The following is a 57,671-nucleotide window of genomic DNA, read 5'->3' as shown; positions in this document are numbered from 1 at the left end:
CAGGATAATTCCGGCTATGGGTTTGATAATATAGCCGATGTTCTTTCGGTATCCCCGACATTGGTCGAACGCTATGTCAGCGTAGCGGGCAAGGTGGCGCGTCTGGCCACAGGGCTGGACCGGCCCCGCGCTTCGGTGGCGAGTTATATCGTGTCCAAGGATGGGTCGATCATGAATTCAGGCCGACCGGCCTATAATGAAAGGATGAGCGAGGAACTGCCGCCCGCCTCGCGCGGGGGTGGAATCATGCGCTTTTACGCCCGCGCCGGGGGTGATTATGATGTGGTGGGCTGGCTCAATGCCAACACCAATAATGAAAGCGACCGCCTGCCGCAGGACCGCGTCAGCGCGCGGGTGAAGCTGTCCGCAGGCGCGCATCGCATCGGCATGGCCTTTCGCCGCGAATTGGCGCCGGATGAAAGCGTTCAATTCCTGCGCAACAATCTGGATGAAGTGCCTTTGCCGGTGGACAAGCCGGTGATGCTGCCGCTGGATGTGCTGGTGGACGGGCGGCGGGTGACGACTTTGCAAGTGCCCTCCTATCGCCTGTCGGACCGCTATGCCCAGCAGAATTTCCCGCGCGATGTGATGGAGATCGATGTGGCGGGCCCCGCCGCCATCCATGGGCCACAGGATACGCCAAGCCGCCGCCGCATCTTCACCTGCCGCCCCGCCAGCTCAGCGCAGGAAGAGGCTTGCGCGCGGCAGATCTTGAGCAGCCTTGCCCGCCACGCCTATCGCCGCAATGTGGGGGCGGAGGATCTGGCGCCCTTGCTGCGCGCCTATGGCAAGGAACGCGCCGCCACCGGCCAGTTCGAGCGAGGGATCGAAGCTGGCGTTGCGGCACTGCTCGTCTCGCCCCATTTCCTGTTTCAGGCCGAGAGCGATCCGGCAGGCGCCGTGCCGGGCAGCGTGCATCCTGTGTCCGACCGCGATCTGGCCACGCGACTTGCGCTCTTCCTGTGGAGCAGCCTGCCGGATGAAACCTTGTTGCGCCTTGCCGAAAAGCGCCAATTGCACCGGTCGGAAATTTTGAGCGCGCAGGCGATGCGCATGCTGGATGATCCCCGCGCCAAGGCGCTGACCCAGCATTTTGCAGGCCAATGGCTATACCTGCGCAATCTGGACCAGCAGCGGCCCGACACCGATCTGTTCCCCCAATTCGACACCCGCCTGCGCAGCGCCATGGCCGCTGAGACCGAGCTGTTCTTCGCCCATCTGGTCACAACCAATGGCAGCCTGCTCGATTTCCTGTCCAGCGATTACACTTTCCTCAACCAGCGTCTGGCCGAGCATTACGGCATAACCGGTGTACGCGGCACCGCCATGCGCAAGGTGACGCTCGATCCGCGCTGGGGGCGCGGGGGCTTGCTGGGGCAGGCCAGCATTCTCACCGTCACCTCCTATGGCAACCATACCAGCGTGGTGAAACGCGGCAAATGGGTGCTGGAAAACCTGCTGGCCTCGCCGCCTCCCCCGCCGCCGCCAGACGTACCTGCGCTGAAAGCCAGCCATGAGGGCAAATTGCTCTCTGCCCGTGAACAATTGGAACTGCATCGCGCCGATCCGGCCTGCGCGGCCTGCCATGTGCGGATGGACCCTATCGGCTTTGCCATGGAGAATTTCGACGCGATTGGCGCGCATCGGCAGCAGGATGCAGGCCAGTTGATCGACGCCAGCGCCAGCCTGCCCGATGGCACGCGCTTTACCGGATTGCCGGGGCTGCGCGGTATTTTGCTGGCCCGTAAAGACCAATTCACACAGGCCTTTACCGAAAAGCTGATGACCTATGCGCTGGGTCGCGGGGTGATCGCCGCCGACCGTCCGCAGATCCGCGCCATTGCCCGCATGGGCGCCGCCGACCACTTCCGCATCCGCACAATCATTCGCGGCATTGTTCTGTCCGATGCTTTCCGCTTGCGCAAAGTGCCTGTCAGCGCCGCGCGAATGACCCTGACCATGCCTGAAGGGAAGCTGCGCCCATGATGATACCGCGTCCCGCCCTGTCCCGCCGAACCCTGCTGCGCGGCGCGGGGGCCGCCATGGCCCTGCCCTTTATGGAGGCGATGGCGCCCAGCGCCAAGGCAGCCGACCGCATCGCCCGCCCGCGCCGCCTTTTCGTGTTTTATACCCCCAATGGCATGATGATGGACCAGTTCCGCCCCGCCACCACGGAACTGGATTATGCGCTGCCTTCCACACTCGCCCCGCTCGAAAAGTTCAAAAGCCGGATGAGCGTCATCACCGGCCTTGGCCATCCGCAGGCGGCGGCTATGGGCGATTTGTCGGCGGGCCATGGCCGGTCCTGCCCCGCCTTCCTCACCGGCACCCACGTCCGCCAGACCGAGGGCACCGATATTCGCTGCGCCATCTCGATGGATCAGGCCTATGCGCGCCATCTGGGCGATGCCACTGCGCTGCCCTCGATCGAGGCGGGGATCGACCAGCCCAGCCTGCTAGGCAGTTGCGACATTGGCTATAGCTGCGCCTATACCAATGGCCTGTCATGGATGAATCCCACGGTTCCCCTGCCGGTCGCCGCCAATCCGGCCGAAGTGTTCGAGCGCATGTTTGGCGATGGTGACGGTGTGGACGCTACGGCCCAAGCTGCCCGCCTGCGCCGTCAGGCGAGCCTGCTCGATTTTGTGCGCGAGGATGCAGCAAGGTTAAACCGGCAGTTGGGCATGGAGGATCGGCGCAAGCTGGACGAATATCTGACCGCCACCCGCGACATTGAACGCCGTATCCAGCGCTCCAGCCAATCGCCGATGGCGCAAAGCAGCATGCAGCGCCCCGCCGGCATTCCCGACAGTTTTGACGAACATGTCCGCCTGATGCTCGACCTGCAAGTGCTGGCGCTTCAGGCCGATATCACCCGCGTGGCCACTTTCATGGTGGGCCGCGAGATCAGCAACCGCACCTATCCCGAAATCGGCGTGCCCGATTCCCACCATATGCTCAGCCACCATGGGCAGATGGTGGAGAAGAAGGTGAAACTGGCGCAGATCAACCGCTATCACATGTCCTATTTCGCCTATCTGCTCGAAAGGCTGGAGGGCGTGAAAGATGGCGAGGCCAGCCTGCTCGATACATCTTTCGTACTGCGCGGATCAGCCTTCGGTGATCCCAATGACCATGATTTCATGGACTTGCCGATTGTGGTGGCAGGGGGACTGGTGCGTCATGTGGGCCATGCCAAAGTGGAGAAAGGCACCACCATGTCCAACCTGTTGCTGACCGGATTGCAGGCGGTGGGCATGGGGATCGACAAATTCGGCGACAGCACCGGCGCGTTGAAGGAATTGCCCCTTGCGTAAATGGCTTTTGATCGCCTCGCTGCTGGCTTCCTCGCCTGCACCTGCGCAGGATCTGGCCGAGGCGATCCGTCTGGGGGATGCGCGCGGGGTGACGGCGCATTTGACGGCGCAACCGGCGCTGGCCAATCAGGCCTTGGCCTATGGCGAGACGCCGCTGATGCTGACCGTATCGCATCAGGACCATCAGGCGGCCAAGGCGCTGCTGAAAGCCGGTGCCAAGGTCAATGCGCAGGATCAGGATGGGGTAAGCGCCCTTTGGCTGGCCTGTGAATTGGGGGATGGGGCCATCATCGCCGCTCTGCTGGACGCTGGAGCCAATCCGCTTCTGGCACGCAGCGATGGCGCGACGGCCTTGCATGTCTGTGCCCGTTTCGGGCCGGCGGCGGCTTTGCAGCGCATGGCCAAAGGGCCGATCGATGTGGCCGATGCCAAAGGACAAACGCCGCTGATGTGGGCGGCATCATCGGGGCGCGCAGAGGCTGTGGAGGTGCTACTCAAGGCAGGCGCTTCGGTGAAATCCGTGTCCAAAGGCGGCTTTAATCCACTATTCTTCGCGGTGAAAGCAGGATCGGCGGCGGCGGTGTCCAACCTGTTGGCGGCAGGCGCGGACCCGATGTTTCGCGGGCCGGAAAACACCAGCGCGGCGCAATTGGCGGCCTATCAAAAGCGCTGGGATGTGCTGGCTTTGCTGGTGCAAAACGGTGGGGTGGATCTGGCCGAGCGGGACCGCGAAGGCTGGCAATTGCTGCATCGCGCGGCGGCGGGGGGCGATGTCGCGTTGATCCGTTTGCTGATCACCACAGGCGCGGCGGTAGAGGGCCTCTCAGGCCCCTCGCGCATCACATGGGTGACCGAGGCCAATTTCGGCGTGGCCCCGCCCCCCGTGCCCCCCAAAGTGCCGCTGTTCATGGCGGCCGAAACTGGGCAAGCTGATGCGATCAAGGCGCTGATCACAGCGGGCGCCAAGGCCGATTTCGTGGCCGGCGATGGCGAAAACCTGCTGATTGCCGCCGCCCGCAGCCAGAAATTGCCCGCGCTGGAAGCGGCTCTGGCTGCGCTGCCCAAACCGGACATGGCCGATGCCAAGGGCAATAGCGCGCTGCATATCTTGGCCGGTAGCAGGCCTGCGCCCGATTTGCCTTTGATGTTGGCCGCTATGGCCAAGGCAGGGGCTAGACCTGACCTGCCCAACGCGCGTGGAGCAACGCCGGCAAAGATCGCGGCGGGCGCACAGACCGAGGTGCGCCGCGCCTTTGAAGCAGCCTTCCCCCCACGCTTGGCCGGTGGCCAATAGGCTCAGGCCGCGCGGGAAACAGCGCCCGCTTCGTGCTTCCATTTGGTCAAGGCGCGCACCAGTTTTTCGGAACGCTGGGTAAATTCACCCTCCAGCAACTGCCGCGCCTTGGGCACATCCTTGCTTTCCACATAGGCCAAGACGCTGCCCGCCGATTGGTGGAATTCGGCATGCAGCCTCCGGATCACGCCATAGGGTACGCCCGCCTTCACCGCCGCAGGAATGGACCCGCCATATAACCACTGACCAAAGGCGCAACCATCATCACAACCCGCCTTGGCCGCGGTAATATCGCTATGCCCCTGTGCAATGGCGGTACGCAGGCGCAGTTTCCACATGCCATGGGCCCCGATAGCATCGTTAATCGCATCGACCAGTTTCACGTCCTGCATGGGTCACTCTTTCCGCTGCGCCTTGGAAAAGGCTTGGATTTGTCGGCAGCGGATTAACGGCTCACCATGATGGCAAAGTGAATATTTCTGGATAATGCCGGAGTAAGGCGGCAACCCGCAAAATTACGAGGTCCTGCCTGCCTCCCCCTTCCATACTTGCGCCACCAAAGCCCGTAGCCATTGGCTGGCCGGATCCTCTTCCAGCTCGCGCCGCCATGCCAAGATCACATCATAGGTTTCCACCGCCATCGGCGGCGGTGCCGTCATCAATCCGCTGATGCGGGCCAGAGCGCGGGCGGCATGACCGGGCAAGGTGGCGATCCAGCCCGAACCCTGCAAAAAGGCGGGAAGAGCGGCAAACTGGGTCAGGGCCGTCACCACCGTCCTTGTGCGGCCCAGATTGCGCAAGGCGTCATCCACCATCCCGCTACGCCCTGTATAGGACACCAGCACATGGGGAACGCCGACATAATCCTCCAGCGTCCATTCGGGAAAACGCGCGAACAGTTCTTGCTCGCCAAGGCATAGATAGGAGGATTGGCCGATGATCTGACTGGCCATGCCCCGAAGGCTCGCTCCAGCGCCGCCGGCCACCATGGCCAGATCGATTTCGCGCGATTGCAACATGGCAGCAGCGGTTTGGCGGTTGCATTGCCGGAACAGCAAAGATGCCTTGGGCGCTTCCCGCTGCAATCGCCGGACCAGAGCAGGACCGCAGGCCAGCATGAAGTCATCGGACATGCCCAGAACCAGCGGGCGATCCAAATGCAAGGGATCGAAGGCCATGGCTGGCGACAAGGCCGCCTGCATGGCCGTTATCGCATCATGCAGGGCGGGGGCCATGGCGGCGGCATGGGGCGTAGGCTCCATGCCCTTGGCGGTGCGGACGAATAAGGGATCACCGGTCACAGCCCGCAAACGGGCCAATGCTCCGCTCACCGCCGATTGGCTGAGATGCAGATGCTGCGCAGCAAGCGACACGCTGCGCGCCTCCCACAGGGCCAGAAAGGTGGTGGCCAGATTGAGATCGAGGCGAGCAATATCGTTCAGGCCGATAATCTTTTTCATAAAATACGGTTTGCCAGATAATCCTGTTCGCGGTCAAATCCGGCGCATCGTCCACAGGAGCCAATCCCATGCGCCAACACCGCGTCGCCGTCGTTCAGGCCGGCACCAGCCTGTTCAACACCCCGCTCACCCTGGAACGCATGGCGGCCCATTGCGAGCAAGCGCGGCAGGAGGGCGTGAAACTGGCCGTATTCCCCGAAGCCTATATCGGCGGCTATCCCAAGGGGCTGGATTTCGGCGCAAGGATCGGTTCGCGCACCCCCGAAGGACGCGAGGATTATCTGCGCTATTGGCGCGCCGCAATCGAGGTGGATGGCCCCGAATGCCGGACCATGGGCGAATTTGCCGCCAGCATGAATGCGCATATGGTGGTGGGCGTGATCGAGCGGGACGGCACCTCGCTTTACTGCACCGCCTTGTTTTTCGCCCCCGATGGCAGCCTTTGCGGCAAACATCGCAAGCTGATGCCCACCGCCAGCGAAAGGCTGGTTTGGGCACAGGGCGATGGCAGCACGCTGCCCGCCATCGACACGGGCATGGGGCGGATCGGTTCGGCCATCTGCTGGGAAAACTATATGCCGCTGTTGCGCCAGACGATGTATGACAAAGGGGTCGACCTATGGTGCGCCCCCACCGTGGACGAGCGCGAGATGTGGCAATGTTCGATGCGCCATATCGCCTATGAAGGGCGCATGTTCGTGCTGAGCGCCTGCCAATATATGACCCGCGCCGATGCGCCCGATGACTATGCCGCGTTTGCAGGCGTGCCGCCCGAGGCCGAATTGATCAAGGGCGGCAGCGTGATCGTCAACCCGATGGGCGACATCGTGGCTGGCCCTTTGCGCGGCGGAGAGGGTGTGTTGGCCGCGACCATCGATCTGGACGATATTGTGCGCGCCCGTTTCGATCTGGATGTGGCGGGTCATTATGCCCGCCCCGATGTGTTTTCTTTACGTGTGGATGAGGGATAAGGCGCTGGTTTCCAATGGCGCAGGGCGCATTTGTGATAGCGGCCTGCGCCCTCCATCCCCCTATTTCTTTGCAGCATGAAGTGCCGGTTTCTGCTGGATCTCTTTGCACTATGAAGGAGGGAAGTCATGCGCTTGTGGTCGAAGGCCTTGCTGGGAACAATTTTGGCCATGGCCGCCGATGGTGCTACGGCGCAGTCCCCCACCCCCTTGCCGCGCAACACCACCCCGCCCAGCCCGCAAAACATGCCCGGTGACTATTTCGACATTCCACAAAGCGCGCAATTGAAAGTGCCCTTGGGCCCACCCGCCAGTGGCCGCAATTCAGCACCTTTGAGCCCGCCTGCGCCCTCAATCAGCCAAAAACTGGCAGGTTTGGCGGCACAAACCGCCTTGGCTTCCTGCGCCGCAGATGGCTATGCCATCACTGTTGCCGTTTCGGATGCCGATGGGCGGATCAAGGCTGCACTGGCCGCCGATGGCACGCGGGACAATGGCCTCTATATGGCCATGCACAAAACCTTGACCGTGGTGGGCTTTCACATGTCCACCCTGCAATTGCGGGAAAAGATCGAGCAGGATCCCTCCGTGTTGCAGCAGGTAAAGCCCAATATGTCCTTGTTGCCAGGCGGCATGCCAATCTGGAAACAGGGCGTTTTGGTGGGCGCCATCGCCACCAGCGGCGCCAGCGCCTATGTCGAGGAAAAATGCGCCGCCGATGGCATTGCCAGCATTATCGGCCAATTATAGCCCTGTCACGCCTGTTGCCGCCGATGGGCCCATACGCAGGAGCTAACCCCGGCGATCAACAACACCATGGCCAGCACCTCGACCCGTGCTGGCCAACGCGCCTCCCATAGAAAGCCGTATAACAGCGCGAAAAACGTCTCGGCCATGATCATCTGGCCCGACAAAGTGAGTGGCAGCAGGCGGCACATCCGGTTCCACAACCAATTGCCCATGATCGAGGCGAGCAAAGCCACCGCTCCGGACAAAGCCGCCAAGCGCGACCATTGAGCCATATCGTGCTGCACCGGCGCAAAGGCCAGCGCCATGGGCAAAAGCAACGCAGCCTGCGCGCCCGTCGCCAGCCCCAGCAGCAGGTTCCAGTCCTGCGAGGACACATGGCTCAATCGCGCCAGACTGCGACTGTTGCTGACCGCAAAGGCCGACCACGATGCCAAGGCGCCCAGAGCGCAGCCGAAGCCCAGCAGGCTCGACAGGGCGGTCTTGCTGTCATGGTCAACACCGCCATAAAACGCCTGCCACGCCATACACCCCATCCCGCCCAGACTGAGCAGCAAGGATGGCCACAAACGCCGCAAAGGCACGGCCCCATGGTCGCGGCTGCCCACCAGGCTGACCACCACCGGCAGAAAGCCGATCACCAGCGAGGTCATGGCAATGCCCCCCTGCTGAACCCCCCCAGACAGCAAGATATAATAGAGCGTGTTGCCCAGCAGGCCCAACTTGGTCAGCGTCCACCAATCAGCGGCACCAATCAGCCCCATCACGCCACGCCACCGTGGCGCCAGCCAAAGCGCCGACATCATGCCATAGGCCAGATAGCGCCCGATCGCCAATTCCAGCGGGGCAAAGTCACGCCCCAGCGCCGGCGCCAGAAACACCAGCCCCCACAAGGCCCCCGCCCCGATCCCGCAGGCCATGCCCAGAGGGATGCGGTTGGGGGAATGGGACGGGGCTTGCATGACAATCTCCTAGAACAGGCTGTCGTCCCTATCACCGCCCATGGAGAAGCGCAAAACGGGCCAGCCTAGGCAATCTCCTCTTTCTTGAAGCACTTGGCAATGAATTGGCGCGTGTGGCGTCCGCCTACATCGCTGGCAATATCGATCAAGGGCCGGTCAGGAAACGCGCTCAGGCGCTGTTGTTGCAATTCCAGCACTTCCATATCCTCCTGAAACGTCGCCGCCGTTTGCTCGAAAACCACATCGGGAATGCCATCGGTCAAGATATTGGTCGCCATGGACCAGAAATAATGGGTGGTGCTTTCCGTTTCCGGCGTGATTCCGTGAAAGCCCAGCATCGAAAAGCCATGGTCCCGCGCGCCTTCATAGGCACCAGTTCCTGCATCGCAGGCTCCGGTGTGGATACGGATCATCACCGGTTCAAACTCGATTTCCTGCCAGCGGTCGACTTTACCGGTGAAACCGGCCGCCGCAATATAGGTCGGGGGAGGATCGGAGTCCGGCATATGGCGTGACACACGCACACCATGGGGCAGTTTTTGCGATTGGGTTTTGGTGCGAAAATGCAGATCGGGATTGCCGCCAATCGTATTGGCATGGATATAGGGCAGGTGGGACAGGTCCATCAAATTATCGACCAGCAATTGCCAGTTGCCCGCCACATGGAAATAGGAACTGCGCCAGGCATAGCGCGGGTCATCATGGACAGGGTAATCGGGGACCAAGCCCAAATCGGCCTTATCCGTCTCCCCCATCCAGATCCACAACAGCCCTTGCCTCTCGACCAGAGGATAGGCGCGAAGTTTCGCCGTATCGGGTATTTTGTCCTGCGCAGGGATACGGCTGCAGCGACCATTCCCCGCGAATTCAAGCCCGTGATAGGGACAGCGGATCGCCTCGCCCACCACTGGCCCGCTCGACAGGGGCATGGCACGGTGGATACAGCGATCCTCCAGCGCATAGGCCATGCCGCCTTCACTGCGCCATAGCACCACGGGCTGGTTGAGAAACTGACGGGCGATCCTTTCGCCCGGCCGCAAATCCTTTGCAAAGCCCGCCACGTACCACACATTTTGAAGGAAGGCAGATTGGCCCATATTCACTCTCCCGCTTGACCGGACAAAGTTACCCCAGCTTGCCAATATCCGTCAGACTGTTTATTTTTATCAGGCACATCAGTTTTACGGATATTGCAATGGACTATCGCCGCTTTGACCTCAATCTGCTGGTCGTTCTGGATGCCCTGCTGGAAGAAGGCGGGGTCAATGCGGCGGCGCGAAGGTTGGGGATGAGCCAGCCCAATGTCAGCTTTGCCCTGTCCAAACTGCGCCACAGTTTTGCCGATCAACTGCTGGTGCGCCATGGGGCGGGGATGCGGCCCACCCCACTGGCGGAAAATCTGCGAGAACCGGTCAAACGCGTGCTGAACGGGATAGAAAACGACATCTTTGCCGAGCGCAAATTTGACCCCGCAGTCGCCGAGCGTCGCTTCGTGCTCTCTACCAGCGACATCGGGGAGCTGGTGTTCCTACCCCATTTGATGCGCAAACTGGCCGATGAGGCGCCGGGGATCACGTTAGAATGCCGCTCGCTGGCCCCGACCGATCTGGCAAAGGCCATGGCCCATGGCGAGGTGGATCTGGCGCTGGGCTATTTCCCCGATCTGGTGGGAGAGGCCTTTATCGCCCAACATTTGTTCGATCACCCCTTCACCTGCATCGCCCGCAAGGACCACCCGGCAATGGATGAGCAATGGTCCCTCGAGCGCTTTCTGCAACTGGGGCATATTGTGGTATCGCAAAGCGGGCGTAGTCAGGAATTGTTTGAAGCGCAATTGCAGCGCATGGAGCTAAGTCGACGCATCCTGCTGCAATCCCCCCATTTCATGAGCGTCCCTCTGCTGGTCGCCCAGTCCGATCTGATCAGCACGGTGCCCAAGGCCGTGGGCGCCATTATGGCGCGCTCCACGCCACTTTGCCTGATCGATCCTCCCTTCCCGACGCCGTCCATTGTGTTGCAACAACATTGGCACCTGCGCTCGCAGGATGATCCGGCCGCCATCTGGATGCGCGCCTTGATCGCCGGCTTGTTCAAGGGGCGCGATCCATCCCTATGCGCGTAAACCGGTTTGGTTACGCGGGCGGAGGTTCAAAATCGCGCCGCCAAGGTCGGGGCGGTGCAGAAACCAAACAAGTTGCTGCACCGCCCGCGTTATATCCGTCAAACGTCGGGCACGATCAGAAATTGAAGCCCAGTTGCAAACCGATGGTGCGGAACGAGTTCTGGCCAAAGCGCTGGGTCACCGTGGCGATGCCCGCATTGCCATCGCCCGATTCCAGCCCCAATGCGCCCGGCACGCGCTGGTCGGTGCAATTCTTGCAGAAGACCGAGGCCCGCCAATTGTCCGCCCGCAGCCCCAGCGTGCCGCCCCAGATGTTGCTCTGGCCAAAAGTGGTGCCCGGATAGGGTTGGGTGGTGAAATTCATCGAGGAGCGATGGTAGAAATTCACGCCCACAAAGGGCCGGACAGCGTGACTGCTGTTGAATTCATAGTTCACATCCACCGTGCCGGTAAATTTGGGCGCCAGAGGCGTGGTGCGGCCTGCGGCATTATAGGTGGTGCAGCCCTGCCCCGGATAGCATTGTGCGCCGGGGAAATTGCCGAATTTGGAATCCAGCAACGTGGCATTGGTGCTGATCGTCAGCCCGCGCAAGGGACGCGCGGTGATGGTCAGTTCGGCGCCCTTGCTCTTTACCGTTGCGGCATTCTGCGTGACGAAGGAGGAGGAAGACAGATCGAAAGACTGGATCTGGTAATTGCTGAAATTGGACTGGAAAGCCGAGAGATTGACGATCAGCTTGCGCTGGAGCCAACTGGTCTTCAGGCCGATTTCGACATTCTCGTTGGTTTCGGGCTTGATGGCCAGCGAGGCCGAAGCGCTCACCGCATTGTTGTTGAAACCGGGCCCCTTATAGCCGCGACCATAGGTGCCATAGGCCATCACATCGCGGGTCAGATTATATTGCGCGCCCAGCTTGTAGCTGAAATTGGTGTTGGACACGCGCTCGCTGCGGCCCGGTTCGACAATGCCGAAAGTCACGAAATATTTCTGCTGGTTCTGCACCAGACGGATCGAGACAATATCCTGCGTGACGCGCGCACCGCCGATCAGTTGCAGCTTGTCGGTCAGCTTGTAGGTCAATTGGCCAAAGGCGGCGAGACCATCATTGGTCTGGCGCACCACGCGGTCAAAGCCGAGGAAATAGCCGTTGCTGACCGAACAAACGCCGGCGCCCGCACCGGCGACAGCCGTAGCGCCAACGCAGAAGGGATAGCGCGGCAGCAGGAAGGAGGGGAAGTAATTATTGCCCGCAATCTGGGCAACTTCCTTCAACGTGGAGCGGAAAGCATAGATCCCCGCCTGCCCGCTCAAGCGGTTTTCCCCCGGCAGCGCGATGCGCAATTCATTGCTGAACTGGTTGAAGCTGGTGGAGCTGCGGTTAAAATCGGCGCCATTGGAGCCGGTGCCATCCGTGTCGAGCTGTTGCTTGCGGGTAAAGCCCTTCCACGCCACAATATTGCTGATTTCTATGCCATTATCCAGCAGATAGCTGGCCTTGGCCTGCAAACCGTTGCGGTCTACATCGCGGTAATAGCCCGCATTGCCCGCAACCGTGATATTGCCGGGGCTGGCCGTGATACCCGCGCTGGCAAGCTGCGCGAGGTTAGCGCTGCCTGCCCCCAATTGACGATAGGTGGAATCAAACAAGCCCAACACGCCCCGATCCTGACCGACATCACCGATCACGGTAAAGGTCAGCGCTTCGCTGGGCTTGAAGAGTAAGCTGGCGCGCAGGCCAAAGCGGCGCAGGTTCAATTCGTTGCGCGCGCCATTGTTCAAGGCACCGCTGAAATTGACCAGCGGCATCTGATACTCATTGAAACCGGCAAGGCGCAGCGCGGCCTTGTCCCCCAGCGGCAAATTGACAGCCCCACGCGCAATAATGCCGTTGGAATTGTTTGCAGCGGTTGGGCGACGGTCGAGTTCCAGGTCGAACTGGCCCGAGGTCTTGCCCAATTGCGGCTTGGCGCTGCTGACATTGAGCAGGCCTGCCGAGGCATTGCGGCCAAACAGCAAGCCTTGCGGGCCATTGAGTACTTCGACCTGCGCCAGATCGAAAAAGCTGTAGATCAGACCGGCATTGGTCAGGTTTACCTCGTCCTGCGCATAGGCCACGCTGGATTCAATCGAACTGGAAAAGGCCGAAGTGCCCACGCCGCGCACCGCAAAATTGTTATCCGCGCCCGACTGAAGGCTGGGCGCGGCCAGTGTCATTTGCGTCAGATCATTGAGGCCGCGGGCCTTGAGGACATCGGAGGATACCGCCGTCACGCTGACCGGCACATTTTGCAGACGTTCGGGGCGACGCTGGGCGGTGACGATGATTTCGCCCGAATTGTCCTGAGCTTGCGCCACGGTCGGTGCGACCAGAACCATGGCCGACAAGCTAACGCTGGCCAGATATGACCGGAATTTCATCAGAAACCTCCCTTTGCAACATTTGTTGGGGCCGGAGCTAAGGCTCAATTTACATACAGTCAAGAATGCATGTTAGTTCCATCTTGCATGAATCCGCCCACCTGTGCTTTTTGTGCATCAGCAAAGGAAGCCAGCATGAACCACCCCGCCCGCACCCGCCGCAGTCAGGAGGAAAGGACCGCCGAAACCCGCCAGGCGCTGATCGATGCGGCGATCTCGGCCATCCACGAACTGGGCTATAACGGGGCCAGCACCACCTTGATCGCCGAAAGGGCAGGCGTCAGTCGAGGCGCCATCCTGCATCAGTTCGGCACGCGCGCCACACTGATGGCCGAGGTGGTGACCGAAGTGTATCAGCGCGAAATGGAAATTTACGGCAAGATTGTCGGGCAAGGTGTCCGAGGCCACCAGATTTACGATTGGCCGCAAATCTTGATGGAGGTTCTGGGTCAACCCTCTGGCGTTGCCGTGCTGGAAATACTGCAGGCCAGCCAGAGCGACAAGGAATTGCACGAAATCATCCGCTTGAAACAGGCAGACGTAGAACTCGCTTCGTTGGAAACCATGCGCAAGGATCTGGGTGGCAGCGCGGAGACCGCACTGGCCGTCAAACGCCTGATGGTTTGGGCCGTGCGCGGCCTGTCGATCGCCAATCGGGTCATGCCCGACGGGATCGACATGCAGGCGCCCATTTCCCTGTTGGCATCCTTGTTGAAAGCGGCTGCCCCCAACGGGCGAGTAGACGAGTTGGAGCCGATGATTTCCTTCGGGAAAACGACAGGTTGAACCTCGTAGGCTCTTACATGGGGCAGACATTCGCCTCCATGTACGGGCTGGCGCTTGATATGGACAGGGTGAGCGACGATCACCGTAACATTGGTCGTCGAGCCTCTTGCCAAATATTGCCCAAGGTGAAAGCCCGTCTTGCCCTGCCAGATGGAGTCTGCGGCGCGGGGATTCGATGCGCCATTCAGGCTCAAACGCATTAAATGACGTTATCTCATAGCCTTGAATAAATGTTTGCCTTCATTCTTGACAAAGCTCGCCCTCTTGAGACAAGGTTGTCCCATCTAGACAACCTTGTCTCAAGAGGTGGCCGGTCACGAAGACCTGCTCAGGAGAGGATAATGACCTATACCAAGACCCAGCTTTGGCTGGCTGGCACTGCATGCGCAATCGTGGCTATGGCACAGGCGTCAAGCGCCCAGGCACAGTCTGCTGCGCCCCCCAAAATCCAGGATGCGGCATCGGGCGAAATCATCGTCACCGCGCAAAAGCGTGAACAAAGCCTCCAAAAAGTTCCGGTATCGGTTTCCGTTATCGGCGCCACCGCCCTCGCGGCCAATCGCGTGGCCGGCATTGAACAGCTGGCCCAGATCGCCCCTTCGGTGAATTTTACCAACAGCGCCAACACCCGCGGACAGGGCGTTTCAGTGCGCGGCATTGGTACGCTCAACTTCTCCGACGGTGTTGAACCATCGGTTTCGACCGTGATTGACGGCGTGGTAATTGGCCGCTCGGCCGCCTCCTTCTTCGACTTCAGCGACATCAGCCGCGTCGAAGTACTGCGCGGCCCCCAAGGCACGCTGTTCGGCAAAAATGCCAGCGCCGGCGCCATCAACCTCGTCACCGAAAAGCCCAGCCTGACCCGCAACAGTCTGGATGGCACCATCAGCTATGGCACGTTCAACGACTTCCGCCTGAAAGGCTCAGCCTCGATGGTGCTGAAAGATGGCAGCGTGGCCTTGCGCCTGTCGGGTTTCCGCTCGACCGCCGATGGGGTCATCACCAATCTGTATAACGGCAAAAACCTCAACAACATCAACACTTGGGGCCTGCGCGGCAAATTGCTGTGGGATATGGGCGATAATACATCGCTCTATATCATCGGCGATTATTCGGCCAATAACCGTCGCTGCTGCGTGTCGACCATCCGCTCGATCCTGCCCGCGACCACCTATTACAACGGCCAGACCCGCGCCCAATTGACCGCCAATCAACAGATCGGCCCGCTCAACCGCACGGTCAACATCGACGGCGATGCCTTTGGCAACCAGAGTGCAGGCGGCGTCTCGGCCGAATTCAACACCGAGCTTCTGGGCCAGACCCTGACCAGCGTGACCGCCTATCGCGCTTTCAAAACCTATGACAATAACGATGCCGATGGCGTGCAGGTCGACGTTTACAACGTCAACAACGCGCTACAGCATCAAAAGCAGTTCACGCAGGAATTGCGCCTGACCTCGCCTGCCAAGCAAAAGCTGGAATATGTGCTGGGCCTGTTCTATTTCTATCAGGATCTCGACACGGTAACCCAGGTCAAGGGCACTGGCTTTACCGCCCTGCCCGCAGGTCAGTATCTGGGCAATCAGGTCGACCGTTCGATCCGTAACAACAATGGCGCCGCCTTTGGCCAGTTCACTTATCACCCGACCGAGGAACTCTCGCTGATCGGCGGCTTCCGCTATACGGCGGAAAATGCCACCGCCAATTTCGCCCGCAGCGTGCTGGCCGGTGCCAATGGTCCCGCCACGGGTCTGGGCGGACCGGTCTATACCTCGCCCGCGCTGCATTTCTCGAACAAGGATTTCAGCTACAAGCTAGGCGCCGATTACAAATTCTCGCGCGATGTCATGGCCTATATCACCTATACGCGCGGTTATAAGGGCCCGGCGATCAACCTGCTCAACAACCTGACAGCCTCGGTCGTCAATGCAGGTCAGGCCATCCTGAAGCCCGAAATCGCCCGCAATCTGGAAGTGGGCCTGCGCACCCAGATGCTGGATCGCAAGCTGACGCTGAACGTCACCGGCTTCCACGAAACTTTCACCAATTTCCAGGCGCAAACTTTCAACGCCGTGCTCAGCACCTTCACGCTGGCCAATGCGGGCAAATTGACCGCCAACGGGGTGGAAGTCGAAGCCATTGCCCATCCCGCGCAAGGGTTCAACCTGTCGGCCAATGTCGCCTATACCGACACCAAGGTCGAAGGCTTTGTCATCGCCTGCTATCCGGGCCAGACGCTGGCGCTGGGCTGCGGGGCCAACAGCACGCAGGACGTCACGGGCCAGCCTTTGGCCAATGCGCCCAAATGGGCCTATACGGTGGGCGGCGATTACACGCATGAGATCAACGGCTCGCTGCAGGCCAAGGGAACCTTGGGCTATACCTACCGCTCGAATGTCTTCTTCGCCTATGCCGATCCCAACACCGTGCAAAAGGGCTACGGCCTGCTCAATGGCTCGCTCACTGTCGAAACCAAGGACAAGCGCTATCGCCTGACGCTTTGGGGCAAGAACCTGACCAATCAGCATTTTGCCACCAGCATCGGCACCGGCTTCCGCGATACATCTACCACCGGCGCGGGCTATACCCAACTCCTCACCTCCGATGCCTTCCGCACCATTGGTGTCGAGGCGGGCGTAAGGTTCTAAACTTGGACAATCCGGCGGGAGGGCATCCTATCGCCCTCCCTCCCATGGAGTGACAGATGCAGCACGACAAAAGCAGCAAATGGAAACGGATAAGCGCTGCCTCACGCGCGCTTTTGATGGGCGCTGCACTGGTTTTTCCCGCTTTAGGCAGCAGCGCCATCGCAAAACCCTCGGCACCGGCACAAGTCCCCGCGCCAAAGCGGATGAATGTGCTGTTTATCATCGCCGATGACCTGCGCGTGGGATCGGCCTTTGGCACGAATGAAGTGCGCATGCCCAATGTCGATGCCCTAGCGGCCAAGGGCGTCCGCTTCACCCAGGCCCAGACGCAATTCCCGCTTTGCGGCCCTAGCCGGGCCTCCTTCCTGTCCGGCCTGCGCCCCAATTCGGTGAAGGTCTATGATCTGGACACCAGCATCAGGGGCAACAAGCCCGATTTGGTGACCATGCCGCAATATTTCCGACAAAACGGTTACTTCACCGCCGCAGTGGGCAAATTGCACCATCAAGGCGTGCCCGGCACGATCGGCCTGCCGCCGGAAAAAGACCCCCACCATGATCCCCTGTCATGGGATGTGGCCTATAAGCCGATCGGCGTGGACAAAGAAATCGAGTGGGATGACAAGCTGATCAACCCGTCACATTTCCATCCAGGCATTGCGATGGCATGGTATGCCGATCCTTCGGGCAAGCCGCATACGGACGATCTGGTCGCTGACAAAACCATCGAGTTGATCCAGCAGAACAAGGATCACCCCTTCTTTATCGCTGCCGGTTTCTATCGCCCCCATGTGCCTGAAATCGCGCCCAAGGCCTATTTCGACCAATATGCCAAAATCCAGTGGCAGCCCGAAAGCCGGCCTGACACCAGCGGGATCAAGCGCAAGGAAATGGACCAAGGCCTGAGCGTGGATCAGGAAAGGGAGTTTGTGCGCGGCTATTATGCTTCCATGTCCTTCATGGATGCCCAAGTCGGGCGCATTCTGGCCGGCTTGGAAAAATCCGGCGTGGCGGATCGAACCATTGTGGTGTTCACCAGCGACCATGGCTTTAACCTTGGCGAACATGGGCACTGGGAGAAAACGGTCCTATGGCGACAGTCGACCGAAGTGCCTTTGGTTATTTACGCCCCCAAGGCGCGGGGCAATGGCAAAACCGCAGCGCAACCCGTCGAACTGGTCGATCTCTATCAAACCTTGGCCGATATGGCAGGCCTGCCCGCGCCGGTTGGTCCGGAGGGGCATAGTCTGCGCCCGTTGCTGGAAAATCCCAAGTCCAAGGCATGGAACTATCCCGCCCAATCCCAAGTCGTTAACGGGCGAAGCGTCCGCTATAAACAATGGCGTTACAGCGAATGGGGCGTGAACGGATCGGACGGCGCAGAACTTTACGACCTGTCCAAGGATCCGGGAGAATATCATAACCTTGCCCGATTGCAGCGCTATGCCGCGACGGTTGCCCGGTTAAAGCCGATGCTGCCGCCACCGCCCCCGCCATCCACGGCAGCCAAAGTTTCCAACGAAGGGCAGCTTTATCAATTTGTGCCGGGTGGACGACAGAAAATGCCTGCCAGTTGGCCTCCGGTGCGATAATATCAGGTTTAGGCAGCAGAGGCGGGCGGCTGTGCCTGCTACACCATTCCAGCAAACGCAGTTCATCGCAAAATACGGCCATTTGTGGCGAGGCGTTCTGGTCTATGATGCAATGCCGCCCAATTTTCCGTTCGTGGCATGACCACGGGGCCGATGATCCGCTGGGGCAGCGCCATAGGTGCCTCTTGACCTGACGCCTGAAGCGTAACCGGCTAGCCGCCCCAAGCCCGTTGCCGGTTACGCTCAAAAATGGTTGGCACGCAGCCAGGCCAGAAATTGGTCCAGCCACAAATCGCTGGTGGTGCCTTTGTGCTGGACACCAAAACCGTGATCGCCCGCGGCATAGAAATGCAACTCCACCTGCCCGCCAGCCTTTTGCCAACTCTCCACCAAACCAAAGCCCTGTTTGCCAAACAGCGGATCATTGGCGGCCAGAGCCACAAACATGGGTTGCGGATGGGGCGGTGGCGTCACATTTGTCATGGCGCCGTAAATCGGGGCGATAAAATCCGGCCTTGCATCGGGGGCATCGGCCAAAGTGGTGTTCAGCGTGGTCATCGCGCCCGCCGAAAAGCCCATCATGCCAACCCGATGCGGGTCTATTTTCCACTCTGCGGCGCGGGCGCGGATCAAACGCAGCGCGGCCTGCCCGTCTTCGCGTGCCAAATCCATGGCGCGGCGGGCGCTATCGGGCTTCGGTGTACCTGCCGCAGGCACGGAAAGGCGGGTGACGAAGGCCTGCCAGAACAGGTGATCGTCACTGGAGGTAGGTTCCGTCCGATATTTCAGGACAAAGGCGGTATAGCCCTGCGCAGCCAAGGCGCGGGCTGCACCCCATCCTTCATTATCGATCGAATTGAACAGGAAACCCCCACCGGGCAGGATCAGAATGGCGGTGCCATTCGCCTTGTCTGGCGCGGGCATAAAGGGTGTTAGGGTCGGCCGCGTGACGTTACGGACCCAAGGTTGATCAAAGGACATCGTCCAGATCTCGCCCGAAGCGGCAGGCTTACCCTGCCCAGCATCAGGATAGATCGCGATGGCATTAGGTTCAGGCAGGGGCGCTATACGTCGGATGGGATCAGCGGCACCTTCGCTCCGAGTGGGAGTCTGTGCCCATGCCGCCCCACCAAGGAATGCGCCACAAACCAACGTCAGGATCGCGCCACTCAGGCCCGCCTTTTTCTGGATGCCAACCACGAAAACCTCTCCTTTTTCCGGCAGCCTACACGCGCCGACCCGCCTGTCAACGCAGCGCGGGCGATAGGTGGCGGTCAAGAAAAGCGCCTTCCCTTGCGACAGGATTATTCTTAAAGCGACAAGATAACCAGAACGAGGATTCCAATGATCAAGAGCCGTGTATTCGGGGCAAGTGCTTTAGCCGTTGCCGCATTATCGCCCATGCCCTTGGCCGCACAGTCCTATCTGGAAACGCCACCCCAAACGAGGCCCCGCTTGGTTGTCACCACCGATCCGGAACTGGATGACGCCAATTCGATGCTGCGTTATCTGCTCTATGCCAATGATGTGGATACGGTAGGCCTGGTTTATGCCAGCAGCGCGGTGCATTGGAGCGGGGACGATAAAGGCACGCTTTTCAACCACCCCGATCGGGAATATTCCCATGGCGGCGCGGTCAAATGCCCCTGCACCTCCTATCGCTGGCCCAAGGGCGAATTGCATATTGATCGGGCAGTCGATGCCTATGCCAAGGTCTATGGCAATCTGAGGCAGCATGATCGCGCCTACCCTTCGCCCGACCAATTGCGCGCCGTAATCCGCTGGGGCAATGTCGATTTCGAAGGGGACATCACCCATGACACCGCCGGATCGGACCTCATCCGCTCCTTGCTGCTCGATGATGTCGCCACGCCGGTCTATTTGCTGGCCTGGGGCGGGGAAAGCACGATTGCCCGCGCGCTCAAATCGATCGAGGAACAGTATAAAGACACGCCGCAATGGCCTGCCATTCGGGCGAAGGTAATTGCCAAAGCGGTGATCGTCCCCTCCGGCCATCAGGATGACAGTTTTCAGGCCTATATCAAACCGGTCTGGCCCCAGATCCGCTATCTGGAATATGCCGATGGCGTGCCGCTGGGCTATGGCGCGCAGGCGCAGGTCAGTGAGGAAGACTCAGCCTATTTCTCGGCCGCATGGACCAAGGCCAATGTGCTGGAGCGTGGGCCGATGGGCGCGATGTATCGCGTCTGGGGCGACGGGCGGCAGATGGTACCCGACGATAAATTCGACTTTTTCGGCATCAGCGGGCGCAGCGCCGAGCAATTGAAGGCTGACGGCTATACGGTCTGGACCCCGCTACAGGAAAAAGGCTCGTTCATCAGCGAGGGCGACACGCCGACCTTCCTCAATTTTGTGCGCAACGGGCTGCAGGGTTTTCACGATGCAACCGCTGGTGGATGGGCCGGCCATCGCATGACCAAGGCAGATGCGGAGCGCATGGAAAAGCTGTTTGCCATGTTCATGCAAAACCCCGCTGCTGTGCGCCTGACACGGCATGCCAGCGATCCCTTTGTCGGGGCGGCGCAAAACGATTTTGCCGCAAGACTGCTTTGGACCACCACTCCCGCCTATGCGGGCGCCAACCACGCCCCTGTGGTCACCCTTGCATCGCCGCAAATGGTGGAGGCAAAGCGGGGGCAAACGATCAAACTCGTCGCCGAGGCCAGCGATCCGGATGGTCAGCATGTCACCATGCATTGGCGGCGCTGGGCAGCGGCGGATGACTATGCCGGATCGGTCAAACTGCAGCATGCCGATCAGCCGACCGCCACGCTGACCGTGCCGCGCAATGCCAAAACCGGCCAGACATTCCAGATTCTGGCCGAAGTGACCGATAGCGGCACGCCCGCCCTGACCGGTTACGCCAAGGTCGTGGTAAGGGTGAGGGATTGAGGCTCTAACCCGAAAGATAGCCGTCCCAAACACAATAAGCCCCGCCAGAACCAGTCTGGCGGGGCTTATCGCATCCGGTCAGGTTTAGAAGCGGATGGTCACGCCGCTCTTGGCGCCGGTCGCAGAACCATTGCCGGCATAGGCTTCCGCGCTCCAGCTGATCGCGTCGGTCAATTGCGCGGCCACGCCCAAACCACCCTTGACGCGTGTGGAGGCCAGCCCCGCATTGGCCAGCGTCATATTGACATCTTCCACGCTAACGTTGGCGGTTACGTAACGCATGCCCTGCGACAGGTCCTGATCCAGCCCCACCGCTGCCGACAGACGGATCGCGGGCGAGACCTGATAGGCCAGCTTCAGCTTGCTCTTGACCATGGCATAGTCCTGACGCTGGCTATGGACACTTAAGGCATCCAGCGCATTGACCCCACCTTCGGTAAAGCCAGCCACCGCGCTATGCACGCCCAACAATTCGACCGACGCATCCACCGACAGGGGGCTGGCGCCGTCGAAATATTCCAGACCACCGCCATAGACCGTGGCCTCGCCATTCGTCTGGCCAAAGCTGGCCGTGCCTGCATTGGTGACGCGCGTTCCCTTCAATGTGTAATCGCCATAAGTCAAACGACCCACCACGCGCAAACGCCCCTTCAGCGCCACCGGCAGCACGCCGCCGATCGAATATTGGTCGCCCTTCAACTCGCTGCGCATCAGGTCGGAGGATACATGGCCATTGCTGCGGGCATAGGACACTTCCACCCTGCCACCGGCCCATTGTGCCGCTGCGCCCAGATTGAAATGGTCATTGACGGCACGGTAATCGACATAACCATCGCGGTGATCATTGCGCTGGCTGTTGGCGCTATAGGATCCGGTCATATAGATATGGCTGGCCTTGTCGAAGCTTGCGCCATTCAAATCGGCCAGATTGTCCAGCACCGAGGTTTTCACCTGATCCATCAGGCCGATATAGGCCTCCGGCGAAGCCTTGGCAAAGGCCTGTGCGGCAGCCGCCTGACCACCCGAAGCCAAGGCGCTGCTGACATATTCCAGCAGGCGCCCGCCGTAATACTGGGTCACCCCGCCATTGCTGTTCATGCGGATCTGGTTCAAAACCGCCGTCTGGTTGGGCGTGCGCGCCACGGCGGCCTCGAAACCGGCCGTGTTGTAATCGCCCAGACCGACGACCGATCCCGTGGCGATATTATAGGCTACGCTCTTGCCAAACTGGCTGGTTACCGTGCCAAAATAACCGGACACGGAACCGGGCGTGAATTTGAACAGCTGGATCTTCTGGCCCAGCCCCAGCTCATAGGTGTTGGCATTGGTGATCGCCAGCGCGGAACCGCTGCCAATCGTCATCTTGCCGGTCACGACAATCTGGTCATAGCCGCCCAGAGCCGCCGAGACACCGGCCCCTGCATTGCCCTGCACCTCCATCAAGGCGGTGGACAGATTGCCCAGCGCCAGATTGGTTACCGTCAACACGCCGGGCGAATTGCCCGCGCTGATCGTGCCCGCGCTGCTGCCGCCAATCGTCACCGTGCCGTTGATCGTGCCAACGCCGCTTAACGTGCCGCCGCCATTGACCAGCACCGTGGTGGAATTGAGCGTGCCGCCTGCCGAGCCATCGCTATTGCCCAGATGCAAGGTGCCGCCATTGTTGACCACCGTGGAATTGGCCGTGGCCGTTCCCATCAGATTGAGCAGCCCCCCATTGACCAACAGGGCATTGGTGTTGAGCGTGCCGGTCGCCAGCAGGTTGAGCGTGGTGCCGCCTTGCACTTCAAAGCTGCCATTGGTGGCATTGATCGTGCTGCCCAGCGACAAAATGCCCGAGGTAACCTTGATCTTGCCCGAACCATTGAGCGTGCCATAGAAGTTGCCGCCATTGGCCAGATTGAGCGTATTGGTGCCCACATCGACCACACCGGTGCCGGTCAGATTGTTGATGGTCTGGTCACCGCTCACCAATTGCAGCGTGCCCGCGCTGGCCACATAGACCGACAGCGCGCTGTCCAGAATGCCCGCACCATTGACCGCAATCTTGCCCGCCAGAATATCCAGCGAGGAAGGCGCAAAGCTGCCCGCCGCACCGGCAAGGGTCAGCGTAGCCGTGCCGATTTTGACCACCGCAGAACCGGTGCCCGAAATCGAACCGGCATAGGTGCCATCGGCGGTCTGGTTCAACGTATAGGTGGAACCATTGGCCAGATGGATCGCCCCGCCAGCGCCCGACAGCGAACCGGTGGCCAGATCGCCCGTCACGCTGAGCGAACCGGCATTCTGGGCATAGGAGCCCAGCACCAGCATGTCGCCATCCACGCCGATCGTGCCGCTGTTCACCAGATTGCCGCCAATGGTCAGCGCGCCCTGTTCAACCAGACTGCCGCTATTGGTGACATTGCCGCTGACGGTGATCGTGCCGCTGCTGGCAATCGCCCCGCTATTGGTGATCGAGCTGGCAAAGAGCGAGGCGCCCGTTCCCTGATGGACGGCCCCGCTGTTGGTCAGGCCATTAAGCACCGTCAGCACATTGTCGGCCAGATTGATCGTGCCGCTATTGACGGTCTGGCCGGTCACATAGAGCGAGGGCAAGCTGGAGGACACATAATTGGCATTCAACAGGTCACTGTTGCTCAGGCTGGCCATTTGCGATGCGGCATTAAGCGTGACCGTGCCCGCATTGGTGACCGCACCAATCGCATCATCGGTGCCAACGATGAATTGCGCGCCCTCGGCCACCGACACGGCCAGCGTATCGGCCAGCGTGCCGCCGCCGGTGGTATCGATCGTCCCGCCAGCGATGGTCAGGCCCCCAGTGAAAGTGTTTGCCCCTTGCAGCGTCAAAGCGCCAGCGCCCGATTTGACCAGCGAACCAGCACCGATAATCGTACCGGCATAGGTGCTGTTGCCCGACTGGTTCAAGGTCAGGGTGTTCGCGATCAGGCCCGACGTGCTGCCCAGTTGCAGAACGCCGGTGGGATCCTGGAAACCGGTGGTGGTGATGGTGCGGCTCGCTGCCGTTTCGCCAGCGCCGCTGCCCTGCCCCAGAATGACCATCAGGCCATCATTGGTCACCGTCGATGCCGAGGTCAGATCGCCGCCCAGATAGATGGTGCCACCGGTCTGGTTATTCACCGCACCCGAAGCGGTCAGGCTGCTGGCCGTGGTGATCACGCCGCCCGACTGGTTGGTGATGCTGCCCGTGGTAGTCGCCCCACCCAGATTGATCGCGCCGGAATTGACCACATTGCCCAGCGCTGCGGTCGAGGCCAGATTGATCGTGCCCACATTGTTGATGTTGCCGGTCGCAACAGACGCATAGGCATTGAGCGTTGCCGCGGCAGCCAGCGACACGGTCGTGAATTTTTCCGCCGAATAGAGATCCAGCTCGCCACCGGTCATCGTCAGATAGCCGCCGGTCGAGGCATTCATCAGCCGCCCGATGGTGCCGTCATAGCTGGTGCTGACCACGCCATCATGCACGGTCAGACCCGTCAACGTGTTCTGTGCGGTGAAATAGATCGTGCCGCTATAACCTGTATCATTGATTTCCAGCGAACCATTGGTCCACTTGCCCGCCATCACGGCATAGTCAGTATCCACCGCCGTATTGTCATAAACGGCGATGCGACCATTCAGGCTGTTGAGGTTCACATTGTTGAGCAGGGTAACCTTGCCCAGACCATAATCGGAACCGAACAGCAGGGTCGAACCGGCCGTCACAAACCCGCCCGAGTTCCAGGTCAGTTCCTGCCGCGAGGTGCCATTGGTGACCGCGCCGAAATTGAGCACCAGACCGTCGGCACCGGCAGCAAAACCGCCGCTCCCCGTCCAGGACACCTGCGTCGAGAGCAGGCCGACGCGGCGTTCGATCGCGCCGGAGGTGAGCCAGACCCCGCTGGTGTCATTGGAAAGGCTGGAACCGATCGTGCTGCTGCCATTAAAGGTCACATTGCTGTTGACGTTGATGCCCACGCCATCGTCAGCCTCCAGCGTGGCCCCTTCGATATAGGTCTTGCCCGAATAGGTGTTGGCGCCCACCAATTGTACCAGACCACCGCCGGTGATGTGCAAATCGGCGCCATTGCCCGAGGCATAGGAGGCATCGGCAATGCTCGATGCGCTATCGTCGGCAATCGTGCCCTCCACACGGATCGTGTGGCCCGCACCGGGCGCCAGCGTGACCGTGCTGCCCTTCATCATGAAAATATCGCTGCCCGCAGCATCGCCCGCCGCGCCGCCATTGGCAGACGATCCAGCCAGCACGCTGTTGTTGCGGAACAGGGAATCGCCGGTAACCGTCAAAGACCCGCCATCACGCACAAAAATCGCGCCGCCATAGCCCGAACCGCCACCGCCGCCCGAGCCATAGGTGCCATCGCCGTTGTTGGTCGTTCCGCTGGAGCCAACGCCCCCGCCAAAACCACCGGCACCGCCGTCGCCATCGTCGCCATCCGAACCATTTTCATTATCGCTGGACGCTGATGTGCCTCCGCTGCCGCCGTTACCACCGGAGCCGCCGCCAGCCCCAAAGCCGCCACTGCCACCAGCACCACCATTTCCGCCATCACCGCCGACAGATCCGCCAGAACTGACCGCATCGCCGCCATTACCGCCGGCGCCGCCGGTGCCGCCGCCGAAAAAGTCACTGCCATTGCCGCCGTCGCCGCCGTCGCCTCCGGAGCCACCATTACCGGCCGAACCCGCAATGTAGCTTTTGGAAGTGAGCGCAATCTGGAAAGCAATATCGGCAGCCGCGCGCAAAGATTCGGCGCTGACAAAAGTTGTTTCACCACCCTCCATCACGCCGAATGCGGCCAGTGCCGCGGCCAAGCCTGCGGACAAACCTGCTGTAAAAGGAACAGCCGTCGCAGCAGCGCTCAGAACACCAAAGGCCGCGATCAGGGCTGCATAGGACCCCGATTCCTCCCCGGAAAGAGCAGCGCTAGCCACATCATAGGCTGTCGTGGCAGCAAAATAGACGGTTTCCGCCGTGGTGAACGCACCGCTGGAGCCGTTGCCCCCTTTCCCACCAGCTCCGCCAACTCCCGCGGTAGCATCGCCGCCCGTCGCCCCCTTATAACCGTCGCCCCCGTCGCCGCCGCTCCAATAGGAAAAGTCCGAGGCAGCATTCGCGCCTGCTCGGCCGTTGGCGCCATTTGCCGTATTATTGGACAAACTGTTCATCGACCCGCCGGTCGTGCTGACGCCGCCCAGACCACCGGTGGCGGTATTGCCGGTCAATTCGACATTGTTCAGCGTCAGATTGCCGCCGCTGTCCACAAAGAACACGCCGCCAAGGCCGCCGCCACCGCCGCTGCCCGATCCGCCGACCGTGTTGTAATTGGTGTAGACCGTGGTGGTGGCGTTGCTGCCTACCGTTCTGGTGCCGCTTACGATAGAGCCGGTGCCCCCATTGCCATCCACGATCGTGGTGGTGGCTGTGTCAGCCGCAAAGGCAGCTGTGCCGCCTGAACAGAGACTGACAGCCAGAAAGGATACGGATTGCAGAAATGCGCGCTTCTTTTTCACGGATGGCCCTCTGTTGGATGCAATTTTCGACGAACACGAGCGAGGGCTCGGCGCAGTGGCCGATTTATGGCGGCAAAATATACGTAAAAACCGATAACCCTCGATGTAGGCTCGTTACAAACAGGCAACAGCTTTAGGCCAGACCGGCGTGACCCATTTTGAAAAAATACGCAAAATCAGTAAAATAAATCCATAGCATCCGTCGCGGCCAGCACCGCCCATCCTGAAATTTTCTCAACGGGCCATTGCAAAAACAAGGGCTGATCCGCGCGGCCCGTCCGGCCTAAACAGCCCCATATCCCTACCGGACAGGAGCTTTCCCATGCGTGCCACTGTGATGAACAAGGCCGGTGATGTTGCCATCGCCCATGTGCCCGATGCCACCATTCTCCATCCCACCGATGCGGTCATTCGCGTGACCCGCGCCTGTATCTGCGGCAGCGACCTGTGGCCCTATAATGACGGGCCCAATGTCGCGGGGCAGCAGATGGGCCATGAAGCCATCGGCGTGGTCGAGGCGGTGGGCAGCGCTGTGGAGAAAATCAAAGTCGGGCAAGTGGTGGTGATGCCCTTTGCCTTTTCCGACGGCACCTGCCTGTTCTGCGAGGACGGGTTGCACACCGCCTGTAACCACGGCGGTTTCTTCGGCGTTGGCGGCGAGATCGGCGGCGCGCAGGCCGAGGCTTTGCGCGTGCCCTTTGCCGATGGCACGCTTTATCCGCTGCCGGTGGGGGAGGATGACGCCCTGATGCCCTCGCTGCTGACGCTGTCGGATGTGATGGGTACGGGCCACCATGCGGCCATCACATCGCGCGTGCGCCAAGGCGGCGTGGTGGCGGTGGTCGGCGACGGGGCGGTGGGCCTTTGCGGCGTCATCGCGGCCAAGCGTCTGGGCGCAGAGCAGATCATCATCATGGGCCGCCATCAGGCCCGCCTCGATCTGGCGCGGGCCTTTGGCGCCACCGATGTCGTATCCGCAAGGGGCGAGGAAGCCATCGAGCAGGTGCGCAGCCTGACCCAAGGTCTGGGTGTGCAATCCGTGCTGGAATGCGTGGGCCATGCGCAGGCGATCGAAACCTCGATGGGCATTGTCCGCAAGGGCGGCGCGGTGGGCCGCGTGGGCGTACCCCATTACCCCGCCATCCCCGCCGCCCAGCCCATGTTCTTTGGCAATGTGACCGTGGCGGGCGGCCCTGCGCCGGTGCGGGCCTATATCGATGAACTGCTGCCCGAAGTGATGGACGGCAAGATCGAACCGGGCCGCGTGTTCGACCGCACTGTAACGCTGGACGGCGTACCCGACGGCTATCGCGCCATGAACGAAAGAAGCGCGCTTAAAGTGCTGATCCGTCCGTAACCGGCGCGGCCCAGAAGGCCAAGGGCGGGATGGCAATGCTGCGCCCGCCCTTCGCCAGATCATGCCGGTCCCCGCCAGCCATGCGGCTAGCTTATGGCGCCGTCATGCGCCATCGCGTGGAAAGAGTGGAAATTTGCCCGCGTCACGGCTAGGAGGCCCGCTCCCCTGCCGATACGAGCCCGTTTTGCCCCCACCCGCTCCCCATTCTGCCCCTGACGCGCCCGCGACCGGTGCCAAAGAGCCGCCCTTCACGGGCAAGCGGATCGTGCTGGCCTTCAATCCGGCTTCCGGCAGTTTCCGCCCCGAACTTTTGCGGCAATTGCAACAGGCGCTGATCGATCAGGGCCATGGTGTGCGTGCCGAAAACAGCCGTGTTTTTCGCTTTTCGCCCGATGATCCGGTGGACCTGATCTGCGCCTATGGCGGGGATGGCACAGCGCGCACCGTGGTGCAGATGAATGGCGAGGCCGCCGATGGCGCTGCCTATTGCACCTATCCCTCGGGCACGATCAACCTGTTGGCCCGCGAGGCAGGCTATCCGGCCAACCCGAAGCAATTCGCCCGCCTTATTTCCGCGCGCCAGTCCCGCCCCACGCATTTTGGCCAGATCGACGGACAAGCCTTCCTGTGCTGTGCCTCGGTCGGGCCCGATGCCGAAGTGGTGGCCCGCGTCTCGCCCAAATGGAAGCGGCGGGTGGGCAGGCTGGCCTATGGGTTGGCGGCGCTGGGCATGCTCTGGCGCTGGCCAAGGCGCAAATTCCGCTTCACGGTCGATGGCGCGGAACTGGAAGGTGAAGCCCTGTTCGTCTGCAAGGGCCGCTACTATGCCGGCCCATGGATGATCGACCGACAGGCCAGCCTGCACAAAGACAGTTTTCAGGTCCTGATCCTACCGCGCGCGGGCCGACGGGACCTGATCCGGCTCGGTCTGGCCACCATGATTCACCCTGCACTGGGCAGCCGCCAGTGGCATAGGCAAAGCGCGCGATCGATCGATATTGACGGGCCAGAGGGGATTGCGGTGCAGGCCGATGGCGACATCATCGCCGCCACCCCGTCGCGCATTCGACTGGCACCTTTTTTCTTGAACTTTTTGTGACAAGCCAACAAGGAAGCGCCTGAGCCAAGCAACAGCTTGCCCGGGACCCATCCGTCAACACGATTTTCGGGCGCAGCCCTTAAGAGAATTCGCCAAGCATGACCATCCAACCCACTGGCCTCCTTGGACAAAATCAAGAGACCGCTGCCTCTGATCCCATCCGTCCCTGCGTACCTCTGCGCTGGTTGACGGTGGCCTTGATGGGCAGTTGTGCGGTCGTGGCCGGGTTGATGGTGCAGAATCAGTTGGGCATCAACTGGCGAAATGGAGCGTTTGCCGCCTTTCTGGCCATTCTGGGCGTTCTGGGTCTGGCGCGATATTGGGCAGTTCCAGCAGCGACCACGGCCCAAAGGCGCACCCGCGATTTTTGCGAATATGCCTTATTGATGGTTTCAGCCAGCGCGATTGGCGGTGTTGCCTCCTATGCCACAGCCAGCGACACCCAAGGCTTTGTCGACCCCTTGTTGGCCGGACTGGATGCCAAGCTGCATTTCAACTGGCTGGCATGGTATCAAATGGTGATCCACCATCCTGTGCTGCAACATCTGGGGGCGGCAGCCTATAGCTCGATCTATGTCTCGCCGGTGATCCTGTTGGGCGCGATTGCCTGGTCGGGGGATCGCTCCGCCGCCCAAAGGTTTCTGTTCACCTATTGGCTGGCGGCAACCATGACCTTGGCGCTATTCCCGCTGTTTCCGGCCAAGGGAGCGCTGGAATATCTCTGGCATGGGCCAATCCCCTATATGCCCACCAACAATCTCTATCAGGGCAGCATCATCCCCGCCCTGCGCCAACACACATTTGGCGAGATCAATCTGGGCGCCTTGCGCGGGCTGGTCTGCGCGCCCAGTTTCCACACCGTTTGCGCTACGCTTTACATCGTCACGGCATGGCCGATGCGGCGGCTGCGCTTTGTGTTGGTGCCGCTTAATGTAGCGATGCTGCTGTCCACGCCGGTGGAAGGCACGCATTATCTGTCCGATATGCTGCTCGGCTTTGCGGTGGCGCTGGTGGCACTTAAGCTGGAAGCCCTGCTCTCCACCCGCTTTTGTGCGCGTAGCGGCAAGATCAAAGGCTTTCGCCAAAGGGTGCCTGTGGTTTCCTGAAGCCCGTTTTCCGGCATCGACACCAGCCTTGCCAGCGCCCGCAGCGAATCCTTTGATTTGGTGCCGCCCCTCGTTTATGCGCATCGCCGAATGCTATGGCGCAATGCGATAGCGTAACGGATCGGGATAGGGCGCAGATGGAATCGGATCGGGTTTTGATTGCCGGCGGCGGCATTGGCGGGCTGGCACTGGCCCTGACGCTGCACCAGATCGGCGTGCCTTGCACCATCTTTGAAAGCGTCACCGAACTGCGCCCCTTGGGGGTTGGCATCAACCTGCAACCCAATGCCGTGCGCGAATTGGAAGCGCTGGGCATTGGCGAGGCGGATATGGAAGCCGTGGGCATTGCCGCGCGCGAATGGGCGCTGGTCGGCCTCAATGGCAAGGAAATCTATAGCGAGCCTCGCGGCAAGGTAGCAGGCTATCACTGGCATCAATATGCCGTGCATCGGGGCCGGTTCCATCTGATGCTGGCGGCCCATGTCCGCAACCGGCTTGGCGATGATGCGCTGCGTCTGGGGCAAAAGGTCACCGGCTATACCAAGCAGGCCGACGGTAGCGTGGTGGCCCATATCACCCATGCCGATGGCTCGCAGAGCGACGAGCATGGGGCGTTGCTGATCGGTGCCGATGGCATCCATTCCGCCATCCGCGCACAGATGCATCCCGATCAGCCCCCGATCCGTTGGGGCGGCACCTTGATGTGGCGCGGGACCAGCAAGTCTGTGCCGATCCGCACCGGCTCCTCCTTTGTCGGCCTTGGCACCCATCGCCATCGCGTGGTGATCTATCCCATCTCCGCGCCGGACGAAAACGGGCTGGCCGACATCAACTGGATCGCCGAACAGACCTATGATGCCAGCCACGACTGGACCAAGACCGGTTGGTTCCGCCCTTGCGAAGTGGCCGACTTTGCTCATCATTTCGATGGTTTCGTCTATGACTGGCTGGATCTGCCCGCGCTTTTGGCCAAGGCCGATGTCGCCTATGAAAACCCGATGATCGACCGCGATCCGATCCCGACCTGGGTGGATGGACCGGTGGCATTGATGGGCGATGCGGCGCATCCGATGTACCCTACAGGCTCCAACGGCGCCTCACAAGCGATCATCGACGGGCGAGTGCTTGGCCGCTATTTTGTGGAGCGCGGCGTCAATGCCGACAGCCTTGCCGCCTATAATGCCGAACTGTGCGAACCTGTGGGCCAATTGGCGCTGCGCAATCGCGGAGCGGGGCCGTTTGGCCTGCTCAATCTGGTCGATGAACGCTGTGGCGGCACGTTTGAATCCATCGACGATGTGATCCCCGAGGCCGAGCGCAAGGCCTTCATGCTGGCCTATCAATCGGCCGCCGGTTTCGCGCGTGACACGTTGAACGCGGCGCCGCCGATTATCGCTTCGGGTGCCAAGGCCAAGGAAAGGCTGTGCGATGACGCCAGCGCTTGAACCGGTCTGCACCCTGACCATCGCCTTGACCAAGCCGCATGAAATGGGCGCATGTGGCACGGGCACCAGACGCATCATCCCGATCAAGGGCGGGACGGTCGATGGCCCAAGGATCAAGGGACGCATTCTGGATGTGGGGGCCGATTGGCAAACGGTCTTGGCCGATGGCGTGGCCCAACTGGATGCCCGCTATGCCATCGAGACCGAGGATGGCGCGGTGATCGAGGTCCTTTCCCAAGGCATGCGGCATATGGCGCCGGAAGTGGCCGCACGTGCCGCTGCGGGTGAGGATATTCCCTTCACCGATTATTATATGCGGACATTTGTCAGGCTGGAAACCGGCCATGCATCCTATGACTGGGTCAATCGCGCGCTTTTCCTCGCTGCTGGTGGCAAGCGCGGCGCGGTGGTCGAACTGGATATTTTCCAGATCGGTTGAGGACAAAAGGGGCGGACGCTGGCAATCAGATGCCCGCCAGCATCGCGCCCTTTATCCCTCACCTATTACTTATGGTAAAAACCAATACACCATGATGCGGCCAATTATTACTTTGTCGGCGTAATATTGCAAAAGCGGCGCCGAAACCATTCCGCAAGGAAATATTCCAGAGTCGATGGAGCAGGCATTTGGCCTGCAGGCGACTTTGCTCATTTCGAAAGGCGCGAAAATACGGGAAAGCTCGTCCCCTGTCTGACAGGGACGTTGCCATAGAAAGGATGCGTCGATGGGGAACCTGTTTGCAAAAGTGTCCGAAAAGCTCATCATCGATGAGATCTCGCGCGTAGAAAACGCTTTAGCCTCAGGGGATTTATCCAGCAGGTTGCATGAATCCATCGGCAATGCGCCAACATCGGCGGTAGCGGCAGCCATCAATAGCTTGCTGGCACGGGCAACGGCTCCGGTGACGCAATTGTCATCCCAATTGAACCATATGGCCGACGAACATCATCGCGGCGATATTGATGTCATCATCGATGCACAAAGCCTGCCGGGCGACTATGGCGCAATGGCGCGACAGATCAACAGCCTGGTCTCGGCCCATATCCATGTGAAGAAACAGGCGATGGCCTGCGTCAAAGCCTTTGCCGAAGGTGATTTTAAAGCCCAGATGGAGCAATTGCCCGGCAAAAAGGCCTTTATCAATGACACAATTGAAACCTTGCGGAGAAATCTGAGCGGGTTGATTGCCGAAATGCGCCATATGTCGACCGAGCATGACCGTGGCTATATTGACGTGGTGATCGATGACGCCAAATTCCAGGGCGATTTTGGCATCGTGGCGCGCGGGATTAACGAAATGGTCGCGGGCCATATTGCGGTTAAAAAGAAGGCGATGGCCTGCGTAAAGGCCTTTGGCGAAGGGGATTTCAACGCGCCTTTGGAACAATTCCCCGGACAAAAGGCGTTTATCAACGAAACCATCGAGACGCTGCGGAAAAACCTGCGCGATATTACCGAGGAAATTCAACGCCTGATTACCGCCGCCACCAATGGAAAATTGGGCGAGCGCGGCAATGACAGCCGCTTCGTCGGCGATTTCGCAAGGTTGGTGGTGGGCATTAATGGCATGCTGGACGCCATCGTGTTGCCGATTGAAGAAGGTAACAAAGTCCTGCGTCTGGTCAGCGTCGGCGATCTCGACAAAACCGTCACCATCGAATGCCATGGCGACCATCAGAGGATGCGCGATTCCATCAATGCGCTGGTGCTGAACCTGCGCAAGACGGTCGATGTGGCAGACCGGATTGCCGAAGGCGATCTGACGATGGAACATCGCGCTTTGTCCGATGAAGACCGCCTGGGCTCGGCTCTGGCCGCGATGATCGATCGTTTGCGCAGCGTGGTCGGTGCCACTGCGGCGGCGGTGGACAGTGTCTCTGCCGGCAGCCGTCAATTGGCGGCCAGTTCCGAACAAGTGTCGCAAGGCGCCACCGAACAGGCCGCCGCAGCGGAAGAGGCTTCTGCCTCGATGGAACAGATGGCATCCAACATCAAACAGAATGCCGATAATGCCGCGCAAACCGAAAAGATCGCGCGACAATCCTCCAAGGATGCAGAAGTTTCGGGCAAAGCGGTTGAAAAGGCGGTGTCGGCCATGCGCACCATCGCCGAAAGGATAAGCATCGTTCAGGAAATCGCCCGCCAGACGGACTTGCTGGCCTTGAATGCTGCCGTCGAAGCGGCAAGGGCCGGTGAGCATGGCAAGGGCTTTGCCGTGGTCGCCTCCGAAGTCCGCAAATTGGCCGAACGCAGCCAAAGTGCCGCTGCCGAAATCGTGTCGGTCTCGGTCGACACCGTAAAGGTCGCGGCCGAGGCTGGCGAAATGCTGGGCCGACTTGTGCCCGACATTCGCCACACCGCCGAATTAGTGGCCGAAATCAGCGCCGCCTGCCGCGAGCAGGACATTGGCGCTTCGCAAATCAACGAGGCTATTCAACAATTGGATAAAGTCACCCAGTTGAACGCATCGGCCTCCGAACAGATTTCCTCGACCTCGGACGAATTGGCATCGCAAGCCGAAGAATTGCAGAACTCCATCTCCTTCTTCCGCACCGGCAATCACGCCATGGTACCCAGCAAGAAAGAACCCAAGCGGCAAAGCCAAGCCAAAGCGCTCAATATCGCATCCTTCAATGCCAAGGCGCCAGACAGAACGTCCCGCAAATCATTGAGAGTTGATCGCAAACTGCGCGATGCCGGCTACAGGCTGGATATGACCGATGGAGGAAGCGATGAAGATGACGGCGATTTCGGTCGAATAGCGGGGTAACAACCGAGGGGGCAAGAAGCCCCCTCACCCGCGTTTAGCGAAATAGGGTCAGATCGATGGCCTCGCCCATGGCCCGATAGCCTTGCGGACCAGGATGCAGAAAATCGCCCTTGTCATAGGTAGGTAGCAACCGGTCAGGATGGGCCGGATCGCGCGTGATGGCGTCAAAATCGATCACCGCGTCAAAATGGCCCTTGGCGCGAATCCAGTCGTTTACATTCTGGCGATCAGCCTCATTCTGCGCATCGGGGTGATAGAATGCGGTGCCCATGAAGGGCATAATCGTTGCGCCAATCACCTTGACCCCGCGCGCATGGGCGCGGGCAATAATCTGGCGATAGGCGGCAATCATGTTGGCAACCAGACGCTGATGCTCGGCCAGCGGAACGGGAGCCTCGCGGGTCAACGTGCCAATATCGTTGATGCCCTCCAACACAATGACATGACTCAGGCCCGCCTGACTCAACACATCCCGTTCAAACCGCGCCAAAGCATTGGGGCCCAAACCATCATGCAGCAAGCGATTGCCGCCAATGCCCTGATTGATCACCGCCTGATTGCGGAAACGCGGGTCTGCCTGCAGGCGCTGCGCCAAGATATCGGTCCAGCGGTTATTGCCATTGGTGGTGGTGCCATGGCCATCGGTGATGGAATCACCCAAAGCGACAATCACCGCCGCAGGAGCACAGCGCTCCACTTCGACACCGGCCAACTGGAACCAATGGTCGGTGGTGCTCGCCCCCGGCATATCGGCTGCCTCGCGCTGATCGCCGGCCAGAAGATAGCTGGTCGCGCGCGATCCGGGATGGCTGGTCTGGTTGGCGGGATCGGCGTCATAGGCAATGGACACCGCCAGATCACGCCCCGCTTGCATGGGCAAATCCACCGCGTCCGACCAATAGTCCGCGCCCGCCGGAATCGTAACCTCTTGCCGGCCATCAAAACGCACCGGGCGGATCGAGAGCGGATCGACCGCCGCATGGGCCGGATCCTGCGCCAGCGCGACGCTGACACCTTTCAATGTCAAAGGCTGTGTTCCGGCAAAATTGGACAGGCGCAGCCGGACCTTTTGCCCGCCCAAGGACAGGCGCAGGATTTCGCGCAAGGTTTTGCCCGCGAAACTACCGGCAGGCAGCGCATTGTTGGCATCGGGCTGAAACTGGGCCGATCCCCAGGCGGCCACCCATTGCGCCTTGCAACCGCCTTCGGCCTGCGGCTTGGCCCATGCTTGCGGCCCCACGGCGATCAGCCCTGCGGCCAGCGCCGCCAACATGCCCTGCTTCATCGCTCACCCTATCGTTATAAAGGGGCCGGTCCTACGACCAGCCCCCCGTTTGATCCCATAATGCCGGATCAGAAGCTACCCCGCAGACCGAACAGGATCTGACGACCCGGCCAGTAGATGGAGTAAGTGGCATTGTCATAGCCAAAGACGGTGCGGATCGGCTGATTGGTGATGTTGAGCACATCCACCGTCGCCTTCACCTTGCCGCCAAGGATGGGCAGGGCATAGCTGGTCGACATATCCAGCTGGCCACGCGCCACCGATTTCAACGGAACGGCGATGTTGTTCTGCGGACCATTGGCCGCGATGGCACCATCATTCCAGACATAGTTCAGGCTGAAGGAAACACCATGACCTTCATAAAAGCCCTGCAGGTTATAGCTCCACGGGCTGATACCGGTGGCCACCAGACCGGAAGACGAGGACTGCTTGATATGGGTGACATTGGCCGAAAAGCCGGTGCCCTTGATCAGGAAGTCCAGCGGCTGCACCCAGGTGGCTTCCAGCCCCTTGAGGTTCAGGCTTTGCAGGTTGACCGGTTGGGTCACGGTGACGGTGGCCGCCGAAGCCCCGCCACGGCCATCAATCGCCTGCTGCTGCGTCACGGTCAGCGACGAATAGGGAATGCCCAGCGCCGTAAAGGGCAAGGTTGTCTGCTGGTTGGTGGTGAAGCCGTCAATGTTCTTGTAGAACAGCGACAGGCCCACATATCCAATGCCGCCGGTGTAATATTCACCGCCCAGATCGATATTATTGGCCTTATAGGGACGCAGATCGGGGTTGCCACGGCTAGCCGTCTGGGCCGAAGGGTCCGAGAAGGTCAGGCCAGGCATCAGCGAACTGGCATCGGCGCGGGTGATCGTCTTGGACAGGGCAAAGCGCAACTTGGTCTTGGACGCCACATCATAGACGAAATTGGCCGAAGGCAGCAGGCCGCTATAGGTCTTGTTGAAATTCACATAGGAAATGGTCGAACCGATCTGCACCGGCCCTGCCACGCCCTGTTGGGTGCGATAATAGCGCAAGCCTGCGTTGGCCTTCAATTCACGGCCAAACAGGTCGAACACCCCGTCGCCCGATACATAGCCGCCAAAGGTCGATTCCTTGATATTACCCGTCGACCCACCGGTGACCGCCCCCAAAGCCTGCGGGGCGGTGTCGCGGTAATAGGCGTAATTGGTGGCCGCCATCAAAGAGGTGAGGTTGGGCGTGATCCAGCCCGTGTAGCCCACATTGGACGAGGACAAATGGCCGAAATTGTTGACCGCCGAGCCCAGCAGATACTGGCTGACCTGCGAGTTCAACACCGAACCGGTCGTCCCCGCGCAAGTCGAACCGCAAACCGATGTCTGGAAGGCTGCCGAATTGTCATAGGCGATGATCTGGCGCGTGGCACGGTCCCATGCAGCACCGGCGCGCAGCATCAGCTTGGAATCGCCCCAGGACAGATCGAGATGCGCGCCTTTGGTATCGGTGGTGCGGCGCACATTCTGCACCGTCACGCGATACCAGCGCCATCCGGCATTGGGATCGGCCAGATTGACATTGGTGGTGATCACCGGCTGCAGGGCACCGGTCGGGTTGCTGTAATAGACATCCACGCCCGATTGCGGGGTGGTCTGGAAATTGAATGCAGGCTGTTCGCGGAAGAAGGTCGAATGCCCGAAATTGACCTGCGCCTCCACCTTCAGCTTGTCCGCCGGTTTCCACATCACATTGGGGTTGATGTTGTAAAAGCGGGTGGTCTGCTTGAAGATCGCATATTCGTTAAAGAAGCTGGAATTGGCGAATGTGCCGTTGGTGACGATATTGTTGCTGTCCACCGTCAGGCCAATCGGAACCATGCCGCCGGTCGAGGTGGGCGAAGTGCCGGGGCCGGAATTGCGGACATACCAGTTCATGCTCGAACGGGTGTAGTCACGCTTGGAAACGGCATACATCGCGTCCAGCGCGAATTGCAGCGTATCGGACGGGCGCCATTCCAACGATACCAACGATGAAATGCGCGAGCGCGTGCCGCTGGTCAGGCTGTTACGGCCAAGGCGCGGGATGATCGCGCTGCCCAAAGTGGAGAGCGGCAGGCCAGAGGTCTGGGCCAGATTGACGGTCGAACCGGCGGTATAACCATGGCCGACATTATTGGGCATGACCGAGGCATATTGGAAACCGTTACCGGTACCAACATCGCCATTGGCCGAGCCCAGATTGCCATCGGTCCAGCCCACGGTTTCAAAGCCATCGATGCGGGTGCTTTGCCGCACGCCCGACACACCGACCAGAATGCCGAACGTGTCCCAGGTCTTGCTGGCGATCAAGGAGCCGCGCGGCGAGACCGAGAAATCGGTGTCAGTATACTGCCCTTGAGCAATAGCGGTGACATGAGTGCCCCGCTTGTCAAACGGGCGGGCGTTGCGCAGATTGACCACGCCAGCGGTACCGCCCTCCAACTGCGATGCCAGCGGGCTCTTGGACAGCTCCAGCTTGGTGAACAGTTCGGAAGGGAAAAGGTCAAGATCAACCTCGCGGTTGGCGCTGCCACCGGTCGTCCCGCCATCCGAAGCGACGGCGATCTGGGTGTTGTTCAATAAAACCTTGGAAAATGATGGGCCAAGGCCGCGAATAGCGACTTGTGTACCTTCACCGTTAATATCACGGTTCAAGCGAACACCAGGCATGCGGTTCAGCGTTTCAGCCAGATTGGTCGCCGGAAGCTTACCAATATCTTCGGCATAGATAGCATCGCCAAAGCCGACCATCGCCTGCTTGGCCATGGTCGCGCTTTTCAAAGACGCGCGCAGGCCGGTCACCACGATTTCATTGGCGGGTACATCATTCACTTGCGATGCGGCCGCAGTTGCGGTCTGGGCCTGTGCCGTGCCGATCACCGTCAGCGCGGTAGCGGCATAGAGGGATAGACGCATAGCGTGGGTATACGAAGTCATTCGCTTTCCTCCTCTCCTGTGCGCTGGTGGCCGATTCATCGGTCCATCTCGTATGGTAGCGCTATCAGATTTACGCCTGATGTGCGACCGCCAGCGCCTTGTCAAGTTCCTGTTATCGATGTGGCTGCAATGTTGATTACTTGTAGCGGTAAAACTTCACGCGCTGGATCTGCCACTGGCCAGCGGGGATCTGGATATGGCGGCCTTGGTGGGTTTGATCGCCATTCAGCAAGCGTCCCGCCCGCCACTGACCTGCCGAATCAAAGCGCCCCTCCCATGCCGAATCAATACCCGCCTGTCCCCCGCCATCCTTTGCCGGAGCAAAAGTCACTGTGACGCCCGAACCACCGATCAGATATTCCTCTGGCCCGATCTGCACGATTATTCCGCCCGCCTCGGCGGTTTTGGAGGACAGGGCCGGACGCTGGATGTCGGCATAGGCCACGGTAAACCGGTAATCCCCGATCACCGCCACTTGCGGCTCATAGAGCAAGGTCTCGTCATAGAGCGCCTTGGGCCGGAAACCGGCCATTTTGTTCAAACCCTGCGCCGCCAGAATATGCGGCGCCAACTGTTCAAGCACATCATAGGCCGCGCCCAATGCGCCGGACTTGTCATCAATGGATTCGATGGAGAAAGGCCCAAAGCCGATCGCATCCAATTGGCCTATCGCATAAAACGCATTGCCCGCGACTTGGGGATGGTCCGCATTATTGGCCTCGGGCACGAACAGGGGATTATCGGCACGCTTGTAGCGGTTCACAATATCCACAAAATTGGGAAAATAGATGTCGGGAGACAGCATATCGATGCTGGGCGCCCCCGCCTTCCATACATCGATCAAATGGGGCAACGGGCCACCACTGGGATATTCCCCCGGCAAACGTCCGGGCCGGTTGAGCGCGACATTGACATACATCGGCAGGTCATAGGCCGCCTTGCCCGCCTTGGTCAGTTCATCGGCGAAACGGGCATAATACCATGCGGTGAACACTTCCTCGGCGGCTATCCCGCCCCCGAAAACCTCTGCCCATGTGCCGCTGGTCCGCGCGCCTTGCGCCGCCCACAGGCGCTTCATCTCTGGCACCAAACTATCCCGATGCGCAGTCAGATAGGCGGTCAATTCCCTCGGCACCTGCCCTTGCCAAGCCGCCTGCGCCAATGGCCCATAATCGCGGGCCACCGGCAACATGCCGATCTCATTCTCGACCTGCAGCATCACCACGGTGTTCTGCTTGCCATCAACCTGTTTGATATGTGCCATCAAGGCCGCCAAGGCCTTCTGGTCCGAAGCCAAAGTCGTTGGTGCCATGGCCGAGAGGATTTCAACCTCTTGCCCATTGACCAGGGCCGCGCGGGGGAAACGGGCCTGATCGCGCTTCACCCAGCTGGGCACATAGGTGGACATGGAATTCTTCCACGCCCCGAACCACAGGAAAACCAGTTTCAGATTGTTGGCCCGCGCATCGCGGATCAGATTATCCACCTGTGTGAAATCGAACTTGCCCTCGACAGGCTCCAGCAACTCCCACTGAACCGGCGCCAGCACCGTGTTGAGATGCATGTCGCGCAATTTCTTCCAATGCGGCGCCATATAGGCCGCGCTGGAGGAGGAGGAGTTGCCCAATTCGCCCGCGATGAGCAGCATGGGCTTGCCCTGCACTTGCAATTGACGGGCAGTTCCCTGCTGTACCAAATGCGGCGGCTCGGCCATGGCAGGCAAGGACAGCGCAAGCGCCGACATGCCAGTCATGAGGCGAAAGAAGGCGCTCTGGCTCACAGTTTATAGGCCTTTTTGACGAGATTATAGGTCAGATCCTGCGCAACTTCTGCCGCTTCCCAATCGGCCATGCGATGTTCGGCCACCATCTGGGCAAGGAAGCCGCAGTCGATGCGGCGGGCCACATCATGGCGTGCGGGGATTGACAGGAAGGCGCGCGTATCGTCGTTGAAGCCGACCGTGTTGTAGAAGCCCGCCGTTTCGGTGGTGGCATGGCGGAAGCGGCGCATGCCTTCGGGGCTGTCATGGAACCACCATGCCGGACCCAGCTTCAAACAGGGATAATGGCCCGCCAACGGCGCCAATTCGCGCGCATAGACGCTCTCATCCAGCGTGAAGAGGATGATCGAGAGGCTGGCCTCATTGCCATATTTGTCCAGCAAAGGCTTGAGCGCGTTGACATAATCGGTGCGCATCGGAATGTCGGCACCCTTGTCGCGGCCCAGCGCTGCAAACAGGGCCTCGTTGTGGTTGCGGAAAGAGCCGGGGTGGATTTGCATCACCAGACCATCCGCAAGGCTCATGCCCGCCATCTCGGTCAGCATTTGCGCGCGGAACAATTCGGCCTCGGCGGCGGTGAAGCTGCCCTTGGCCACCTTGTCAAACAAAGCCTCGGCCTGCGCGGCAGACAGGTTGGCGGTTTGCGCAGTGGGGTGACCGTGATCGGTGCTGGTGGCGCCATGCTGCGCAAAGAAAGCGCGGCGCTGGCGATGAGCGGCCAGATAGCCGTTCCATGTCAGGCAATCCTCGCCGGTAATTTCGCTAAAGCGCTTTAGGTTATCGCGGAAGCCTTCGAATTCGGGGTCAACCACCGGATCGGGGCGATAGGCGGTAACCACCTTGCCGCCCCATGCGCCGCTGGCATTGTCAGCCTGAATGGCGGCGTGATGCTCCAGCGTGTCGAGCGGGCTTTCGGTGGTGGCGATCACCTCGATATTGTACCGCTCGAACAGGGCACGCGGGCGGAAAGCATCGGTGGCCAGCGCATCAGTGATCGTGTCGTAATAGAGATCGGCCGTGTCCGATCCCAGCATCTGGGTAAAACCAAAGACTTCGCTGAACACCCAATCCGACCACATGCGCGAGGGCGTGCCGCGATAGAGGTGCCAATGCTCGGCCAGAATGCGCCATGCCTTGCGCGGGTCATAGGTCGCCTTGTGGTGGCCAATGCCCAGATCGGCCAGATTGACGCCCTGCGAATAGAGCATGCGGAACAGATAATGGTCAGGCCGCAGCAGCAGTTCGGTGGCATTGCCGAAAGGCTGGTTTTTGGCAAACCAGCTGGGGTCGGTGTGCCCATGCGGGCTGACAATCGGAAGGCCTGCAACGCTGGCGTAAAGCTCGCGGGCGATGGAGCGCAAGGCCGGATCGGCAGGCAGCAAACGGTCGGGATGGACCAGCAAGGGATGCGACATCGTCAATCTTTCGCAATGGATACCGGTCGATAGGCCGGATTGAGAATATGGAATGCCGCCAGCGCGACCATATAGGCACAGCCGCAAGCGATGAAGAACGGGCCATAGCTGCCCACCACATCCAGCAGCAGACCCAGCGATTTCGAAGCCAGAAATCCTCCCAAGGCACCGGCGAACCCGCCCAGCCCCACGAGCGTGCCTTGGGCAAAGCGTGGAAACTGATCGCCCGGTAGCGAGAAAACGTTGGTGGAAAAGCCCTGATGCGCCGCGCAAGCCAGCCCGATCAGCGCCACCGCCACCCAGATGTTGCTGGCCGCCCCCGCGCCCATCACCGGCAGAGCGAAGAGGGCCGCTGCAAACATCGCCCGCTTGCGCGCCGTCCCCACCGCCAAGCCGCGTTTCAACAAGCGCGAGGAATACCACCCGCCCACAATCGCCCCGACATCGGCCAGAATATAGATGACCACCAATGGCGGCCCGAAATTCTTCAGGTCATAGCCATAGGTCTTGTGAAAGAAATCGGGCAGCCAGAACAGGAAGGTCCACCAGACCGGATCGATCAGAAAGCGGGCCACCATATAGGCCCATGCCTCGCGATGGCGCAGCACGGCCAGAAAGCCCGCGCGGCCAACGGTTTCGGCAGGCTCCGCCTCGACCCAGGCACGCTCTTCGGCCGATAGCGCGGGATGATCGGCGGGCGCGCGGTAAAACAGCCACCATGCCGCCAGCCAGACGAGATTGAACGCCCCCGTGATGATAAAGGCCCAGCGCCAGTCAAACCCCAAACCGGCCACAATGAAGGACACCAGCAAAGGCGTGACCAGCGCCCCGACATTGGCGCCTGCCCCGAAAATGCCGATAGCCAGCGCCCGCTCGCGCAAGGGAAACCATGAGGAAATGGCCGCCAGGGCCGAAGGATAGGTGCCCGCCTCACCCAAGGCCAAGGGCAGGCGCGCCACCACGAACTGCCCCGTCGATGTGGCCAGCGTTTGCGCGAAATGGCCAATGGTCCACGCACCCATCGCCAGCAGATAGCCGATACGCGGCCCCACCCGGTCAATCAGCGCGCCAAAGAACAGAAAACCTATCCCATAGGCGATCTGGAAATAGCCGGTGATGTCGCCATAGCCGGTGTTGGTCCAATGATAGAGCGCGGCCAGTTGCGGCTTGAGCACCCCCAGCACCAGCCTGTCGATATAGGACAGCACCACGGCGGCAAACAGCAGCCCGCAAATCATCCAGCGCACCCGCCCTTTGGGCGGTGTGGCCTTTGCATCCTCTCCCATGGCCGATCCTTACCAGTTGTACATCGTGCCATCTTCCAACCGGTTCACCGGCAGGAAGGCGCGCTTATATTCATATTGCACGGCCAGATCCTCATCGATCTCCACCCCCAGCCCCGGGGCATCGCCCGGATGCATCATGCCATCCTTGAAGCTATAGGCATGGGGGAATACAGCGTCCGTCTCGGGCGTATGGCGCATATATTCCTGAATGCCGAAATTGGGCACCGACAGGTCGAAATGCAGCGCCGCGGCCATGCACACCGGCGACAGGTCGGTGGCGCCATGGCAACCAGTGCGGATCTGATAGAGATCGGCCAGCGCGGCAATGCGGCGCAGATGGGTGATCCCGCCCGCATGCACCACCGTGGCGCGGATATAGTCAATCAACTGGTTCTGGATCAGATCCTTGGCATCCCAGATCGAATTGAAAATCTCGCCTACCGCCAGCGGGCTGGTGGTGTGTTGGCGGATCAGTTTGAAGGCTTCCTGATTTTCCGCAGGCGTCGCATCCTCCAGCCAGAAGGGGCGGTAAGGCTCCAGATCCTTGCCCAGACGCCCCGCCTCGATCGGGGTCAGGCGGTGGTGGATGTCATGCAGCAGATGCACGTCCCAGCCCAGAGCTTCGCGCGCGGCCTTGAACAGTTCGGGCACCACGCGCATATATTTCGACGTGTTCCACACGTTTTCGGTGGGCAGGTCCGCATCGGCGGGTTCGTAGAAATATTTGTCTTTCGACACGCCATAGGTGCTGGCCATGCCCGGCACACCGCATTGCAGACGGATCGCCTTGTAACCCTGCCGCTGATATTCCAGCGCTACCTGCACCGTATCCTCGATGCTGGTGCCATTGGCATGGCCATAGACCATCACCCCGTCGCGGCTTGCCCCGCCCAGCAATTGATAGACCGGCAGGCCCGCAATCTTGCCCTTGATATCCCATAGCGCGGTATCCACCGCCGCGATCGCGCTCATCGTTACCGGCCCGCGCCGCCAGTAGGCGCCCTTGTAGAGATATTGCCAGATGTCCTCGATCCGATGCGCGTCCCGCCCGATCAGACAGGGGATGACGTGATCGGCCAGATAGCTGGCCACCGACAATTCGCGGCCATTGAGCGTGGCATCGCCAAGGCCGTACACGCCCGCATCCGTCTCGATTTTCAACGTCACGAAATTGCGGCCGGGGCAGGTTACGATAACCTTGGCGCCAGTGATGATAGGCATGGGGGACTTCCTGTGTTCCAGATAGTTTCGATAGGTTGCGCGCAGATCAGGGCGCGACGGTCAAAGTGGCGCTTTTCAGATCGACCGAATTGTCGCCGGTCATGATCTCGAACTCGCCCGGTTCGACCACGCGATGCATCGATCCGTCCCACATTTGCAGCGCTTCCGGTCCCACGGTAAAGGTGACCTTGCGCGTCTCGCCCGGCTTCAGGGTTACGCGCTCAAAGCCCTTCAACTCCTTGACCGGGCGGGTGACGGAACTGACCTTGTCGCGGATATAGAGTTGCACCACATCATCACCGGCGCGCTGGCCGGTGTTGGTGATGTCCACCGCCACCTGCACCTTGCCCGCCACGCCGATTGTATTGGCCGACAGGCGCGGGGCCGACAGGGCAAAACTGGTGTAACTCAGGCCGTAACCAAAGGGATAGAGAGGGGCTGTCGTGTCAAACAGATAACCACGGCGCGCGCTGGGCTTGGCGTTATAGAACATCGGCAATTGCCCCACCGAACGCGGGATTGTCACCGCAAGATGGCCGCCGGGGTTCACATCGCCGAAAAGCACATCGGCGATAGCATGTCCGGTCTGCTCGCCCAGATACCAGCCTTCAAGGATGGCATTGGCCTGCTCGCTGACCTTCACCGCCGAGGCGGGGCGGCCATTGATCAGCATGACCGCGATCGGTTTGCCCAGAGCCTTGAGCGCATCGAACAATTCCTGCTGCTCACCCACCAGATCAAGGCTGGGGCGGTCGCCCAGATGGTTGTTGGCCCAGCCCTCGCGGCTCGATTGTTCGGTATCGCCCAAAGTCAGCACGATGCGGTCGGCCTTTTTGGCCACTTCCACCGCCTCGGCGATCAGCTTGCGATTGGCGGCGGGGTCGGACTTGGTCACGCTATCGGCCCACCAGTCATCGTCCTCGGTGATCTTCACGCCTTGGGCAAACAGGATCTCGGCCTTGGTTCCCACCTTGGCCTTCACACCCTCCAGAATGGACACCGGATGCGCAGGCTGGCCGTAATAGCCGCCCAGACGCGCCACCGCGATGCTGGGGCCGATCAGGGCAATCTTGCCTTCCGGCTTCAACGGCAACATGCCATCGTTCTTTAACAGGGTAATCGCCCGCTGCGCCGCAGTGCGGGCCAAAGCGCGTGCTTCATCATTGTTGGTGATCTTGGTCGCATAGGCGGCATCGGCATAGGGATGTTCAAACAAGCCGGCGCGGAACTTCAACTCCAGCATCCGGCGCACCGCCTTGTCCACCTGCGCCTCGGCCACCTTGCCCTCGCGCACCAGCTTGCCCAGCGAGGCATAGGACAGACCCTCGGGCAGGTCGGCATCCACGCCCGCGTCCAAAGCCCGCATCGCTGCGCCTTCCAGACTGTCGGTAATGTGATGGATGCTCATCAGCTGATCCACCGCCGAATAGTCCGACACAACCGCGCCCTTGAAGCCCCATTCGCCGCGCAGCACATCACCCAACAACCATTTGTTGGCATGGCTGGGCACGCCATCGATCTCGTTATAACTGGCCATCACGGCCTCGATGCCGGTACGCTTCACAACCTGTTCAAAAGGCGGAAAGAAATTCTCGCGCAATTCGCGTTCTGAAATGGGTGCGGGGCCAACATTGGTGCCACTCTCGGGCTGGCCATGGCCGGTCAGGTGCTTCAATGTGGCAAATACCTTGCCCGGCGCCAATTGACGCTGATGGCCGGAGCCTTGCAGCCCTTCGACCGCCGCCACGCCCATCTCGCCCACCAGATAGGGGTCCTCGCCAAAGGTTTCCTCGATCCGGCCCCAGCGCGGTTCACGCGCAATATCCACCACCGGCGACAACACCAGCGACACACCCCGCGCGGCAATTTCACGCCCGATCACCTTGTTCACGTCGCGGACCAGAGCCGGATCCCAGCTGGATGCCATCGCCATCGACATGGGAAAGCTGGTCGAGCCGACACCCGTATGGCCGTGCAGCCCCTCCTCATGGAACAGAATCGGGATGCCAAGGCGGGTTTCGGTCAGGGCCCATTTCTGCAAGGCATTGACTAGCGCCACTGTTTCGGCAGGATTACGCCCCTTGGCCACGCGCGGACTGACCGCGCCCTTGGCATCGGAAGGGCGGGTAAAATGGCCAAGACCCTGCGGATATTTGGCGCGCAGCCTGGCGAGATCGAGTTGCAAATTCTCGTCAAAAATTCCGACCTTATTTTCCCAGACCGTCGTGATCTGGGCGATCTTTTCCTCCAGCGTCATCCTTGCCAGCAAGTCATCAACCCGGGCCTCGACCGGCGCCTTGGCATCCTTATACAGCGGCATTTCCTGCGAAGTGGCGGCAGGCGTAGCGGCAAAAGCGGGGGACACCCCTGCCCCGGCGACCAAAGCGAACGCGGACACAGCGCACAGCGTGCGGGCAATTTTTGACATGAATGACCTCTCCGACAGGAAACGACCTGAAGTTTGTGAATAGAGCTTGCATCGCCCCTCTTGTTACCGCTAACATTACTCCAAGTGATCACGGTGTCAATGCCCCTTTGCTAAAGGGGTGATATCGTCGCCACCATGCGGAATTTGCACAAGAATGGAGCGTCGAGCCGATCTGCGACTCCGTCCGGCAAGAGAGGATTTCTTCGATGCGCCCCCTATTGACCGCCCTCGCCCTGCTGGCCCTGATGCCCCAGACAGTGGCCCATGCCGAAGACGGCCATGAACTATGGCTGCGCGCATCCCCCCTGCCCGCGCCACAACGATCGGCCCTGCGCCATCAGGCCACCCGGCTTCAGACCACCGCCCATGGCCCTACCGCCCGATTGGCCTTGGCCGAATTGCAACGCGGTCTGGCGCGATTGGGCGCGACACCAGCGCGCGGAGGCAAGGGCGGGACCATCACGCTGGAACTGGTGCAGGATAGCCGCATCAACGATGAAGGCTTTCACATCACCGCCCGCCCCGATGGCCAGACCGTGATTGCCGCCCGTCGCGAAATCGGACTGCTGTATGGGGTCTTTCATTATCTGCGGCTTGCCGCGACGGGTGCGCCCTTGGCCACATTGGATCTGGCATCTTCCCCGCGCGTGCAATTGCGGGTGCTCAACCATTGGGACAATCTGGATGGCGTGGTCGAACGCGGCTATTCGGGCCGCTCGATCTGGGACTGGTGGCGCCTGCCCGACTGGCGCGATACGCTTTACACCGAATATGCCCGCGCCAATGCCTCGCTGGGGATCAATGGCGTGGTGGTCAACAATGTCAATGCCAAGAGCACCAGCCTGACCGCGCCTTATATTGCCAAATTGGCGGCCATCGCGGGTGAATTGCGCCCTTGGGGTATCCGCGTTTACCTGTCTGCCCGCTGGACTGCGCCGATGGAGATTGGCGGATTGAAAAGTGCCGATCCGCTAGATCCAGCGGTTGCCGCATGGTGGCGCGCCAAATCCGACGAGATTTACGCCGCCATTCCCGACTTTGGCGGCTTTCTGGTCAAGGCCAATTCCGAAGGACAACCCGGACCACAAGATTACCGGCGCAGCCATGCCGAGGGCGCCAATATGCTGGCAGCGGCGGTAAAGCCCCATGGCGGCGTGGTGATGTGGCGGGCCTTTGTCTATGCCCATGATAATCCCGACGATCGCGCCAAGCAGGCCTATAATGACTTCCAACCGTTGGACGGGCAATTTGCCGACAATGTGTTGGTGCAGGTCAAAAATGGCGCGATCGATTTCCAACCGCGCGAGCCTTTCCATCCGCTGTTCGGCGCTATGCCCAAAACCAATCTGATGATGGAATTCCAGATCACCAAGGAATATGTGGGCCAATCGACCCATCTGACCTATCTGGGCACACTGTTTTCCGAGACATTGCAGGCCGATACACAGGCCAAAGGCACCGGATCAACCGTGGCCAAGGTGGTGGACGGGACGCTGGACGGGCATAGATTGACCGGCATGGCGGGCGTGGCCAACATCGGGGCGGACCGCGATTGGTCAGGCTCGATCTTTAATCAGGCCGACTGGTATGCCTTTGGCCGTCTGGCATGGGATCCAGAGCTTTCGCCCGAGACCATCGCACGCGAATGGGCCGCGCAAACCTTTGGCCCCGCGCCCAAAGTGGTCAACACCGTCACCACGATCATGATGCCCTCACGCGAGGCGGCGGTGGATTATATGACGCCTTTGGGGCTGGCCCATGTGATGGGCACCGGCCACCATTACGGCCCCGCGCCATGGGTCAGCCATCTGGCCCGACCGGAGTGGAATCCGGTCTATTACCACAAGGCCGACGCCCAAGGCATAGGCTTTGACCGCAGCGCAAAAGGCAGCAATGCCATCAGCCAATATGCGCCGCCCATTGCGCAAAAACTGTCCGATCCGGCCACCACGGACGAGCGGCAATTGCTGTGGTTTCATCACCTGCCCTGGGATTACCGTTTGAAGAATGGGGAAGCCTTGTGGAGCGGCATGGTACATCACTATGACGCAGGCGTGGCGCAAGTGGCCCGTATGCAGGTGCAATGGGATAGTCTGCAACCCTATATCGACAAAGAGCGTTTTGCCAAAACCCAGGCCTTTCTGGCCATTCAACGGCGTGAGGCGCAATGGTGGCGTGATGCCTCCATCGCCTATTTTCAATCGGTCAACCATTTGGACCTGCCCTCAGGCAGCGCCAAGCCTGCCCATGATCTGGATTGGTACAAAGAGCAAAACCTGCCCTATGCGCCAGGCAATCCATGAAAAGGCATGATTTCGATTGGTGCGCCAGTCTGTATGCGATACGCACCAATTTCGCTCTCTGCACCCCGTTTGAGCCCATGGATTGATGACCAGAACCCGTTCCCGCAGCCAACGCAACGCCGCCACGATCAAAGATGTGGCCCAACATGCGGGCGTATCCTCAATGACGGTTTCGCGCGTGATCAATGGCGATGGCATGGTGCGCGATACCACCCGCGCCAAAGTGACCGAAGCGATCAAGGCGCTCAACTATTCCCCCAGCGTCGCCGCCCGCCAATTGGCAGGCGGGGACGAGCTGCGCATCGCGCTGGCCTATGCCAATCCTTCGGCGGCCTATCTGTCAGAATTGCTGATGGGCTGTTTGGAACAGACCAGTCGACTGAACGTGCAATTGACGTTGGAACGGTTCGAACCTGATTGCGCCGTGGCCGACGTGGTCAAACATCTCAAGCGAGGTCAGGTCAACGGGATCATCCTTCCCACGCCCCTATGCGATAGGGAAGATATGTTGAGCGCCCTGCAGGATGAAAACATCCCCACGGTCACCGTCGCACCGGCCAGCAATCGCCCCGATAGCCATTGCGTCTATATCGACGATTTTGAAGCCGCCAAGGAAATGACCCGATATTTGATCGATACGGGCCATCGCCGCATCGGCTTTATCAAAGGCAATCCCCAGCATGGCTCCAGCGTCAGACGCTATCGCGGCTTTCTGGCCGCTTTGGCAGAGGCAGGGATGGACATGGACCCGACCTTGGTGGAGCAGGGCCTCTACACCTATCGATCAGGTTTGAGCGCGGCGGAAAAATTGCTGCGCCTGCCGCAACGTCCCACCGCCATCTTTGCCAGCAACGACGATATGGCCGCGGCCACGATTGCCATGGCACATATGATGATGCTGCATGTGCCGTTTGATTTGAGCGTTTGTGGTTGCGACGATACGCCCTTGGCCACAACCATTTGGCCCGAACTGACCACCATCCGCCTGCCGATCCGTGAGATGGCCATGTCCGCCACGGAAATGTTGGTAGAGGCCGTACGCAGCCGCAAGCGCAAGTCCAAAATCCAGCACCAACTGTTTGATTGCAAGCTGGTACGACGCCAATCCGATGCCCCCCCGCCGTCCTATGGGCGCGGCTAGGCGTTTGGTGGTCCGGCAAAATCCAGCGGGGGCAGCGGCAAAGCAAAGCGGCAATAACCAGCCATGCTTTCATGCGACCAATGCAGATCAAAGCAAAATGTCTACGCGATTTCCATTAATACAAAAAAATTTCAAAATAACTGAAATGACTCACGCAACCATCACCAGCGCTGGCTTACCCTATTAATATAGGCTTATGCTTATATAAACGGGAGAGTGCCTGATCAATGACCGGAACACAATCCGGCAATGGTCAGGATAGCAATTAGACGCGACTCAGGCGAAGTTCAAATACGTACCTTGGGGCGTGTCCAGATGCGTAAGAGGGATCGGCTATGGGCAATTTCTTCACACGTGTGTCGGACAGAACGGTCATTGACGAAATCGAGCGGGTAAGACAGTCGCTGGCCAATGGCGAATTGTCAGCCAGACTGCACGAAACGGGCGGCAATAACCCGCCAACGAACGCCATACTCTGCGCGATCAATGGCCTGCTGGAGAGCGTGACGCAACCGGTCAACGAGATCTCGACCCAAATCGCACGCATGACCGCCGAGCACGAGCGTGGCGACATAGATGTCATCCTTGATACCAGCGCCCTGCCCGGAACTTATGGCAAGATGGCGAGGCAGGTTAATGAATTGGTTGCGGCACATATAAAGGTCAAGAAGCAAGCGATGGCCTGTGTCAAAGCCTTCGGCGAAGGGGATTTCAAGGCTTCGATCGAGCCATTGCCGGGCAAGAAGGCCTTTATCAATCAAGCACTGGACAGTCTGCGCATCAATCTTACCGGCCTAATCGCCGAAATGCAGAACATGTCCAGTGAGCATGAGCGCGGCGATATTGATGTGATGATCAATAGCGCCAAGTTTCAAGGCGATTTTGCGCTGGTCGCCCGTGGCATCAACGACATGGTAGCAGGCCATATTGCGGTCAAGAAAAAGGCGATGGCCTGCGTCAAAGCCTTCGGCGAAGGCGATTTCAAGGCCTCGATCGAGCCATTGCCCGGCAAAAAGGCCTTTATCAACGATACGCTGGAAACCTTGCGGGGCAATCTCGTCGGCCTGATCGCCGAAATGCGGCATATGTCCAGCGAGCATGATCGTGGCTACATCGATGTGACGATTAATGACGCCAAGTTTCAAGGCGACTTCGCGCTGGTGGCGCGCGGCATCAACGAAATGGTGGCCGGTCACATCGCGGTGAAGAAAAAAGCGATGGCCTGCGTCAAGGCCTTTGGCCAAGGCGATTTCGACGCGCCGCTCGAACAATTCCCCGGCCAGAAAGCCTTTATCAACGAGACGATCGAGACTTTGCGCAAAAACCTGCGGGACATCACCGGTGAAATCCAGCAATTGATTGTCGCGGCCACCAAAGGGCAGCTGTCCAAGCGTGGCGATGCATCGCGCTTTGTCGGCGATTTTGCCGGACTGGTGCGCGATATCAACGGTATGCTTGATGCGATCCTTTTGCCGATCGAAGAGGGCAATCGTGTGCTGCGCCTGTTGAGCAATGGCAATTTGCAGGAAAAGGTCGAAATGGAATGCCATGGCGACCACCAAAGGATGCGGGACGCGGTGAACGCACTGGTTGTGGCCATGCGCAGCACGGCGCATGTGGCCGACCGCATCGCTGGCGGCGATCTGACGGTGGAGCATCGCGCTCTATCACGCGATGATCAATTGGGCAGCGCACTGGCCGCCATGATCGACCGCCTGCGCAAAACGGTGGAGGTGGCTGATCGCATTGCCGATGGCGATCTGACCGCCGAGCATCGCGCCCTGTCGGAGGCTGATCAGTTAGGCGGCGCTCTGGCTTCGATGATCGAGCGGCTTCGCAATGTGGTGGGAATGACCACGCTGGCGGTCAACAATGTATCAGCGGGCAGCAAGCAATTGGCAGCAAGTTCCGAGCAAGTCTCGCAAGGGGCGACAGAGCAAGCCGCCTCGGCCGAGGAGGCATCGGCATCCATGGAGCAAATGGCTTCCAATATTAAACAAAACGCCGACAATGCGGCACAAACCGAGAAAATCGCCCGCCAGTCGTCCAGGGATGCCGAACTGTCGGGACAGGCTGTTGAAAAGGCGGTGCTGGCCATGCGGACCATCGCCGAAAGGATCGGCATCGTTCAGGAAATCGCCCGCCAGACAGACCTGTTGGCGCTCAATGCCGCAGTAGAAGCCGCGCGGGCAGGCGAACATGGCAAGGGCTTTGCGGTCGTGGCATCCGAAGTGCGCAAACTGGCCGAACGAAGCCAAAGCGCGGCGGCCGAAATCGGGGCAGTCTCGTTTGAAACGGTCAAAGTGGCCACCGACGCGGGGGAAATGCTCACACGCCTTGTGCCGGACATTCGGCGCACGGCGGAATTGGTGTCGGAAATCAGCGCCGCATGCCGTGAGCAGGATATTGGTGCGGCTCAAATCAACGAGGCTATTCAACAACTCGACAAGGTAACACAACTCAATGCCACGGCCTCGGATCAAATTTCGTCGACCGCGGAAGAATTGGCCGCACAGGCCGACGAATTGCAAAACTCTATCGCCTTCTTCCGTACTGGAAATCAATCCCATATGAACCGGCATGCGCCCTCAGCCTCTCGCGCGACCGCAGAGCCACTTTGCATGCCCGCCTTTGGCAACCACACCGCGCGCTGGGCCAACAGGCAACAACCGCCAATGCCGAGGGGCAATGGCTTTACTCTGGACATGTCTGATGGCGGCATGGACGCAGACGACCAACTGTTCAGCCGCAATCTGTAACACATGATCGAATGAACCAAACCGTATTTGTTTGATGATTTCATCAACACTTGTGTGAAAACCCATCGGAGGCGGGAAAAGGCCCAATTCTGATCCTGTTATGAATTACAGCACGATTTGCGCCCATGATCCCGGGATCAGGCAACAAGATGCCCTGCTCTCGCCCGAATGGGTAGTGGGTCGCAAATCTGGCGGAGACATCATCGCCGCCCCTCGCATGAGGGGTGCAAACTCTTGCTTCAAGATATTATTCCAGCATTTGATGCCTGAACGCTTAAAAAGGCAGCGCAACACAAAGGCTGAGGCGATATTTTGTGGTAAGAACAATCTTGGCAAAGCACTCCGCATAATTCATAGAAAATGCCTACCGTGGATTTACGCATTCCTTTCGCCCACGGGGAGGCTGGTGACCGTCATGACGCTGGATATCAAAGACATCTATTCGGTCATTGAGCAAATCTACGAGGCTGCGGGCGAAGAAGAAGGAATGCACCACATTCTGAACCTGCTGAAGGGCCAGTTTCAGGCTGTCGGCGCTTTATGCTTTGCAACGCCCGACAATGCCGATTGGGGCGGTGGCGAAGCGCCTTTTTCCTTTTCTTTGAACGTGGGCTTTGACCAGAATGCGCTGGCCACTTTCCAGAATGATGTCTGGAAAGAAGATTACATGCTGCCTTTTATGGCGCGGCCCAGTTTTACCGCCGAAACCCATGAGATCCTGACACCCGAGGCCCAGAATAGCAGCGAATTTATCCATTGGCTGCGCCAGCATGCGGGCGCGGATCGTCGTATCGGACGCGTGGCGGAGGTTCATCCCGGAACGCGCAGCGGCCTGTCACTTTGCCTGCCCGTCGGGTTGGAGCGCAGCGCCGATATGCGGCAAGCCTTTGACAAAATCGCGCCCCATCTGGACCGCGTGATGGGTTTAAGCGTGCGTTTCGGGGAATTATCCGCACAACAGGCCTGCCTTGAAACCATGCTCAATCAAAGCCAGATGGCGGTGCTGCTGTTGGGGCGGAGCGGGCAATTGCTGTGGAGCAATCAGGCAGGCCAGATGTTGGCGGATGACCCCGGCCTGTTTCTATGGGCCAGAGGCGGCCCTGTGCCGGTGGAGCCTGTCGCCCAGAAAGCATGGCGTAGGCATATTGCCTTGCAGGGGCAAGAGCCGACTATCACACCGCTGTTGCGGCTTGGGCCGCGTCATCTGGCCAAGCTGGATCGCGTTTCAGCGCCATTGCGTCGCGCTTTTGGTCATCAGGCCTCGCATCTTGTCACTATCCGCCATCCGCAAGAACCCAAACAGGCTCTGGCGCAGGCCAGATCGGCTCTGTGGTCAACGCTGTTCGGCCTGACGCCCAGCGAGTGCCGCGTGGCCGACGCCTTGATGACCGGCCAACGTGTAGCCGATATTGCCACAAGCCTGGGCGTGGGCACAGAAACCATCCGCACCCACGAAAAGCACATTTTCGCCAAAATGCAGGTCCAATCACGGGCCGAGGCAGCGCATGTGCTCACCAGTCTGGCTTGAAAAGGCTGCGATGATGCAAACAGACCTGCTCAACCAAGCGACCGCAGCTTAGGCGGCTTCGGCGCGGATCTGGGCCTCAAGGCGCCGACGCACTTTCAGCGCGCCATTGTCGACCCTTGCGCTGATTTCCTGCGGCATGGTCGCGCCCGATTGCAGCACGCGCTCAATCGCCTCGATGGCATCGATGTCTTCGGGCTGGATGCGGCTGCCCATGCCAATCTGGATCTCGCCCAGATGCGGTTGGTCGATGCCGAAATTGCGTGCGGTCATCACCATGTAATGCATACGCGTTGGGCTGGCGGGGGTGATGATGTGGATATAGTTCTGGATACCAAGCTCGGCACCGGTGGCCGCGTCATACATCGCGCCGCCCGTGCGGATCATGCAGGGGCCCAGATATTCGGAATCAAAATGCTGGTGAACCGGCCCCGTCTGCTCGGGAAACTGCATTTTTATCAAGGGATTTAGCGGCAAGTTCTCGCCGCGCCGCTGCACCGTCAGACTGGTCTGGGTTTCTATCACAGACACCGGAATAGCGGCGACCTTTTCGCCACCGGGGATAGTCTTGTCATGGATGAAGGTAACATGGCTTAGATCAAGCAGGTTCTCGATCAGAAGCGTATAGCGGCCATCAACGGTTTTGATCGGATGCTCTTCCACCGCCCAATCGGGCCGCCCCAGCCCGATGCTGGCCACATCGGGGATATTGGCAGGGTCTGCCCGTTCGGCAGCGCCGGTCCAGATCCAGATCAGCCCACCGCGTTCCGCCACAGGATAACGACGCAACCGGGCATTTTGCGGGACACCGCTCTGGCTCGGCACGTTCTGGCATGCGCCATCCGGACCAAACTGAAAGCCGTGATAGCCGCATTGCACTGCGTCGCCCACCAAACAGCCCTTGGCCAGAGGAAAGGCACGATGCGGGCAGATCCCCGCCAGCGCCAAGGCTTCGCCTGCCGCGCTACGGTAAAGGATCACCGGCTCGCCCAGAATGTCGCGCGCCAACAGATCGCGCCCCACTTCCGAAGCATAGGCGGCCACCCACCATTGGTTGCGTGGATAGGGCTGATCGACGGACAGAGGGTACATGGCATTCTCCCGATTGCATGGTTTGTGGCCATGTTTGTCAATTGACCAACACTCTTTGTCAATCGAAAAACATTCATCCTTGCCCACGCCCTCCGGATGCGTCATGGGCAGGACATGACCGCAAACGACATTGCACCGCCCCGCCCCCGAACCGTCCGCCCCCAAACCGTTCGCTATGATGGCGCCCAAAATCGGCTGCGGGTGCTCGATGCCGCGCTCGATGTGTTTTCGCAGGTGGGCTATGAAGGCGCCAGCACGCGGGCGATTGCGGCCGCCGCCGGGATCGAGCAGGGGCATCTGGCCTATTACTTTCCCAACAAGATGGCGCTCTGGCGACAGGTGATCGAAACCTTCGCACAACAGGCCGAACAGCGCCTTGCCCATCATATCGCCTTGTCCGAGGGGGCGCCTGCTTGCGCCATCGCCAGAGCCGCCCTACCGGTGTTGCTGCGCGGTTTTGCCGAAAACCCGCGACTGACCCGCCTGATGCTTCAGGAAATGTCGGTGTCCTCCGACCGCAGCACGTGGCTGGCCGAGAATTTTGCGCAGCCGGTGTGGCGCTTGCTTGCGCCGGTGTTCAGCCAGATGCGCGCCGATGGGTATCTGGGGGGGACAGCACCGGAAATAGCCTATTTCAGCCTGATTGGCGCGGCGCTGATCACCTTTGGAAATCGCGCCTTGATCGCGCAGTTTTCGGGGATAGACCCTGCTGACGAGCACTGGGTGGAAGAGGCGATCGCCCACATGCTTGCACCGGTTTTCACCAGCACAGGACCGGCCAAATAGGCAGGCAAGGAGAACGCCACCTATCGGCTCGATTGCAATCTCCACTTTTTGTTGCGCTTGTCGATCGGCGGACCATCCTACTATTATGCGCCTATGGGCTGTTTGGCCCATTCGCCAGCTTTACGATCAACACCGGCCACCAATGCGGCCCAGGCACCACATGCTGTTTTCAAGGGAAGAGACCCAGTCCATGAGCTTTTGCGACACGATCTGGCAAGATGTCGCCCCGCTGCGCCGCGCGATCCTCGCCCAGCCTTTCCTTGCCGAGCTGGCCGATGGATCGCTCCCGACTGAAAGCTTCAGGCACTATATGCTGCAGGACAGTCTCTACCTTGCCGAATATGCCCGCGTACTGGCGATCGCAGCCGCGCGTGCACCTACGGCTGCGGGACGCCTCGAATTCTCGGACGGTGCCAAGGTTGCAGTTCAGGTGGAACAGGCGCTGCATCAGGCCTTTTTCGTACAGTTCGGTGTCACCCCCGAAATGGCGCGGCAGGCCGAGGCGACGCCCGCATGCCTTGGCTACACCAGCTACTTGGCCAGCCTCGCCGCAACGCGCAGCTACGAGGAACTGATTGCGGGCATCCTCCCCTGCTTCTGGGTCTATTGGGAAGTGGGCTGCGACATCAAGCCGCGCGCTGTCTCGCCCAATCCCTATGCCGCATGGATCGACACTTACGCCGCCCCCTCCTTCGGCGAGGCCACCGATCGGGTGCGCGCCTTGGTGGGCGAGGCCGCCGCCAGCGCCACGCCGACCACCCGCGCAGCCATGGCGACCGCCTTCCGCAACGCCACGCGCTACGAATGGATGTTCTGGGATTCCGCCTACCGGCGTGAGACCTGGCCGATCTGAGCGGGGCCTTGGAGGATTGTCTTCAATTGGCAGGTGTGGCGCCAACCGGAATAGCGTTGGCGCCACATGCTTTGAAAAGGCGTGTGGACAAAGGGTTGCGGATATGTCCCCGTCAAGCCATTTCTGGATAATCGACATATCCCGCCGCACCGCCGCCAAAGAAGTGGACTTGATGGGGTGGACGCCCCCCCCCGACGGCATTGATGTGCCATAGTGGAGGTGTTGAACACCACTTGAGGAGGCGTCCATGTCGGAGATTAGCACGATCGGATTGGATATCGCAAAGAATGTGTTTCATGCGCACGGGGCCG

38 protein-coding genes (1 of these 38 running past the window's edge) are annotated in these 57,671 nt (G+C 60.1%); 22 read left to right on the top strand and 16 right to left on the bottom strand.

From position 1 onward, the window contains the following. The 3 genes in view from EOE18_RS06685 to EOE18_RS06675 are tightly spaced (each overlapping or abutting the next) and all read left to right on the top strand, a layout consistent with a single transcriptional unit that may run on beyond the window. Nucleotides 1-1,986: the 3' portion of a DUF1592 domain-containing protein gene (locus tag EOE18_RS06685; protein WP_127707545.1), read on the top strand. It extends 486 nt beyond the left edge of the window; only the last 1,986 of its 2,472 coding nucleotides appear in the window; the start codon falls outside the window, past its left edge; its stop codon occupies nucleotides 1,984-1,986. After that, on the top strand, nucleotides 1,983-3,317 hold the full coding sequence (locus EOE18_RS06680; RefSeq protein ID WP_127707543.1) for a DUF1552 domain-containing protein: 1,335 nt from the start codon (nucleotides 1,983-1,985) through the stop codon (nucleotides 3,315-3,317). Before EOE18_RS06685 ends, EOE18_RS06680 begins: the two co-directional genes overlap by 4 nt. Next, the gene (locus EOE18_RS06675; RefSeq protein ID WP_127707541.1) at nucleotides 3,310-4,611 is read left to right on the top strand and encodes an ankyrin repeat domain-containing protein; all 1,302 of its coding nucleotides are present in this window, start codon (nucleotides 3,310-3,312) and stop codon (nucleotides 4,609-4,611) included. Before EOE18_RS06680 ends, EOE18_RS06675 begins: the two co-directional genes overlap by 8 nt. Nucleotides 4,612-4,613: 2 nt before the next feature. On the opposite strand, the gene EOE18_RS06670 is transcribed toward EOE18_RS06675, so the two are convergent. Then, nucleotides 4,614-5,003 carry a CZB domain-containing protein gene (locus EOE18_RS06670; RefSeq protein ID WP_127707539.1) on the bottom strand — a complete coding sequence of 130 codons (390 nt, stop codon included), beginning with the start codon at nucleotides 5,001-5,003 and terminating at the stop codon, nucleotides 4,614-4,616. A gap of 123 nt (nucleotides 5,004-5,126) precedes the next feature. After that, on the bottom strand, nucleotides 5,127-6,071 hold the full coding sequence (locus EOE18_RS06665; RefSeq protein ID WP_127707537.1) for a LysR family transcriptional regulator: 945 nt from the start codon (nucleotides 6,069-6,071) through the stop codon (nucleotides 5,127-5,129). 68 nt (nucleotides 6,072-6,139) lie between these two features. Between EOE18_RS06665 and EOE18_RS06660 the strand changes: the two genes are divergently transcribed. Together EOE18_RS06660 and EOE18_RS06655 are read left to right on the top strand one after the other, a co-directional pair. Beyond that, complete coding sequence (locus EOE18_RS06660) at nucleotides 6,140-7,042, top strand: carbon-nitrogen hydrolase family protein (protein WP_127707535.1); 903 nt, start codon at nucleotides 6,140-6,142, stop codon at nucleotides 7,040-7,042. Between the two features lie 126 nt (nucleotides 7,043-7,168). Further along, complete coding sequence (locus EOE18_RS06655) at nucleotides 7,169-7,789, top strand: GlcG/HbpS family heme-binding protein (RefSeq protein WP_127707533.1); 621 nt, start codon at nucleotides 7,169-7,171, stop codon at nucleotides 7,787-7,789. A 5-nt stretch (nucleotides 7,790-7,794) separates the two neighbouring features. Here EOE18_RS06655 and EOE18_RS06650 read toward each other — a convergent pair whose 3' ends face one another. Both EOE18_RS06650 and EOE18_RS06645 read right to left on the bottom strand, forming a co-directional pair. Further along, entirely contained in the window at nucleotides 7,795-8,748 is a 954-nt protein-coding gene (locus EOE18_RS06650) for a DMT family transporter (RefSeq protein ID WP_127707531.1), read from the bottom strand. 65 nt (nucleotides 8,749-8,813) lie between these two features. Continuing rightward, nucleotides 8,814-9,845, bottom strand: coding sequence for an aromatic ring-hydroxylating dioxygenase subunit alpha (locus EOE18_RS06645; RefSeq protein ID WP_127707529.1), 1,032 nt, complete (start codon nucleotides 9,843-9,845; stop codon nucleotides 8,814-8,816). Nucleotides 9,846-9,943: 98 nt separating this feature from the next. On the opposite strand from EOE18_RS06645, the gene EOE18_RS06640 reads away from it, so the two are divergent. After that, nucleotides 9,944-10,870, top strand: a complete 927-nt coding sequence (locus tag EOE18_RS06640) for a LysR family transcriptional regulator (RefSeq protein WP_127707527.1) — start codon at nucleotides 9,944-9,946, stop codon at nucleotides 10,868-10,870. A gap of 115 nt (nucleotides 10,871-10,985) precedes the next feature. Here EOE18_RS06640 and EOE18_RS06635 read toward each other — a convergent pair whose 3' ends face one another. Beyond that, on the bottom strand, nucleotides 10,986-13,289 hold the full coding sequence (locus EOE18_RS06635; protein ID WP_127707525.1) for a TonB-dependent receptor: 2,304 nt from the start codon (nucleotides 13,287-13,289) through the stop codon (nucleotides 10,986-10,988). Nucleotides 13,290-13,424: 135 nt separating this feature from the next. Here EOE18_RS06635 and EOE18_RS06630 point away from each other — a divergent pair, with 135 nt between their 5' ends. The 3 genes from EOE18_RS06630 (at nucleotide 13,425) to EOE18_RS06620 (ending at nucleotide 18,315) form a co-directional block, all read left to right on the top strand. Beyond that, on the top strand, nucleotides 13,425-14,075 hold the full coding sequence (locus EOE18_RS06630) for a TetR/AcrR family transcriptional regulator (protein WP_127707523.1): 651 nt from the start codon (nucleotides 13,425-13,427) through the stop codon (nucleotides 14,073-14,075). A 341-nt stretch (nucleotides 14,076-14,416) separates the two neighbouring features. Then, entirely contained in the window at nucleotides 14,417-16,723 is a 2,307-nt protein-coding gene (locus EOE18_RS06625; protein ID WP_164852681.1) for a TonB-dependent receptor, read from the top strand. Nucleotides 16,724-16,779: 56 nt separating this feature from the next. Beyond that, entirely contained in the window at nucleotides 16,780-18,315 is a 1,536-nt protein-coding gene (locus EOE18_RS06620) for a sulfatase (RefSeq protein ID WP_246027299.1), read from the top strand. A 243-nt stretch (nucleotides 18,316-18,558) separates the two neighbouring features. Here the strand turns inward: EOE18_RS06620 and EOE18_RS06615 are convergent, their stop codons facing one another. Continuing rightward, a complete protein-coding gene (locus EOE18_RS06615) occupies nucleotides 18,559-19,515 on the bottom strand; it encodes an alpha/beta hydrolase (protein WP_127707519.1) in 957 nt (318 codons plus the stop codon). A 144-nt stretch (nucleotides 19,516-19,659) separates the two neighbouring features. Between EOE18_RS06615 and EOE18_RS06610 the strand changes: the two genes are divergently transcribed. Then, nucleotides 19,660-21,228, top strand: coding sequence for a DUF1593 domain-containing protein (locus EOE18_RS06610; RefSeq protein ID WP_127707517.1), 1,569 nt, complete (start codon nucleotides 19,660-19,662; stop codon nucleotides 21,226-21,228). An 84-nt stretch (nucleotides 21,229-21,312) separates the two neighbouring features. On the opposite strand, the gene EOE18_RS18925 is transcribed toward EOE18_RS06610, so the two are convergent. Beyond that, complete coding sequence (locus EOE18_RS18925; protein WP_127707515.1) at nucleotides 21,313-26,766, bottom strand: autotransporter outer membrane beta-barrel domain-containing protein; 5,454 nt, start codon at nucleotides 26,764-26,766, stop codon at nucleotides 21,313-21,315. Between the two features lie 322 nt (nucleotides 26,767-27,088). Between EOE18_RS18925 and EOE18_RS06600 the strand changes: the two genes are divergently transcribed. The 5 genes from EOE18_RS06600 (at nucleotide 27,089) to EOE18_RS06580 (ending at nucleotide 32,212) form a co-directional block, all read left to right on the top strand. Further along, nucleotides 27,089-28,123 (top strand): zinc-binding dehydrogenase, encoded by a 1,035-nt coding sequence (locus EOE18_RS06600; RefSeq protein ID WP_127707513.1) that lies wholly within the window; start codon nucleotides 27,089-27,091, stop codon nucleotides 28,121-28,123. A gap of 184 nt (nucleotides 28,124-28,307) precedes the next feature. Then, nucleotides 28,308-29,222: a diacylglycerol/lipid kinase family protein gene (locus EOE18_RS06595; protein WP_164852680.1), complete on the top strand. Its 915-nt coding sequence runs from the start codon at nucleotides 28,308-28,310 to the stop codon at nucleotides 29,220-29,222. Nucleotides 29,223-29,320: 98 nt separating this feature from the next. After that, the gene (locus tag EOE18_RS06590) at nucleotides 29,321-30,328 is read left to right on the top strand and encodes a phosphatase PAP2 family protein (protein ID WP_127707508.1); all 1,008 of its coding nucleotides are present in this window, start codon (nucleotides 29,321-29,323) and stop codon (nucleotides 30,326-30,328) included. 137 nt (nucleotides 30,329-30,465) lie between these two features. Beyond that, nucleotides 30,466-31,773 carry a flavin-dependent oxidoreductase gene (locus EOE18_RS06585; protein ID WP_127707506.1) on the top strand — a complete coding sequence of 436 codons (1,308 nt, stop codon included), beginning with the start codon at nucleotides 30,466-30,468 and terminating at the stop codon, nucleotides 31,771-31,773. Continuing rightward, nucleotides 31,757-32,212 (top strand): DUF3237 domain-containing protein, encoded by a 456-nt coding sequence (locus EOE18_RS06580; RefSeq protein WP_127707504.1) that lies wholly within the window; start codon nucleotides 31,757-31,759, stop codon nucleotides 32,210-32,212. The genes EOE18_RS06585 and EOE18_RS06580 overlap by 17 nt, the downstream gene beginning before the upstream one ends. Before the next feature lie 69 nt (nucleotides 32,213-32,281). Here the strand turns inward: EOE18_RS06580 and EOE18_RS18770 are convergent, their stop codons facing one another. Further along, a complete protein-coding gene (locus EOE18_RS18770; RefSeq protein WP_246027332.1) occupies nucleotides 32,282-32,644 on the bottom strand; it encodes a hypothetical protein in 363 nt (120 codons plus the stop codon). Here EOE18_RS18770 and EOE18_RS06575 point away from each other — a divergent pair. Beyond that, complete coding sequence (locus EOE18_RS06575; RefSeq protein ID WP_246027329.1) at nucleotides 32,538-34,544, top strand: methyl-accepting chemotaxis protein; 2,007 nt, start codon at nucleotides 32,538-32,540, stop codon at nucleotides 34,542-34,544. The two genes, EOE18_RS18770 and EOE18_RS06575, sit on opposite strands and share 107 nt — an antisense overlap. Before the next feature lie 34 nt (nucleotides 34,545-34,578). Here EOE18_RS06575 and EOE18_RS06570 read toward each other — a convergent pair whose 3' ends face one another. The 7 genes from EOE18_RS06570 to EOE18_RS06540 all read right to left on the bottom strand — a co-directional run bounded on the left by EOE18_RS06570 (nucleotide 34,579) and on the right by EOE18_RS06540 (nucleotide 46,901). Next, the gene (locus EOE18_RS06570) at nucleotides 34,579-35,829 is read right to left on the bottom strand and encodes an SGNH/GDSL hydrolase family protein (protein WP_127707500.1); all 1,251 of its coding nucleotides are present in this window, start codon (nucleotides 35,827-35,829) and stop codon (nucleotides 34,579-34,581) included. Nucleotides 35,830-35,897: 68 nt separating this feature from the next. Next, complete coding sequence (locus tag EOE18_RS06565; RefSeq protein WP_127707498.1) at nucleotides 35,898-38,771, bottom strand: TonB-dependent receptor; 2,874 nt, start codon at nucleotides 38,769-38,771, stop codon at nucleotides 35,898-35,900. 136 nt (nucleotides 38,772-38,907) lie between these two features. Further along, a complete protein-coding gene (locus EOE18_RS06560) occupies nucleotides 38,908-40,551 on the bottom strand; it encodes a GH35 family beta-galactosidase (protein WP_220445980.1) in 1,644 nt (547 codons plus the stop codon). Continuing rightward, entirely contained in the window at nucleotides 40,548-41,966 is a 1,419-nt protein-coding gene (gene uxaC / locus EOE18_RS06555) for a glucuronate isomerase (protein WP_127707496.1), read from the bottom strand. Before uxaC ends, EOE18_RS06560 begins: the two co-directional genes overlap by 4 nt. A 2-nt stretch (nucleotides 41,967-41,968) precedes the next feature. Further along, nucleotides 41,969-43,252, bottom strand: a complete 1,284-nt coding sequence (locus EOE18_RS06550) for an MFS transporter (RefSeq protein ID WP_127707494.1) — start codon at nucleotides 43,250-43,252, stop codon at nucleotides 41,969-41,971. 9 nt (nucleotides 43,253-43,261) lie between these two features. Beyond that, the gene (gene manD, locus EOE18_RS06545; protein ID WP_127707492.1) at nucleotides 43,262-44,473 is read right to left on the bottom strand and encodes a D-mannonate dehydratase ManD; all 1,212 of its coding nucleotides are present in this window, start codon (nucleotides 44,471-44,473) and stop codon (nucleotides 43,262-43,264) included. A 46-nt stretch (nucleotides 44,474-44,519) separates the two neighbouring features. Next, nucleotides 44,520-46,901 carry a glycoside hydrolase family 3 N-terminal domain-containing protein gene (locus tag EOE18_RS06540; RefSeq protein ID WP_127707491.1) on the bottom strand — a complete coding sequence of 794 codons (2,382 nt, stop codon included), beginning with the start codon at nucleotides 46,899-46,901 and terminating at the stop codon, nucleotides 44,520-44,522. Nucleotides 46,902-47,107: 206 nt separating this feature from the next. Between EOE18_RS06540 and EOE18_RS06535 the strand changes: the two genes are divergently transcribed. The 4 genes from EOE18_RS06535 to EOE18_RS06520 all read left to right on the top strand — a co-directional run bounded on the left by EOE18_RS06535 (nucleotide 47,108) and on the right by EOE18_RS06520 (nucleotide 54,632). Continuing rightward, on the top strand, nucleotides 47,108-49,204 hold the full coding sequence (locus tag EOE18_RS06535) for an alpha-glucuronidase family glycosyl hydrolase (protein WP_164852679.1): 2,097 nt from the start codon (nucleotides 47,108-47,110) through the stop codon (nucleotides 49,202-49,204). Nucleotides 49,205-49,289: 85 nt separating this feature from the next. Continuing rightward, entirely contained in the window at nucleotides 49,290-50,345 is a 1,056-nt protein-coding gene (locus EOE18_RS06530; RefSeq protein WP_127707489.1) for a LacI family DNA-binding transcriptional regulator, read from the top strand. 335 nt (nucleotides 50,346-50,680) lie between these two features. Continuing rightward, the gene (locus tag EOE18_RS06525) at nucleotides 50,681-53,104 is read left to right on the top strand and encodes a methyl-accepting chemotaxis protein (protein WP_127707487.1); all 2,424 of its coding nucleotides are present in this window, start codon (nucleotides 50,681-50,683) and stop codon (nucleotides 53,102-53,104) included. 415 nt (nucleotides 53,105-53,519) lie between these two features. Further along, nucleotides 53,520-54,632 carry a helix-turn-helix transcriptional regulator gene (locus EOE18_RS06520; protein ID WP_164852678.1) on the top strand — a complete coding sequence of 371 codons (1,113 nt, stop codon included), beginning with the start codon at nucleotides 53,520-53,522 and terminating at the stop codon, nucleotides 54,630-54,632. A gap of 48 nt (nucleotides 54,633-54,680) precedes the next feature. On the opposite strand, the gene EOE18_RS06515 is transcribed toward EOE18_RS06520, so the two are convergent. Next, nucleotides 54,681-55,721 (bottom strand): aromatic ring-hydroxylating oxygenase subunit alpha, encoded by a 1,041-nt coding sequence (locus EOE18_RS06515; RefSeq protein WP_164852677.1) that lies wholly within the window; start codon nucleotides 55,719-55,721, stop codon nucleotides 54,681-54,683. A gap of 114 nt (nucleotides 55,722-55,835) precedes the next feature. Between EOE18_RS06515 and EOE18_RS06510 the strand changes: the two genes are divergently transcribed. Beyond that, the gene (locus tag EOE18_RS06510) at nucleotides 55,836-56,507 is read left to right on the top strand and encodes a TetR/AcrR family transcriptional regulator (RefSeq protein WP_164852676.1); all 672 of its coding nucleotides are present in this window, start codon (nucleotides 55,836-55,838) and stop codon (nucleotides 56,505-56,507) included. Between the two features lie 190 nt (nucleotides 56,508-56,697). After that, nucleotides 56,698-57,360: a thiaminase II gene (gene tenA, locus EOE18_RS06505; protein ID WP_127707479.1), complete on the top strand. Its 663-nt coding sequence runs from the start codon at nucleotides 56,698-56,700 to the stop codon at nucleotides 57,358-57,360. Nucleotides 57,361-57,671: the final 311 nt, after the last annotated feature.

The sequence above is a fragment of the Novosphingobium umbonatum genome (genome assembly GCF_004005905.1).
In the GTDB taxonomy this organism is placed as follows: domain Bacteria; phylum Pseudomonadota; class Alphaproteobacteria; order Sphingomonadales; family Sphingomonadaceae; genus Novosphingobium; species Novosphingobium umbonatum.
The sequence above is the reverse complement of the archived record's forward strand: the minus strand, read 5'-3'. Positions and strand labels throughout refer to the sequence as shown.

Bases quoted from the DNA above. Each gene is read 5' to 3' on its own strand.
- EOE18_RS06610 (WP_127707517.1), top strand. From the start codon at position 19,660: ATGATCAAGAGCCGTGTATTCGGGGCAAGTGCTTTAGCCGTTGCCGCA.
- EOE18_RS06520 (WP_164852678.1), top strand. From the start codon at position 53,520: ATGACGCTGGATATCAAAGACATCTATTCGGTCATTGAGCAAATCTAC.
- EOE18_RS06580 (WP_127707504.1), top strand. From the start codon at position 31,757: ATGACGCCAGCGCTTGAACCGGTCTGCACCCTGACCATCGCCTTGACC.
- EOE18_RS06590 (WP_127707508.1), top strand. From the start codon at position 29,321: ATGACCATCCAACCCACTGGCCTCCTTGGACAAAATCAAGAGACCGCT.
- uxaC (WP_127707496.1), bottom strand. From the start codon at position 41,966: ATGTCGCATCCCTTGCTGGTCCATCCCGACCGTTTGCTGCCTGCCGAT.
- EOE18_RS06565 (WP_127707498.1), bottom strand. From the start codon at position 38,771: ATGACTTCGTATACCCACGCTATGCGTCTATCCCTCTATGCCGCTACC.
- EOE18_RS06680 (WP_127707543.1), top strand. From the start codon at position 1,983: ATGATGATACCGCGTCCCGCCCTGTCCCGCCGAACCCTGCTGCGCGGC.
- EOE18_RS06645 (WP_127707529.1), bottom strand. From the start codon at position 9,845: ATGGGCCAATCTGCCTTCCTTCAAAATGTGTGGTACGTGGCGGGCTTT.
- EOE18_RS06515 (WP_164852677.1), bottom strand. From the start codon at position 55,721: ATGTACCCTCTGTCCGTCGATCAGCCCTATCCACGCAACCAATGGTGG.
- EOE18_RS06630 (WP_127707523.1), top strand. From the start codon at position 13,425: ATGAACCACCCCGCCCGCACCCGCCGCAGTCAGGAGGAAAGGACCGCC.
- EOE18_RS06670 (WP_127707539.1), bottom strand. From the start codon at position 5,003: ATGCAGGACGTGAAACTGGTCGATGCGATTAACGATGCTATCGGGGCC.
- EOE18_RS06570 (WP_127707500.1), bottom strand. From the start codon at position 35,829: ATGAAGCAGGGCATGTTGGCGGCGCTGGCCGCAGGGCTGATCGCCGTG.
- EOE18_RS06660 (WP_127707535.1), top strand. From the start codon at position 6,140: ATGCGCCAACACCGCGTCGCCGTCGTTCAGGCCGGCACCAGCCTGTTC.
- EOE18_RS06510 (WP_164852676.1), top strand. From the start codon at position 55,836: ATGACCGCAAACGACATTGCACCGCCCCGCCCCCGAACCGTCCGCCCC.
- EOE18_RS06585 (WP_127707506.1), top strand. From the start codon at position 30,466: ATGGAATCGGATCGGGTTTTGATTGCCGGCGGCGGCATTGGCGGGCTG.
- manD (WP_127707492.1), bottom strand. From the start codon at position 44,473: ATGCCTATCATCACTGGCGCCAAGGTTATCGTAACCTGCCCCGGCCGC.
- EOE18_RS06540 (WP_127707491.1), bottom strand. From the start codon at position 46,901: ATGTCAAAAATTGCCCGCACGCTGTGCGCTGTGTCCGCGTTCGCTTTG.
- EOE18_RS06640 (WP_127707527.1), top strand. From the start codon at position 9,944: ATGGACTATCGCCGCTTTGACCTCAATCTGCTGGTCGTTCTGGATGCC.
- EOE18_RS06650 (WP_127707531.1), bottom strand. From the start codon at position 8,748: ATGCAAGCCCCGTCCCATTCCCCCAACCGCATCCCTCTGGGCATGGCC.
- EOE18_RS06600 (WP_127707513.1), top strand. From the start codon at position 27,089: ATGCGTGCCACTGTGATGAACAAGGCCGGTGATGTTGCCATCGCCCAT.
- tenA (WP_127707479.1), top strand. From the start codon at position 56,698: ATGAGCTTTTGCGACACGATCTGGCAAGATGTCGCCCCGCTGCGCCGC.
- EOE18_RS06525 (WP_127707487.1), top strand. From the start codon at position 50,681: ATGGGCAATTTCTTCACACGTGTGTCGGACAGAACGGTCATTGACGAA.
- EOE18_RS18770 (WP_246027332.1), bottom strand. From the start codon at position 32,644: ATGGCTGCCGCTACCGCCGATGTTGGCGCATTGCCGATGGATTCATGC.
- EOE18_RS06550 (WP_127707494.1), bottom strand. From the start codon at position 43,252: ATGGGAGAGGATGCAAAGGCCACACCGCCCAAAGGGCGGGTGCGCTGG.
- EOE18_RS06620 (WP_246027299.1), top strand. From the start codon at position 16,780: ATGCAGCACGACAAAAGCAGCAAATGGAAACGGATAAGCGCTGCCTCA.
- EOE18_RS06530 (WP_127707489.1), top strand. From the start codon at position 49,290: ATGACCAGAACCCGTTCCCGCAGCCAACGCAACGCCGCCACGATCAAA.
- EOE18_RS06665 (WP_127707537.1), bottom strand. From the start codon at position 6,071: ATGAAAAAGATTATCGGCCTGAACGATATTGCTCGCCTCGATCTCAAT.
- EOE18_RS06625 (WP_164852681.1), top strand. From the start codon at position 14,417: ATGACCTATACCAAGACCCAGCTTTGGCTGGCTGGCACTGCATGCGCA.
- EOE18_RS06535 (WP_164852679.1), top strand. From the start codon at position 47,108: ATGCGCCCCCTATTGACCGCCCTCGCCCTGCTGGCCCTGATGCCCCAG.
- EOE18_RS06635 (WP_127707525.1), bottom strand. From the start codon at position 13,289: ATGAAATTCCGGTCATATCTGGCCAGCGTTAGCTTGTCGGCCATGGTT.
- EOE18_RS06655 (WP_127707533.1), top strand. From the start codon at position 7,169: ATGCGCTTGTGGTCGAAGGCCTTGCTGGGAACAATTTTGGCCATGGCC.